Annotated in this window: 47 protein-coding genes, 1 pseudogene and 1 riboswitch (1 of these 49 running past the window's edge); of the genes and pseudogenes, 25 read left to right on the top strand and 23 right to left on the bottom strand. The window is 48.3% G+C overall.

Annotated features, from left to right (window positions below; all coding sequences use genetic code 11):
* The 3 genes from MKA69_RS13470 to MKA69_RS13460 form a co-directional block, all read right to left on the bottom strand.
* A protein-coding gene (locus MKA69_RS13470; RefSeq protein ID WP_001132607.1) for a PAS domain-containing protein crosses the window boundary here: on the bottom strand, positions 1 to 681 show its 5' portion. The gene continues 33 nt to the left of window position 1, outside the view; the window shows 681 of its 714 coding nt (coding positions 1-681); the start codon lies at positions 679 to 681; its stop codon lies beyond the left edge, outside the window.
* 315 nt (positions 682 to 996) lie between these two features.
* Positions 997 to 2,817 carry an SUMF1/EgtB/PvdO family nonheme iron enzyme gene (locus MKA69_RS13465; protein WP_305848276.1) on the bottom strand — a complete coding sequence of 607 codons (1,821 nt, stop codon included), beginning with the start codon at positions 2,815 to 2,817 and terminating at the stop codon, positions 997 to 999.
* 159 nt (positions 2,818 to 2,976) lie between these two features.
* Positions 2,977 to 4,083, bottom strand: a complete 1,107-nt coding sequence (locus MKA69_RS13460) for a PEGA domain-containing protein (RefSeq protein WP_000596054.1) — start codon at positions 4,081 to 4,083, stop codon at positions 2,977 to 2,979.
* 380 nt (positions 4,084 to 4,463) lie between these two features.
* Here MKA69_RS13460 and MKA69_RS13455 point away from each other — a divergent pair, with 380 nt between their 5' ends.
* The 11 genes from MKA69_RS13455 (at position 4,464) to potE (ending at position 20,306) form a co-directional block, all read left to right on the top strand.
* A complete protein-coding gene (locus MKA69_RS13455) occupies positions 4,464 to 5,327 on the top strand; it encodes an AraC family transcriptional regulator (protein WP_305848275.1) in 864 nt (287 codons plus the stop codon).
* Positions 5,328 to 5,666: 339 nt separating this feature from the next.
* Positions 5,667 to 8,786: a bifunctional proline dehydrogenase/L-glutamate gamma-semialdehyde dehydrogenase PutA gene (putA, locus tag MKA69_RS13450; protein WP_305848274.1), complete on the top strand. Its 3,120-nt coding sequence runs from the start codon at positions 5,667 to 5,669 to the stop codon at positions 8,784 to 8,786.
* Between the two features lie 21 nt (positions 8,787 to 8,807).
* Positions 8,808 to 9,506, top strand: coding sequence for a 1-pyrroline-5-carboxylate dehydrogenase (locus MKA69_RS13445; RefSeq protein WP_305848273.1), 699 nt, complete (start codon positions 8,808 to 8,810; stop codon positions 9,504 to 9,506).
* A gap of 72 nt (positions 9,507 to 9,578) precedes the next feature.
* Positions 9,579 to 11,069: a sodium/proline symporter PutP gene (putP, locus tag MKA69_RS13440; RefSeq protein ID WP_055034773.1), complete on the top strand. Its 1,491-nt coding sequence runs from the start codon at positions 9,579 to 9,581 to the stop codon at positions 11,067 to 11,069.
* A 179-nt stretch (positions 11,070 to 11,248) separates the two neighbouring features.
* Positions 11,249 to 11,479 carry a hypothetical protein gene (locus tag MKA69_RS13435; RefSeq protein WP_305848272.1) on the top strand — a complete coding sequence of 77 codons (231 nt, stop codon included), beginning with the start codon at positions 11,249 to 11,251 and terminating at the stop codon, positions 11,477 to 11,479.
* A 265-nt stretch (positions 11,480 to 11,744) separates the two neighbouring features.
* A complete protein-coding gene (locus MKA69_RS13430; RefSeq protein ID WP_305848271.1) occupies positions 11,745 to 13,634 on the top strand; it encodes a methyl-accepting chemotaxis protein in 1,890 nt (629 codons plus the stop codon).
* A gap of 161 nt (positions 13,635 to 13,795) precedes the next feature.
* Positions 13,796 to 14,278, top strand: coding sequence for an Lrp/AsnC family transcriptional regulator (locus MKA69_RS13425; protein ID WP_055034771.1), 483 nt, complete (start codon positions 13,796 to 13,798; stop codon positions 14,276 to 14,278).
* 50 nt (positions 14,279 to 14,328) lie between these two features.
* A complete protein-coding gene (locus MKA69_RS13420) occupies positions 14,329 to 15,771 on the top strand; it encodes a coniferyl aldehyde dehydrogenase (RefSeq protein WP_305848270.1) in 1,443 nt (480 codons plus the stop codon).
* A 526-nt stretch (positions 15,772 to 16,297) separates the two neighbouring features.
* On the top strand, positions 16,298 to 16,414 hold the full coding sequence (gene speFL, locus MKA69_RS13415; RefSeq protein ID WP_001893294.1) for a leader peptide SpeFL: 117 nt from the start codon (positions 16,298 to 16,300) through the stop codon (positions 16,412 to 16,414).
* A 342-nt stretch (positions 16,415 to 16,756) separates the two neighbouring features.
* The gene (speF, locus tag MKA69_RS13410; RefSeq protein ID WP_305848269.1) at positions 16,757 to 18,919 is read left to right on the top strand and encodes an ornithine decarboxylase SpeF; all 2,163 of its coding nucleotides are present in this window, start codon (positions 16,757 to 16,759) and stop codon (positions 18,917 to 18,919) included.
* A gap of 67 nt (positions 18,920 to 18,986) precedes the next feature.
* On the top strand, positions 18,987 to 20,306 hold the full coding sequence (gene potE / locus MKA69_RS13405) for a putrescine-ornithine antiporter (RefSeq protein WP_000045949.1): 1,320 nt from the start codon (positions 18,987 to 18,989) through the stop codon (positions 20,304 to 20,306).
* Between the two features lie 21 nt (positions 20,307 to 20,327).
* Here potE and MKA69_RS13400 read toward each other — a convergent pair.
* A pseudogene (locus MKA69_RS13400) lies at positions 20,328 to 20,460 on the bottom strand (histidine kinase).
* Positions 20,461 to 20,513: 53 nt separating this feature from the next.
* Positions 20,514 to 20,652: riboswitch (FMN riboswitch) on the top strand.
* Positions 20,653 to 20,766: 114 nt separating this feature from the next.
* On the opposite strand from MKA69_RS13400, the gene ribB reads away from it, so the two are divergent.
* Complete coding sequence (gene ribB, locus MKA69_RS13395) at positions 20,767 to 21,423, top strand: 3,4-dihydroxy-2-butanone-4-phosphate synthase (protein ID WP_044125489.1); 657 nt, start codon at positions 20,767 to 20,769, stop codon at positions 21,421 to 21,423.
* 65 nt (positions 21,424 to 21,488) lie between these two features.
* Here ribB and trmY read toward each other — a convergent pair whose 3' ends face one another.
* Positions 21,489 to 22,094: a tRNA (pseudouridine(54)-N(1))-methyltransferase TrmY gene (trmY, locus tag MKA69_RS13390; RefSeq protein WP_001256106.1), complete on the bottom strand. Its 606-nt coding sequence runs from the start codon at positions 22,092 to 22,094 to the stop codon at positions 21,489 to 21,491.
* Positions 22,095 to 22,199: 105 nt separating this feature from the next.
* A complete protein-coding gene (locus MKA69_RS13385) occupies positions 22,200 to 23,105 on the bottom strand; it encodes a LysR family transcriptional regulator (protein ID WP_305848268.1) in 906 nt (301 codons plus the stop codon).
* A 145-nt stretch (positions 23,106 to 23,250) separates the two neighbouring features.
* Between MKA69_RS13385 and MKA69_RS13380 the strand changes: the two genes are divergently transcribed.
* A complete protein-coding gene (locus MKA69_RS13380) occupies positions 23,251 to 23,970 on the top strand; it encodes an SDR family oxidoreductase (protein ID WP_055031841.1) in 720 nt (239 codons plus the stop codon).
* Positions 23,971 to 24,157: 187 nt separating this feature from the next.
* Positions 24,158 to 26,470, top strand: coding sequence for a methyl-accepting chemotaxis protein (locus tag MKA69_RS13375; RefSeq protein ID WP_095474983.1), 2,313 nt, complete (start codon positions 24,158 to 24,160; stop codon positions 26,468 to 26,470).
* Between the two features lie 47 nt (positions 26,471 to 26,517).
* Here MKA69_RS13375 and MKA69_RS13370 read toward each other — a convergent pair whose 3' ends face one another.
* Positions 26,518 to 27,408, bottom strand: a complete 891-nt coding sequence (locus tag MKA69_RS13370; RefSeq protein ID WP_044125500.1) for a LysR family transcriptional regulator — start codon at positions 27,406 to 27,408, stop codon at positions 26,518 to 26,520.
* A 132-nt stretch (positions 27,409 to 27,540) separates the two neighbouring features.
* Here MKA69_RS13370 and MKA69_RS13365 point away from each other — a divergent pair, with 132 nt between their 5' ends.
* On the top strand, positions 27,541 to 28,179 hold the full coding sequence (locus tag MKA69_RS13365; protein WP_305848267.1) for an NAD(P)-dependent oxidoreductase: 639 nt from the start codon (positions 27,541 to 27,543) through the stop codon (positions 28,177 to 28,179).
* Positions 28,180 to 28,254: 75 nt separating this feature from the next.
* Here the strand turns inward: MKA69_RS13365 and MKA69_RS13360 are convergent, their stop codons facing one another.
* Positions 28,255 to 29,196 (bottom strand): GlxA family transcriptional regulator, encoded by a 942-nt coding sequence (locus tag MKA69_RS13360; protein WP_000200840.1) that lies wholly within the window; start codon positions 29,194 to 29,196, stop codon positions 28,255 to 28,257.
* Positions 29,197 to 29,297: 101 nt separating this feature from the next.
* On the opposite strand from MKA69_RS13360, the gene MKA69_RS13355 reads away from it, so the two are divergent.
* Entirely contained in the window at positions 29,298 to 29,834 is a 537-nt protein-coding gene (locus tag MKA69_RS13355) for a cysteine hydrolase family protein (protein ID WP_055043998.1), read from the top strand.
* A gap of 47 nt (positions 29,835 to 29,881) precedes the next feature.
* Positions 29,882 to 30,277 carry a rhodanese-like domain-containing protein gene (locus tag MKA69_RS13350; protein ID WP_305848266.1) on the top strand — a complete coding sequence of 132 codons (396 nt, stop codon included), beginning with the start codon at positions 29,882 to 29,884 and terminating at the stop codon, positions 30,275 to 30,277.
* Between the two features lie 72 nt (positions 30,278 to 30,349).
* On the opposite strand, the gene MKA69_RS13345 is transcribed toward MKA69_RS13350, so the two are convergent.
* Positions 30,350 to 30,847, bottom strand: coding sequence for a MarR family winged helix-turn-helix transcriptional regulator (locus MKA69_RS13345; RefSeq protein ID WP_305848265.1), 498 nt, complete (start codon positions 30,845 to 30,847; stop codon positions 30,350 to 30,352).
* A gap of 131 nt (positions 30,848 to 30,978) precedes the next feature.
* Between MKA69_RS13345 and MKA69_RS13340 the strand changes: the two genes are divergently transcribed.
* The 4 genes from MKA69_RS13340 (at position 30,979) to MKA69_RS13325 (ending at position 33,807) form a co-directional block, all read left to right on the top strand.
* Positions 30,979 to 31,884 carry an EamA family transporter gene (locus tag MKA69_RS13340; protein ID WP_095474985.1) on the top strand — a complete coding sequence of 302 codons (906 nt, stop codon included), beginning with the start codon at positions 30,979 to 30,981 and terminating at the stop codon, positions 31,882 to 31,884.
* A 1-nt stretch (position 31,885) separates the two neighbouring features.
* Positions 31,886 to 32,479 carry an NADPH-dependent FMN reductase gene (locus tag MKA69_RS13335; protein ID WP_305848264.1) on the top strand — a complete coding sequence of 198 codons (594 nt, stop codon included), beginning with the start codon at positions 31,886 to 31,888 and terminating at the stop codon, positions 32,477 to 32,479.
* A gap of 98 nt (positions 32,480 to 32,577) precedes the next feature.
* The gene (locus MKA69_RS13330; RefSeq protein ID WP_000456112.1) at positions 32,578 to 33,300 is read left to right on the top strand and encodes a sulfite exporter TauE/SafE family protein; all 723 of its coding nucleotides are present in this window, start codon (positions 32,578 to 32,580) and stop codon (positions 33,298 to 33,300) included.
* A gap of 75 nt (positions 33,301 to 33,375) precedes the next feature.
* Positions 33,376 to 33,807 carry a YccF domain-containing protein gene (locus MKA69_RS13325; RefSeq protein WP_305848263.1) on the top strand — a complete coding sequence of 144 codons (432 nt, stop codon included), beginning with the start codon at positions 33,376 to 33,378 and terminating at the stop codon, positions 33,805 to 33,807.
* On the opposite strand, the gene MKA69_RS13320 is transcribed toward MKA69_RS13325, so the two are convergent.
* The 5 genes from MKA69_RS13320 to MKA69_RS13300 all read right to left on the bottom strand — a co-directional run bounded on the left by MKA69_RS13320 (position 33,804) and on the right by MKA69_RS13300 (position 39,596).
* A complete protein-coding gene (locus MKA69_RS13320) occupies positions 33,804 to 34,670 on the bottom strand; it encodes a glycerol kinase (RefSeq protein ID WP_305848262.1) in 867 nt (288 codons plus the stop codon). The genes MKA69_RS13325 and MKA69_RS13320 overlap by 4 nt on opposite strands.
* Before the next feature lie 16 nt (positions 34,671 to 34,686).
* The gene (locus MKA69_RS13315; RefSeq protein WP_305848261.1) at positions 34,687 to 35,607 is read right to left on the bottom strand and encodes a Gfo/Idh/MocA family protein; all 921 of its coding nucleotides are present in this window, start codon (positions 35,605 to 35,607) and stop codon (positions 34,687 to 34,689) included.
* A 115-nt stretch (positions 35,608 to 35,722) separates the two neighbouring features.
* Positions 35,723 to 36,253 (bottom strand): MltR family transcriptional regulator, encoded by a 531-nt coding sequence (locus tag MKA69_RS13310; RefSeq protein ID WP_000818298.1) that lies wholly within the window; start codon positions 36,251 to 36,253, stop codon positions 35,723 to 35,725.
* A gap of 138 nt (positions 36,254 to 36,391) precedes the next feature.
* Entirely contained in the window at positions 36,392 to 37,546 is a 1,155-nt protein-coding gene (locus MKA69_RS13305) for a mannitol-1-phosphate 5-dehydrogenase (protein ID WP_305848260.1), read from the bottom strand.
* A 100-nt stretch (positions 37,547 to 37,646) separates the two neighbouring features.
* Complete coding sequence (locus tag MKA69_RS13300; protein ID WP_305848259.1) at positions 37,647 to 39,596, bottom strand: PTS mannitol transporter subunit IICBA; 1,950 nt, start codon at positions 39,594 to 39,596, stop codon at positions 37,647 to 37,649.
* A 611-nt stretch (positions 39,597 to 40,207) separates the two neighbouring features.
* On the opposite strand from MKA69_RS13300, the gene MKA69_RS13295 reads away from it, so the two are divergent.
* The 3 genes from MKA69_RS13295 (at position 40,208) to MKA69_RS13285 (ending at position 42,919) form a co-directional block, all read left to right on the top strand.
* Positions 40,208 to 41,149 (top strand): M23 family metallopeptidase, encoded by a 942-nt coding sequence (locus MKA69_RS13295; RefSeq protein WP_000664682.1) that lies wholly within the window; start codon positions 40,208 to 40,210, stop codon positions 41,147 to 41,149.
* 2 nt (positions 41,150 to 41,151) lie between these two features.
* A complete protein-coding gene (locus MKA69_RS13290; RefSeq protein WP_305848258.1) occupies positions 41,152 to 41,460 on the top strand; it encodes a polymer-forming cytoskeletal protein in 309 nt (102 codons plus the stop codon).
* A gap of 133 nt (positions 41,461 to 41,593) precedes the next feature.
* Positions 41,594 to 42,919, top strand: coding sequence for an IS4 family transposase (locus tag MKA69_RS13285; RefSeq protein WP_305847582.1), 1,326 nt, complete (start codon positions 41,594 to 41,596; stop codon positions 42,917 to 42,919).
* A 57-nt stretch (positions 42,920 to 42,976) separates the two neighbouring features.
* Here the strand turns inward: MKA69_RS13285 and MKA69_RS13280 are convergent, their stop codons facing one another.
* From MKA69_RS13280 to MKA69_RS13260, 5 genes are all read right to left on the bottom strand, one after another.
* Entirely contained in the window at positions 42,977 to 44,680 is a 1,704-nt protein-coding gene (locus tag MKA69_RS13280) for a phospho-sugar mutase (protein WP_001088324.1), read from the bottom strand.
* A 112-nt stretch (positions 44,681 to 44,792) separates the two neighbouring features.
* Positions 44,793 to 45,689, bottom strand: a complete 897-nt coding sequence (locus MKA69_RS13275; protein WP_001067248.1) for an amino acid ABC transporter permease — start codon at positions 45,687 to 45,689, stop codon at positions 44,793 to 44,795.
* Positions 45,690 to 46,526, bottom strand: coding sequence for a transporter substrate-binding domain-containing protein (locus tag MKA69_RS13270; protein WP_305848257.1), 837 nt, complete (start codon positions 46,524 to 46,526; stop codon positions 45,690 to 45,692).
* Positions 46,527 to 46,550: 24 nt separating this feature from the next.
* Entirely contained in the window at positions 46,551 to 47,348 is a 798-nt protein-coding gene (locus tag MKA69_RS13265) for an amino acid ABC transporter permease (protein WP_305848256.1), read from the bottom strand.
* Complete coding sequence (locus tag MKA69_RS13260; protein ID WP_001886606.1) at positions 47,348 to 48,067, bottom strand: amino acid ABC transporter ATP-binding protein; 720 nt, start codon at positions 48,065 to 48,067, stop codon at positions 47,348 to 47,350. Before MKA69_RS13260 ends, MKA69_RS13265 begins: the two co-directional genes overlap by 1 nt.
* Before the next feature lie 323 nt (positions 48,068 to 48,390).
* On the opposite strand from MKA69_RS13260, the gene aroG reads away from it, so the two are divergent.
* Positions 48,391 to 49,443 carry a 3-deoxy-7-phosphoheptulonate synthase AroG gene (aroG, locus tag MKA69_RS13255; protein ID WP_305848255.1) on the top strand — a complete coding sequence of 351 codons (1,053 nt, stop codon included), beginning with the start codon at positions 48,391 to 48,393 and terminating at the stop codon, positions 49,441 to 49,443.
* 95 nt (positions 49,444 to 49,538) lie between these two features.
* On the opposite strand, the gene MKA69_RS13250 is transcribed toward aroG, so the two are convergent.
* From MKA69_RS13250 to MKA69_RS13235, 4 genes are all read right to left on the bottom strand, one after another.
* On the bottom strand, positions 49,539 to 50,873 hold the full coding sequence (locus tag MKA69_RS13250) for an MATE family efflux transporter (protein ID WP_001195064.1): 1,335 nt from the start codon (positions 50,871 to 50,873) through the stop codon (positions 49,539 to 49,541).
* A gap of 193 nt (positions 50,874 to 51,066) precedes the next feature.
* Positions 51,067 to 52,623, bottom strand: coding sequence for a PAS domain-containing methyl-accepting chemotaxis protein (locus tag MKA69_RS13245; RefSeq protein WP_305848254.1), 1,557 nt, complete (start codon positions 52,621 to 52,623; stop codon positions 51,067 to 51,069).
* A gap of 258 nt (positions 52,624 to 52,881) precedes the next feature.
* Complete coding sequence (locus MKA69_RS13240) at positions 52,882 to 54,438, bottom strand: PAS domain-containing methyl-accepting chemotaxis protein (RefSeq protein ID WP_305848253.1); 1,557 nt, start codon at positions 54,436 to 54,438, stop codon at positions 52,882 to 52,884.
* Between the two features lie 319 nt (positions 54,439 to 54,757).
* Positions 54,758 to 57,604, bottom strand: coding sequence for an FAD-binding and (Fe-S)-binding domain-containing protein (locus MKA69_RS13235; RefSeq protein ID WP_305848252.1), 2,847 nt, complete (start codon positions 57,602 to 57,604; stop codon positions 54,758 to 54,760).
* Between the last annotated feature and the right edge of the window lie 67 nt (positions 57,605 to 57,671).

Raw genomic sequence — 57,671 nt, 5'->3', positions numbered from 1 at the left:
CTGTTTTTTGAGCAATGTTTTGGGGATCACCGAACCAAAACCCCGATCGAGTGCCAAATCAATCAACTGGTCTTTGCTCAACGCTCCAAATTTGTTGCGCAGTTTTGCTTCATACCCTTCTACTGTTTTTATCGAAATTCCCATGACACGCGCGATATGCTGCGGTTTTTTGCCATATAGAAGTAAAAACAATACTTCAGATTCACGAGCGGTAAGTTTCAATGCTGCACGGTCAGCCATTGATTTAAATGTGCTGGAAGTAGAAAGCCCTGTGGCGCGGCATACCCAATGTCCGACTTCGAGGATCGCGGTGTCCGTTAAATCCTGACCGAAGAAAATGGTACCTTGGATGTTGCCATGCTGATCGCGCCAAGGGGTTTTGGTAAAAATGTGCGCATGCCAGTGACCGTCGGGATAGGGGTGGATATCGAGCACCTTCACCGAATGGCCCGTTTCAATCACATAGCGATCTTGTTGCTGAAATTCAGCGGCACAGGCGGTGGTTGGACTTGGCATTTCAAAATCGGTGCGTCCAATACACTCCTCAGCGGTGTTTACTCCAATAAGCTGACCATAAGCTTGATTGGCATAGACGAACACGGAGTTGAGATCTTTGCATCCCCAATATCCTGGCAGTTGTTTAAATAAAGAAATCTGCTCTGATGTCAGATGGTTAGGCACACCATATCCTCCGCTAGAAAAGCGGCGATATGATACCAAGAGCATGCTGGCTTGTAAGCTAATCTTGCTTGATTTACGACTGTTTGGACGAAAAAAAGCCAGCCTGAAGACGGGCTGGCATAAATACAAGAAACATATCTTGTCGACGTGTAGAAGAGGTTCCATGAATTCAGCGAGGGTCTGCCGAAAACACAGAGGTATCGTATTGATACCAGACATCAGTCATGCAACTCATGTCTTAAAACCTACTTTACCGAACAGGATACAAATGAAAAAGGGGGGAAATCCCCCCTTTGTTCATGATTTTATTCAATATCATTTCAGCTCACGTAGCAGGCGGAAGCCGACATAATTTGCCGCAGTGGTTGGACCCACAAACAGTTCACTGTGCGCTTTGGCCATTTCAGGCGAGAAACTCCATGCACCACCTTTCGCTAAGCCACGGGAGTCGCCTGTCCATTCCCATACGTTACCAACCATGTCATAGAAGCCTAGCGAGTTAGGTGCAAATGCTTTCACCGGCGATGTGCTTTTGTTTGACCAAGACGTTCCACCCCAGCCAGTGTTAGCTTTGCCAGCCCCAAATTTATTACCCCACCAATAATCGGTTTTGCTGCCTGCACGCGCGGCAATTTCCCACTCATCTTCCGTGGGTAATCGGTAAGTAAAGCCAGTCTGCTTAGAGAGCCAGCGGGCATAGGCTTTTGCATCGTTTTGGCTGACACAAACAACAGGAGAATCTTTACTCTGTTTAAAGCCAGGGTTACGCCAGTAGCTATCCGATACTGGAGCGACTTCTGATTCATTGACCGTAATGCAGAGCTTTTTCAGCTCAGCATCCGTTTGATAATTGGTATGATTGACGAAGTTTTCAAATTGACTCACGGTCACAGGAGTGGCACTGAGAGCGAAAGCATGATCAAGGTTGTATTGTTTTGATGCGTGTTCGCCTAACAGGTATTGCCCTGGAAGAAGAGTGATGACTTCTGGTGCATTCACTTTGCCTTTCACTGAGTCGGCAAACTTTTGCCCTGCACGTAGAGGATTCGTCTTTTCATGTAAATTGACGCGCAAAGTTTGATCTGAGGTGATATTCACTTCTTGTTCGAAGCTGCGAAAACCCTCTTTTTCAATCTTAATCAGATGCTTACCTACAGGTAGCATTACCTCCACCGGGGTGCTGCCATAGTTTACGCTGTCAACCGTAACATGATCACCATGTTGGTTAGAACGTAATGATAAGTTAATCCATGCCACTTCTTGTTGCTGTTGATCTATTTGGCCTTCACCGGGGGCGAAACAGTATTGAGAGTCAATGTTCAGTAATTTACAAGGTGCATTTTCTGCTGGGCGAGCTTCCAGCTGAGCATTCACAATGCTGCGAAAACGCATGCCGTCATAGAAGCCTGAATCCGCCACTGCGTGCTTGAGTACATGGATGTTCAGCGACACATTGTTCAGTTGAGGCTTGATGGTTTTTGACTCGCTGCTTTCATCGATAAGCCAAAGTTGGAACTGACTGACGGCTTTTTGCAATGCAAGATCGGTGGTTTGTTTGCTGCATTGTGCAAAAGTCATATCTGTATTACACACATTGGTAAAGCTGACTTGCTGTTCTCCAGAGCGTTGCAACTCTTCACGCAGTCTGTCCACCCGTGCGCGCATTTTATCTTGTTGCAGTAAGGCAATGCTCTGTTCAATCGTCTGTTGCTGAACTTGGTATTGTGCCAATACCGTCTGCATTTCTTGCAATTTCTGCTCAGCATCCAAACGCACAACTTGGTTCTGTTTCACTTCGGCCCAAGCGGCTTGATAGGCGTTTTGTGATGGCTGGATATCTAAATCCGGCTCATCAATCATTTTCTGATAGTCGCGCTCAAGGTTGGTTTTGGCGGTTTTGAGGGCGGCATCCAACGCTTTGGCTTGCTGAGTCAAACGATTCAGCTCGGACTGCTGATTATCGACAGCCGCTTTCTGAAGCTTGGTGGCATCCGTGGCATTTTGCAGCTCGGTATGTTTGCCAAACAGCGCATCATCAATGGCAAGAACAGAAGAAGCTACTTCTTCTGCTAGCACTGGTGCTGCCATTAAGCAAGGTGAAAGTGCTAATAATAGAGCGGGAATCCCTTGTCGCATGGTGGTCTACTTCAAGTTAGGAAATTAAGTCTAAGTTATGAGCATTCTAAACGAAAACGCCATTTTGTCAGAAGTCATCTTTCAATAACTTAGTGACAAAATGGCGTTTTATCGACAGGTTTGTGAATTCCGACAAAAAATCGTTGGATTTTTGTGCCGTTAACTGTCCTTATTTGCTCGCAGTTTTACCCATACCGTGTCGTTACCATTCACAGTAATCACACGATTATAGGTTTCATAGCCTTCTTTAGAGACGGTGACTTGATGGCGTCCTGCGGGTAATACTAATTCAACCGGTGTACTACCATAGTTGATACCATTGATGGTCACTGAGTCATTGTATTGATCAGAACGCACTGTCACGTTAGCCCATTGCTTGTCCTGTTTTTTGGGTACAGCTTGTTCTGATTCACCTTTTAAACAGTAGCGGGTTTCTACGTTCAGCAGTTTACACGCTGCGACGGCTTCAGGTTTCGCTTGCAGTTGTGCTTGCATCTGCGTGAAGTATTCATTGTTACCTTCGAAACCAGAACGGATCATCTGACTTTCTTGAACGTGAATGTTAAGTTCAACCCCTTTTAGGTTTTGCTTAGCAATAACCGATTCGGTTAAGTCGTTGATCAACTTCTCACGAAACGTTTTAACGGCTTTTTGTTTAGTGAGATATTGCCCTTGATTGGCACATTCACCTAACGTCATTGTCGTTGAACAGGTCGTTTTGAAGCTGGTTTCCATCACATCACTTTCACGTAGCTCTGCGGCCAAACGTTTCACCCGAGCTTCAATTTTGGCTTCTTCCAAATTGGTCAGCTCAGTGTTTAAGCGGGCTTGTTTCTGTTTGAACTGCGACAAGCGCATTTCAATTTCAGTCACTGCTTGCTCATTTTCAAGCTTTTGTGATTGGTTACCTTTCAGCGCATTCCACGCCTCTTGGTAGCGTTTTTGGAAAGTGACTAGGTCAGTGTCAGGATCTTCAAGAAGACGGGTATACTGTTTGTCCAACTCTGACTTAGCTCGATTACGTTTGGCATCTAACTCATCGCCTTCACGTATTAATCGGCTCTGCTCATTTTTCAGTTGTTGCAGTTTACCGCTCTCCACCTCGTAGTCGGTGAGAATCGCGTTGATTTCGTTCTGTTTGTTACTCAGTTTCTCATCGATAGTCACGACGGGGTCAACTTGAGTGACCTCCTCTGCGAATACCGATGCAGATACCCATAAAGGGGATAGCGCAAGCAATAGCGCTGGGATGCGACGTTTAATCATAGGTCCCTGCAAACATTTTCGTTTAGCCACAAAAAGTGGGAAAGACAAACTTTTGACAGCTTTGTAGATAGCTGAATTATTAATGCAAATTTTATTCCGCTTAGCCAGAAATCATCACAAATCTGTGCACTAGGTGACTGATTTTTTGAACTTTAGATCTAAGCATTTTCATTTTGAGCAGATTCGAGAAATATGCAAGCTGAGTTTTCCGATCTACTTTAACGTTTTTTAAATTGAGTACACATTGACCGTAATTTATGTGCACTTGATCATTGTTCCGAGATGAGAATTTACCCCAATTGCAGCCTTGCTATGTGTGTAATTGGTTATGCTGAGTGGCTAAATGGGAGTGATTTCGTTTTGGACCAATTTGGTATACCATGGCGGCGCAAACACCACCTTGTGAGGTTGAAATGGCTCAGATGCACGTTCCTAATGTAGCCAATCATTCCCAAATAGCCAAAGTTTTGTCGCCTAAGCCGGCAGAGTTGATCACGTTGCCTTCGCACATGGCTTGCCATGATCATAGTTACACGCAAATTGTGATTGGTTTAAGAGGTCAAGCGGAATTTGAAGTGCGTGGCATTGGTAATATCGTTGGCCCGGGGCAGGGGTGTGTAGTGACATCGGGCTCTGATCATGCGTTTGGTGGTGTCGTAGGGCAGTCGGATATTCTGGTGCTCAATATGCCGATTCCGAGTGATGATGATCCGTTATTGCTGCGTAAACTGAATGAACTTGCGGTGGGCGATGTCTATTTTCAACTGGATGGTCAGATCCAACGTTTAATTCAAATGCTGGTGCAGGAGATGCAAGCCAGTCCTGACGACCTTCTGCTTGGTCGAGCTTGTAACGATACGGTCGTTGCGCTTTTGCAGCGCCACATCAGCGCGCTGGCCAGTGTCCATAAAGAGTCTCGCTTTGATATGGAAGTGGTGGATCGCTATATCGAGCAGCACTTAGCGCACCGAATTTCCGTTGCACAGTTAGCAGGAAGTGTGTTCTTAAGTGAAAGCCAATTTCATGTCTTGTTCAAAGAGCAAATGGGGTTGACCCCACATCAATATGTGTTGAACAAACGCGTCGATATGGCGAAGAAGTTGATTGAGCAAGGTCGACTTAATTTGGGTCAGATTGCGGAGCTGACGGGTTTTTCCAATCAAAGTACGTTCACGCATACTTTTTCTCGGTTACATGGTATTTCACCTTCGCAATATAAGCGGCGCTTTTCTTCTTCGATATAATGTTGAGTGATCCTTGAATTCCTCGTTTATTGAGCTCGCGAAGACTCAATCCTCAAGCCTTTTATCTCTTGATGACAAAACCCTAGTGACTACGCATCTGCCTGCTTATTGATGTAGAGTTGCTCACTTTTTGTCGTTGTTGAGTTGCAACAATTGCAAAATAATTGGCGATGAAACTTGCTTGAATTGGTGTGATCTTGTTTTTGTTTTGTTAAAACTCAGAGTTATTGACAAAATACTAGGACTTTTTGACAAGTTTTCTTCTCACGCTCAAAATACACTGCCAGCCATTGCAGGAAACCTGACTCAATCTGTCAGGTATGAGATGAAGGAAACCACATGTTTACAGCAACCGATGTGTTGAACGCAGCGTTTATCGAGCAGCCGCTAGATAAACTATGGTCGCTGATCTCGCCACTGTATATGGTGGACGAATCCCAATGGCTGACCCAATTATTGCCTCTCGCAACGCCAAGCTATGCTGAAAAAGCAGCAATGGCGGAGAAAACCACGCGCTTAATTGAAGCGATCCGCAGCGATAAAAAAGCGGTGCAGATGATTGATGCACTGCTTTTGGAATACAGCTTGGATACCCAAGAAGGTATTTTGCTGATGTGTTTGGCGGAAGCGTTAATGCGTATTCCTGATGCAGAAACGGCTGACGCGTTTATTAAAGACCGCTTGGGTGTTGCGGATTGGCAATCCCACCTGAAAAATTCAGATTCGGTGTTCGTGAATGCTTCAACTTGGGGCTTGATGCTGACAGGTAAAGTGATTGGCCTGGCTGATGGTGATACCGCAAGCCCAGTGCAAGCGGTGAATCGCTTAGTGAATAAGCTGACTGAACCTGTGATCCGCAAAGCCATGCATCAAGCCATGAAGATCATGGGTCATCAATTTGTGCTTGGTCGCACCATTGAAGAAGCGCAGAAAAATGGTCGCCCAATGCGCGACAAAGGTTATACCTATTCGTTTGATATGTTGGGTGAAGCGGCGCTGACTTCTGCCGATGCGCACAAGTATTTCAAAGATTACTTGATGGCGATTGAAGCGGTAGGCCGCGATAAATATGGTCTGGAGACCAGCCCTGCGCCGTCGGTCTCGATCAAACTTTCGGCTTTGCATCCTCGCTACCAAGTGGCGAATGCCGATCGCGTGATGACCGAGCTGTACAGCACACTTATTCAACTGCTTGAGCGTGCGAAAGAGCTGGATGTCGCCATCACGATTGATGCCGAAGAAGCGGATCGTTTAGAGCTGTCACTGCATCTGTTTGAAAAGCTCTATCGCAGCGACACGCTGCGTGGTTGGGGCAAGTTTGGTTTGGTGGTTCAAGCCTACTCGAAACGTGCGTTGCCAGTACTGGTTTGGCTCACGGCACTCGCAAAAGAGCAGGGCGATCTCATTCCTGTGCGTTTAGTCAAAGGTGCGTATTGGGACAGCGAAATCAAGATGTCGCAGCAACGCGGTTTTACTGGCTATCCGGTTTATACGCGCAAAGAAGCGACCGATGTTTCTTATCTGGCATGTGCACGCTTCCTACTGAGTGAATCGGTACGCGGCAATCTGTTCCCGCAATTTGCTAGCCATAACGCGCAAACCGTTACCGCGATTGCGGTGATGGCACAACACAAAGATTTTGAATTCCAGCGCCTGCATGGCATGGGGGATGCGCTTTATCACCATGCTAAAGCCGCTTATCAGCAGTCGGTACGAATTTATGCCCCCGTGGGCAGCCATAAAGATCTGCTGCCCTATCTGGTGCGTCGATTACTAGAGAATGGTGCTAACAGCTCATTTGTCCATCGCTTGGTGGACTCGCGCTGTCCTGTGGGTGCGTTGACTCAGCATCCAGTCGATATGCTGCTTGCGTTTGAAACCTTAAATAACCGTAAGATCCCACTGCCAACGGAGATTTTTGCCGAGCGCAAAAACTCATTGGGGATCAACATTGATATTGAGAGTGAAGCGAAGCCGTTTGAAGCTAAGATCCACGCTTGGTTAGATAAGACGTGGCAAGCGGCACCGATCATTGGCGGGCACTCTTATTACCAAAACATGATCAAGGCGGGTCACAGTGCAGAGCCCGTCACTGCGCCTTACGATCGCCGTATTCAAGTCGGTCAGGTGTTTCACGCTAACCTTGATCATGTTTCCGCTGCGATCGACTCTGCTCAACACGCCTTCCCAACGTGGAATGCGCTCGATGCCAAAGAGCGTGCGAGTAAATTGGATGCGCTGGCGGATCTGCTTGAACTGCATATGCCTGAGTTGGTGGCCTTGTGTCACCAAGAAGCGGGCAAAACCATTCATGACAGCATTGATGAAGTACGTGAAGCGGTCGATTTTTGCCGTTACTACGCCAAACAAGTCGATGTGCTAGGCGAGTTCAGTATCGAAAGCTTTGATGGATCAACACGTCGTGTCAGCCGTCAAGGTCGTGGTGTATTTGTGTGTATTAGCCCGTGGAACTTCCCGCTGGCGATTTTCCTTGGTCAAATCAGTGCTGCCTTAGTGGCCGGAAATACCGTGATTGCCAAACCTGCCGAGCAAACCAGTTTGATCGCGTATCGCGCGGTTGAACTGATGCAAGAAGCGGGTTTCCCTGCTGGAACCATTCAACTTTTGCCGGGACGCGGTGCCGATATCGGCAGCGCACTCACTTCTCATCCGGCCATCGCGGGTGTGGCGTTTACTGGCTCGACCACCACGGCGCAGCGCATTAACCAAATGTTAGCGCAACGTGAAGCCGCTCCGGTACCATTTATTGCAGAAACTGGCGGTCAAAACGCCATGATTGTCGACAGTACCGCGCTGCCAGAGCAAGTGGTGCGTGATGTGCTGCGTTCCGCTTTTGCCTCTGCTGGCCAACGCTGTTCGGCACTGCGTGTGCTGTTTGTACAGCAGGATATTGCCGATCGCGTGATCACTTTGATTCAGGGCGCGATGCAAGAGCTGAAAGTCGGTGTGCCACATCTGCATCAAACCGATGTCGGGCCAGTGATTGATGAGAAAGCCAAACAGAAACTGTTGGCGCACATTGAACACATGAGCCAAACCCAGAAGAAAATCGCTCAGCTTACTTTGAGTGAAGCTTGCCAGCATGGCGACTTTGTTGCGCCAACCGCCTTTGAAATTGATGACATTGCTGCGCTGAGTGAAGAGCAGTTTGGCCCGATCTTGCACATTGTTCGGTTTAAAGCGCGCGAATTGGCGCAGATCGTCGACAAAATCAACCAAACTGGTTTTGGTTTAACCATGGGCATTCATAGCCGTAACGAAACCACGTATCGCTGGATTGAAAAACATGCTCGAGTGGGCAACTGCTACATCAACCGCGATCAAGTCGGGGCTGTGGTGGGGGTACAACCGTTTGGCGGACAAGGCTTGTCTGGTACTGGTCCGAAAGCGGGCGGGCCTCACTATCTTTACCGCTTTACTCAAGTGCAATACCAATAACCCACAGCAAGGAGACGTATCATGGTGCATCAAGTAACCCGTTTTTCAGACGCCTTTTCTGCTTGGGAAAATTGGAATCTGACCGACTTTGACTCGAAATGTGAGTGTTTACTCGCGTTGAAATCTTTATTGGAAAACAGCATGCCCGGTGTGGCAAAAGTGATTTCCTACCACCTTCAACAGGCATCGACTTTGTTGGCGCATACGCACCAACTGATTGGGCCTACCGGAGAAACCAATGAGCTTTATACCGCAGGGCGTGGTGTTGCCCTGATCATCCAAGAGGATAACGGTATTCAAGCCAAACAAGCCGTAGTGGCTCAACTGACTGCTGCACTCGTAGCGGGGAACAGTGTCGTTTTTTGTAGTGACGATAAAGAGTTGAGTTCTGCGTTAGTGGCTGCTTACCAGCAGTCATCCCTTCCGGCAAATTTGTTGCAGTTTGCTTCTTTCGATGCGTATCACCAACTGATCGAATCAGATGTGAGATGCATTGGATATGTCGGAACCCCGTCGGTTGAGGCCACGATCAACCGTCAGCTCGCGAAACGTACAGGCGCGATTGTCAGTCTCGTTTCAGAAACGGATCTGCTTACCTTGCCGGTGGCACATGATCCACATTTATCACTGCGCTTTATTACCGAGCGCACACGCACAATAAATATAACAGCAGTGGGTGGAAACGCGACGCTCTTGGAGCTCGGTGTGGATACTCATTAGTCCTTTCTGCGTTTGCCCCCTTTGGATAAGAGGGGGTATGAAAGGCGATCTTGAAAAAGAGGACAAAACACAATGGAAAATAGCTTCGCTATTACAACCACCTTTATCGTCTACCTCATTTTGATGTTGGCGATTGGGGTTTACGCTTATCAGCGAACGAAAAACTCAGCCGACTACTTTCTGGGTGGCCGTTCATTAGGGCCATGGCCTGCGGCACTTTCCGCTGGCGCATCAGATATGAGTGGCTGGTTGCTACTGGGTCTACCGGGTTATGCGTATGCGGCCGGTATTGAGTCATTCTGGTTGGCTGGCGGCTTGCTCGTTGGTACTTGGGCTAACTGGTTAGTGAACGCTAAGCGTCTGCGTACCTACAGTATCACCACGGATTCTCTGACTTTACCTGAGTTTTTGTCACGCCGTTTTAACGACAACTCAAAACTGATCCAAACCATTTCTGCGTTTTTCATTCTGCTGTTCTTCCTTTTCTATACCAGTTCAGGTTTGGTTGCCGGCGGCAAACTGTTTGAAACTGTATTCGGCTTGGATTACTCCACTGCGGTGATTGTGGGTACGGTTTGTGTGGTGTCGTACACCTTGTTTGGTGGCTTCTTAGCGGTATCTTGGACTGACTTGGTGCAAGGCTTGCTGATGGCAGCGGCGCTGATGATTGTGCCGATTGCTGCGATGGAAGGGGGCTTTACTCAGCTTGATCACGATTTGGCGGCGATTAACCCAGAGTTACTGACTTTGTGGAATGACGCAAAAGGTGAACCTCTGTCCGCGATTGCGATTATCTCGCTAGTGGCTTGGGGTTTGGGCTATTTTGGTCAGCCGCACATTCTGGCGCGTTTCAAAGCCTCACGTTCCAATAAAGATCTGACCACGGCGCGCCGTATTGCCGTGATATGGACTGGCATTTCAATGGCGGGTGCGATTCTGGTGGGGTTAACCGGCCTGATTTTTGTCACGCAATCGGGCACGATTGGTCTGGATGATGGCGAAAAAATCTTCATGCTATTAGTGAACTCGCTGTTCCACCCAGTCATCGCTGGTATTTTGCTGGCCGCAATTTTGGCAGCAATTATGAGTACGGCCGATTCACAGCTGCTGGTGTCTTCATCGGCGCTCGCGGAAGACTTCTACAAGCAAGTGTTCAAAACCGATGCCAGCTCAGAAGAGATTGTGCGCGTTGGCCGTGCCGCAGTTGTGATCATCTCGCTGATTGCACTGTTTTTAGCGATGACCCCAGATAGCTCAGTGCTGGGTTTGGTGTCCTACGCTTGGGCGGGCTTTGGTGCGGCATTTGGTCCTGCGCTGGTATTGAGCCTCTACTGGTCACGCATGAACCGTAACGGTGCCTTAGCGGGTATTATTGTCGGTGGTGTGACCATCGTGGTGTGGAAGCAGCTTTCGGGTGGTTGGTTTGATGTGTATGAAATCGTACCAGGAATTATTCTTTCAACCGTATCGATTGTTGTGATCAGCCTGCTCACTGGTGAGCCAGATGAAAAAGTGAAAGCACAGCATGTTACGTTCAAAAAGCATCTGATCGAGCTTGAATAGCGCGCTCTATAATGGACGAAGCCTCGCATTGCGAGGCTTTCTTTTGGCTTAACGTCTTCCCTATTGAGTAATTCTTTAATACTGGTCACGAAATTTGCACAAGAAATTATGTTTCTAACGTTTATCGCTGCAGAATGCGTCAATTCTCAATAGTGATAAATCGACAGGAGTGCTCCGTGATGCCAAAGGCTTATTGTCGTGGTTGTGGTAAACAAACCGCACACAAAGTAGTGATGAAACGTGTGCAGACACAACCCGAAGGCTGGCAAGGTTTCCAACAATTTCTCACTAGGTTGATGCAAGGACAGCATTATTATCAGATGGAGCAGCACTACTTCTGCCGAGTCTGCAACCAGCAGAATGAGCGTGTAAAACAGCACGATATCTTAGTTGGGGTCAGAGCTTCTTAAGCTCGCAAGAATACCGCCCTGATTAAACTCCACTCTGCACGCTTATTGTGTGTAGTGAGCTGTGCGTTTTCGAACGCTTTTCTGGCTGACTACGATTACTTCACTTCCTTCCATCTTCGGTTGCACCATTTTGGACAGCATCTCACATTTTAATGATCCCTTATCAGTAGACTTGCGATTGTGCGAGCTTTAGCAAGGTAATTACCTGAAATTTCGATACTTTGCTCACATATTAATGCAATTTAATATGTGTGGAGTATTGTTGATGCGATTAAGTCTAAAGAGAAAGATGGTTTTCTCTGTGGTGGTGGCGATTGCGGTAACCGCGGCGGCTTTGGTTATTGCGGGTTATCAGACGTTTAAAAAAGACAGTTGGCGAGCGATTGAAAGTGAAAGTCGCAATACTTTGCAAGCCCATGCAAAAGGGATTGGCGACTGGTTTTCGGGTAAACAATTGGCGCTTAAAGGGTTACGTGAAGAAATTGAACGTAACCCGCAATTAGAATTAGTGCCACATTTAAGACAAACCCTAGAATCAGGCTCATTTGGATTGAGTTACTACGGTAATGAGCAGGGCGAAATGTTCCGTCAAGATCCGTCACTCAATACCGCAGATTATGATCCACGTGTCCGAGGTTGGTACAAAGAAGCAAAAGCGGCGGGTAAACCGATCACGACCGAACCTTACGTGAGTGTCACCATGCAAACTTTAGTGGTGACGTTGGCAGAACCGGTACGTTATCAAGGTCAATTAATGGGTGTCGCTGCGTCTAATCTGGCTTTAGATAAGCTCATCAAAGACGTATTGGCCATTGCGGTACCGGGAGAAGGGTACGCCATATTGGTTAACCAAAAAGGCAAAATTGTTGCTCATCCAACTCAAGATTTGATCCTAAAACCGACGGAAGAGATGTCGGCTCAACTGACTATTTCTAAGCTCAATATCGCGGCTAAAGACCATTCGCTCTTCCAATTGAGCATGGACGGGCGAGATAAGGTCTTGATGGCTGAGGAAGTGGCGAATACCGATTGGTTGCTGGTCATGGTGATGGATAAAGGGGTTCTGGAGCAGCCACTGAATGACATGTTGATGGTGCAGATCGGGATTGGACTGGGTATCTTGCTTGTGATGGCACTGCTTACGTCTTGGTTTGTGGCTCGTCAGCTTAATGAGCTCGGTAATATCGCTAATGCTCTGGCAGATATCGCCGAAGGGGATGGCGATTTGACTCGTCGTTTGGATGTTCGCAGCCAAGATGAAGTGGGTTTGCTGGCCGATAAATTCAATAAATTTGTCGATCGTTTACATCAGATGGTGAAAAACGTACGTGAAGTTTCCGTAGCGCTGACTCAAGGGGCTGACCACGCTGCTGCTTCAGCAACTCAAGCCAGCAAACGGATTCGCACTCAACAAGATGAGATCACCATGGTCGCGACGGCGGTAACCGAAATGGCATCGGCAACGGCAGAAATTGCCGGCAATGCCGAAAATACCGCGAAGAACGCCACTCAATCGGTGCAATTGGGCGAAGATGGCTTTGCGCAAATGCAACAAAGTAAACAGTCGATTGACCAGCTTGCCCAAGAGTTAACTGGTGCGGTGAGTATCATCAGTGAGCTGGAAGTGCATGCCAACGAAATCTCAACGATTTTGTCGACCATCCGTGGCATTGCCGAACAGACCAACTTGCTTGCACTGAATGCGGCGATTGAAGCGGCGCGTGCCGGTGAACAAGGGCGTGGTTTTGCGGTGGTTGCAGATGAAGTTCGTGTGCTGTCGCAGCGCACCCACGCTTCGACGGAGGAGATCCAGACTAAGATTGCTGGCTTGCAGAAAGTCACTAGCACCGCGGTATCGGTAATGACCGAAAGCCATAAGTTGGTGGAAACCAGTGTGGCTGATGTTAACCAAACCGGCGAAAGTTTACAGGCGATCAGTGAAGCGATTCAGCAGATCAGCGATATGGCAACGCAAATTGCTTCGGCGGCGGAAGAACAGTCATTAGTGACAGCCGATATCAATATGAATACTGAATCGGTGCGTGAAGTGAGCGATCAATTAGCGCAAGAAGCTCAGGATTCAGTGCAACAGGCCAAATCACTGCATACGATGGCGCAGGAGCTGAATAAAGAGATTTCACGCTTCAAGCTCTAGCTTTATTTCTTGTTGAGTTTGGTGATCACTCGTGGTTTCTAAAGGGCATCGTAAGATGCCCTTTTTACGTGAGTTAGGTCACGGCTTACGGAATGCCATTTCGGCAGTTTTGTAGTTACCAGTATTGTATTTCAGTCTAAACAGTCAAAGGATATTGCTGTATGAGTCTGGACCGCGTTGACCGCGATATATTGCGGATCTTGCACACCAAAGGACGTTTACCGGTTGTTGAGCTCGCCAAATTGGTGAATCTCACCACATCGCCCTGCTCTGAAAGGGTTAAGCGGTTAGAGAAAGAGGGTTATATTCGTGGTTATCACGCCGATCTCGATCCAGGAAAGTTAGGCTTGGATGTGCAGGTCTTTATCCATATTCGGCTCGATCAAAGCAGCTTCTCGATTTTTGAACGTTTTGCACATGCGGTGGCGGATATCCCAGAAATTGAAGCGTGTTATTCGCTCTCTGGCGATTTCGACACCATGATTAAAGTCCGAGTTAGAGATATGAAAGCGTATCAGGCTTTTATGTCGGGTAAGTTAGGCTCGTTGCCGGGAGTGATCCAAACTCGCAGTGAGTTTGTGATTGAAGAGCACAAAACCAGTTTTGGTATCAACCCTGAGCTGATTTATACCCTCCCTACATGATGTGGTGTGAGCAAAACGCTCCATCACGAGTTTAGTTGCATGGAGTTTTTATGGTTCAACTCTCTGTCGTTTCTCGTGCTGAGTCACTTGACACTTCTCCTGAAATCCAGACTTTGCAGACGCAGTTTGCACGGCTGAAAACCCAGTACGCGAATGCTTCATATCCCAGTTTGACGCATCGTTTGCAGCGATTGACTCAACTCAAACAGGCTTTACTGCATGAAAATGAAGCCCTGATTGCCGCAGTCAATCAAGATTATGGTTTCCGTAGTCGGTTCGATAGCGCCTTATGCGATTTACTGCCAACGCTGAATCATCTCAACTACACGACTAAGCAACTGAAAAAATGGATGAAACCGCAGCGGCGGCATGCAGGATTGATGCTGTGGCCTTCGCGTGTTGAAGTGCAATTTCAGCCCTTGGGTGTTGTGGGGATAATGGTGCCTTGGAATTTTCCTATTTTGCTTAGCCTTGCACCACTGATCACCGCGGTTGCTGCGGGGAATCAGGTGATGGTGAAATTGAGTGAATACACACCTGCCACCAATCAGGTGTTAGCGCGTGTGATTGCCGCGTTGGGCGATATCGCGGTTTGCGTGCAAGGTGACGCGAAGGTTGCCGCGGCTTTTAGTGCCTTGCGATTTGATCATCTGCTGTTTACGGGGTCAACCGCCGTAGGCAAGCTAGTGGCGCAAGCGGCCGCGAAAAATTTAACACCTGTGACGTTAGAGTTGGGGGGCAAATCTCCAGTGATCATCGCTGACGATGCGGATCTCGCGCGCAGCGTGGATAGTATTATGCTTGGCAAAACCACCAATGCCGGGCAGATCTGTGTTGCACCGGATTACGTCATGCTGCCGCAAGCGAAAGTCGCGACCTTCGTTGAGCTTTATTTGCAGCGTTTTGCGCGCCGTTTTATCCGTTATGGTCGTATGGATGTGACACAAATCATTAACCAAGCGCAGTTTGACCGATTACAACACTGTTTGGATGATGCACAGCAAAAAGGCGCCAAACTCAATACTGTGGTGGGCAAAACAGTAGAACTCGAAGCAAGGCAGATGCTGCCGCATCTGTTAACCGAAGTCAGCGATGACATGCTGGTGATGCAACAAGAGATCTTTGGTCCCATTCTGCCGGTGATCGGTTATCGCAATATTGAAGAAGCGATTGAACGAGTCAATCAAGGCCCACGGCCATTGGCGCTGTACGTGATGACCAAAGAGAGCCATCTGGCCAATCATATTTTGCAGCGTACCCACAGTGGTGGTGCGTGTGTGAATGATACCTTGATGCATGTTGCAGCGGATGATGCGCCATTTGGCGGCATTGGTGAATCAGGGCAGGGGCATTACCACGGAATCGAAGGGTTTAAGACCTTCTCGCACAGCAAAACGGTGCTTCATTCAGCCGCTTGGTTGCCACGTAATGGCTGGCTGCTGACTTATCGTCAATCGATGTTACGCGTCCTTACTCGTTTTTTGGGGCGCTAATCTTTCTACTATCGATCACTATATCAAGCCAGACAGCATCTGGCTTGATGCTATCCCATTCCTACTTGAAGCAGCAGCGGTGTTGGTTACGCTCATGGATCCCAATCATAAGTCTGTGTATGTGCATGGGGATGAACTCACTTGCCGCTTACCTGCAACTCCAAGTCGTTTGGGTATAGCAGGATGTCACGTCAAATTGAAAAATAGCAGTGTTATTGAATGTAATTAAATATGTGGCGTTTGTTGCTAAGGTTGCATTTTATCTTGTTGGATTAATCTTGTTTAATAGTGCGTTGTTCTGTTTATTTAATTATTCACTGTATTATTTACTTATAAATTTACTCAAGTCTTAAGATATATATGGCAATACCTATTATTGTTGGTAAATAAATCTAAAATATATATCTATGCTTATTAAGGTGTGATGATGGTCAAATTTTAATTTTTCCTTGGGGTATAGAATGCGCCTGCTTTCTAAGCAAAACGACGTAAACTGGTTTCTTGATTATTTGTAACGGAGTTGTATATGAAAAAGAAATCAAAAATCATGGCACACATTCGTAGGACTCGGCACATCATGATGCCGTCTCACCGTGACTACTTTGACTACTCTTTCTTTACCCAATCGACATCTCATCTGTAACGAGTGCTTTAGGCTGCTTGCCAGCTAAAGATTCGTCCTATACCTGCTTTCCTCATGTTGAGGTATTAAGGCATATTCATTGATTTTTCACGCCCTTTGGCGTGATGTGAGATCATGTTGGTTTTGCCTGCTCTTACCGTAACTGAGCGAATTTTCAGGTATGCCCAAGAAAAAATATCATTATTAAGCAAAAGAATATTCACAGATTCTTAGGCTGAGGCTCTCCATTATTTCTATCTCAGCCTTTGTTACTGCAATATTTATTTTGCTGAGCGATTTCCTGCACGCTAAAAATAATTTGGCTTGGGATTCGTTTATTCAAAAAAATAAGAAAGGCTAAATATGAATTCATTAAAAATTGCTACGAGTTTATCGGTTCGCTCTTGCTTCACGACTCAACGTGAAGTGGTGGATGTACTGAAAACCGACTTCTGTGACATTGGTGCGGCGGTGGTTTCCGTCGAAGACGTACAAAACGGCATCATAGATAAAATGAATGCGACCGGTTTGAAACTGCCGATCTTTGTTGCTGTGTGCTGCGAAGACCAATTTCCAGATGATTTTTGCGCAGACATTACCGGGGTATTTGAGCTGTGTGATGCCAAAGTGGAGTTCTACGGTAAGCAAGTGGAAACTGCCGTGCGTCGTTATCAAGAAAGCCTGTTGCCACCTTTCTTTGGCACATTGAAAAAATACGTGGACATGGGTAACTCGACCTTTGCTTGCCCAGGCCATCAAGGCGGTCAGTTCTTCCGTAAGCACCCGGTTGGTCGCCAGTTCTTTGATTTCTTTGGTGAAACCTTGTTCCGCTCGGATATGTGTAACGCAGACGTGCGTTTGGGCGACTTGCTGATCCATGAAGGCGCCCCGCATGATGCACAGGCTTACGCGGCGAAAGTATACAACGCAGATAAAACCTACTTTGTACTCAACGGCACATCGGCCTCCAACAAAGTGGTGTGTAACGCGCTGCTGACACCGGGAGATCTGGTGCTGTTTGATCGCAACAACCATAAATCCAACCACCATGGTGCGTTAATTCAAGCAGGCGCGACACCGGTTTACTTAGAAACGGCTCGTAACCCATTCGGTTTTATCGGCGGGATTGATGCGCACTGCTTTAACGAATCTTACCTACGTGATGCGGTACGTAATGTGGATCCAAGCCGCGCGGAAGCGAAACGCCCATTCCGTCTTGCCATCATTCAGCTTGGAACTTACGACGGTACGATTTACAACGCGCGTCAGGTGGTGGATCGCATCGGTCATTTGTGTGACTACATCCTGTTTGACTCTGCATGGGTGGGCTATGAACAGTTCATTCCCATGATGAAAGACTGCTCACCACTTCTTCTCGATCTGAAGCCTGAAGATCCGGGCATCATCGTGACTCAGTCCGTGCATAAACAGCAGGCGGGTTTCTCGCAAACTTCGCAAATCCACAAGAAAGATCACCACATCAAAGGTCAAGAGCGTTACTGCAACCATAAACGCTTTAACAACGCCTTTATGCTGCACGCCTCAACCAGCCCATTCTACCCGTTGTTTGCGGCGCTCGATGTGAACGCCAAGATGCACGAAGGGGACAGTGGCCGCTACCTATGGCGCGAAGCGGTGAAAACCGGTATCGAAGCCCGTAAGCTGCTGATGAAAAAATGCAAATACATCAAACCGTTCATCCCTCCAATGATCGAAGGTAAACCTTGGCAATCTCACCCCACCGAGCACATTGCCGATGATTTGCGTTTCTTTGAATTTGAACCGGGGCAGAAATGGCATGCGTTTGAAGGTTACGAACATGGTCAGTATTTCGTTGACCCTTGTAAGTTCCTGCTGACCACACCGGGGATTGACCCAGAAACCGGCGAATACGAGCACTTTGGTATTCCGGCCACCATACTGGCCAACTTCCTGCGTGAGAACAACATCATCCCAGAGAAGTGCGATTTGAACTCGATCCTCTTTTTGCTCACCCCAGCCGAAGATATGGCGAAGATGCAGCATTTAGTGGCACAAATTGCTCGTTTTGAACGCTTGATTGAAGAAGATGCACCACTGAGCGAAGTATTGCCGAACGTGTACCGCGCGAATCGCGAACGCTACAAAGGCTACACCATCCGTCAGTTGTGTCAGGAAATGCACGATCTGTATGTCAGCCATGATGTGAAACAGCTGCAAAAAGAGATGTTCCGCGCGCGTTATTTCCCACGTGCGGTAATGAACCCACAAGAAGCGAACTTGGCCTTTGTACGTGGTCAGGTTGAGCTAGTCCCACTGCGTGAAGTGGAAGGCCATATCGCCGCTGAAGGCGCACTGCCTTACCCTCCAGGTGTGTTGTGTGTGGTTCCGGGAGAAATATGGGGCGGTTCAGTACAGCGTTACTTCCTCGCTCTGGAAGAAGGGATCAACTTGCTGCCGGGTTTTGCGCCTGAATTGCAAGGGGTGTATCTGGAGCCGACAGGCGAGGGACGAGTGCAAGCCATGGGCTATGTACTGAAACGTTAATCGGGGCATCGGGGCAGATGTTTCTGCCCCGATGACAACACGAAAAGACCCATAGAAGGGGAATATCATGAGTAAATCCAATAACAAAATTGGTGTAGTGCAACTCACCATTCTGACTATCGTAAACATGATGGGGTCGGGCATCATTATGCTCCCGACTCAGCTTGCCCAAGTCGGCACCATTTCTATCTTATCTTGGTTAGTCACTGCCGCGGGTTCAACTGCCTTGGCGTTTGCCTTTGCAAAATGCGGTATGTTCAGTAAAAAATCCGGTGGTATGGGTGGTTACGCCGAATACGCGTTTGGCCGCAGTGGCAACTTTATGGCCAACTATACCTATGCGGTTTCCTTGCTGATAGCCAACGTGGCGATTGCCATTTCCGCTGTCGGCTATGCCGATGTGCTGTTTGGTTTTCATCTCACTCCGATTGAAACCTGTATCGCGACGATCTTGGTATTGTGGGTAGCCACTGTAGCTAACTTTGGCGGTGCACGTATTACTGGCCAAGTTTCCAGCGTCACCGTTTGGGGCATCATCATTCCGGTGATTGGGGTATCCATCATCGGCTGGTACTGGTTTGATTTTGACTTGTATCGCTCAGCATGGAACCCACATGGTTTGCCATTCTTCCAAGCACTTGGTGGCTCAATTGCGATGACATTGTGGGCATTCTTAGGTTTGGAATCGGCGTGTGCTAATGCTGATGCGGTAGAAAACCCAGAGAAAAACGTACCCATCGCGGTCATGGGCGGTACCTTAGGGGCTGCGGTGATTTACATCATCTCAACCAACGTGATTGCTGGGATTGTGCCAAACGCGGATCTGGCCAACTCGAACGCACCATTTGGTCTGGCTTTCGCACAGATGTTTAACCCAACCATGGGCGCGATTGTCATGGCGTGTGCGATCGTGTCTTGTACCGGTTCACTGCTTGGCTGGCAATTTACCATTGCGCAAGTGTTTAAAGCCTCGGCCGATGAAGGTTTCTTCCCTAAATTGTTCTCTAAAGTGACCAAAGCCGATGCCCCTGTGCTAGGTATGTTGACCATCGTCTCGATTCAAACGGTGTTGAGTTTGATGACTATCAGCCCATCACTCAATAAGCAGTTTGAGGCGTTAGTGAATTTGGCGGTCGTGACCAATATTATTCCGTACATCCTCTCTATGGCCGCGCTAGGCGTGATGCAAAAGCAGCTCAATGTGCCTGTCAGCCAAGCGAAAGTGGCCAACGTGATGGCCTTTATTGGTGCGATGTACAGCTTCTATGCGTTGTACAGTTCAGGTGAAACTGCGGTCATGCTCGGTTCGATTGCGACCTTCTTCGGTTGGGTGCTGTACGGTGCGATCTCTCGCTCACAGCTCAATACACCCATGAAACACGCCTGATCGGGTTTAAAGCTTAAGCTATCAGGTCAACAGCGCAGCGAGTCTGCGCTGTTTTTCTATCCGCGCGGTTTTCTCTCTGATGCTTCTGTTTCATCGACTTTTCTTGCTCAAAAGCGGTGATATTCAAAACAAGTTTGTCCGTAACGCTTTTCACCGCTCGTTGAACTGACTACACTAGGCGGCGTTTCAGAATCGTCTGAAGCACAACAATATTCTCAGGGCGGGGCGAAATTCCCCACCGGTGGTATGCCGCAAGGCGAGCCCACGAGCGCTCGATTCGTCGAGGTCAGCAGATCTGGTGAGAAGCCAGAGCCGACGGTTACAGTCCGGATGAGAGAGAATGACAAACACACTGAATCTCAAGGTGCGGCGTTGCTACATCTTTCGGTTTTCAGTGCTTTTCGTTTTGGATTTTGATCCCTCATAAGCCCTGATTCTGGTCATTTTTTGGAGTATTACCATGAATCAGTCCTCATTACTTGCCGAATTCGGCGACCCAATGACTCGTGTAGAAAACGCACTGCAAGCCTTACGTGAAGGGCGTGGTGTGCTGCTGCTTGATGATGAAGATCGCGAAAACGAAGGCGATATTATCTACGCAGTAGAATCTCTTACTACAGCGCAAATGGCGCTGATGATCCGTGAATGCAGCGGCATCGTCTGTTTGTGTCTGACTGAAGCGCAAGCCGATCGCTTAGCCCTACCGCCTATGGTGGTGAACAACAATAGTGCGAACCAAACGGCTTTTACGGTATCGATTGAAGCCAAACACGGTGTGACCACGGGGGTTTCGGCGCAAGATCGCGTCACCACCATCAAAACCGCCGCCAACCCACAAGCGAAGCCGGAAGATTTGGCACGCCCCGGCCATGTATTCCCACTGCGTGCTCGTGCGGGCGGGGTATTGGCGCGTCGTGGTCATACTGAAGGTACGGTTGATTTGATGCAGATGGCGGGCTTGCAGCCAGCGGGTGTGTTATGCGAACTGACCAACCCAGATGGCAGCATGGCAAAAACGCCAGAAATCATCGAGTTTGGCAAACTGCACAATATGCCCGTGTTGACCATTGAAGATATGGTGCAATACCGCATTCAGTTTGATCTGAAACTGGCTTAAGCGAAGAAAAAACAGCCCTGACGAACAGATTCATCAGGGCTGTTAATGATTGATGAGGGCAGGAATTACCAACCCGCTTCTTGGTGATCAATCTCGTTATGGATCAGCGTGACACACTGTGAAGCAAACAGCATTTTTGGCCCAAGGCTGATTTTTTCTACCCCGAGACGCTTCATCGAGTTACCGCTCTTTTTCGGCATCGGGATATGGTCGGTCAGAATAAAACACGGGTTCGGGCCAATCTTAATATCACGAATGGAATCGCCTTTTTTATCCATCATGTACAGCGAATGATGCTCTGCCAACTCACCGAGTAGCGCTTCAAAACTGATAGTGCGCACGGTCAATCCCGGCTGAACCACACGGGTTTGTTCTTTGCCCATACCAACAGAGGCATCCAGCGCTTTCACCAATAGGGCAATCAACGCCGCTTCATGGAACCCGCCCACATCACTGATTTCATTGGCTTCGACGGTGATGGTGCGTGAATAATCGCGCGTACTTTCCAATACCAGATGAATCACCACATCTTCACGATGCGACTGCGCGGTAAACAGGCTGTTCATCATGCAGTGTGCCAAAATTTCGGTATGGCATTTGCCACCAATTTCGTCCAGTAGGCGTTGGCTATCGGTCGGTGCAGAGCGAGCTCGAAGGATAAAACTGCGCATGGTATTTCTCATTCGTTGTCATTTAAAGTGCGGTATTGTCGCTAAGCGCGCCGAACTTGACCAGTCTTTTATGCTGCCGTATTGCGAGAGCCGTGACTCGCCGATTTATTCGATGACGCCCTGCTCAAAATAACGCTTACTGAACTCAATAAACCGCTTTAAGCGCACTGGTTGATATTTGTCTTTATGGTAGATAAGGGAAAACTCAACGCTTGGGATATGCCAATCCTGAAACACTTCGACCAATTCACCGCGGGCGATCTCTTGGTGGCAGTAGAAAGTGGGTACGCGAATGATGCCGTTATGCGCCAATGCCGCTCGAACTAACACTCGGCCGTTTTTACACTGTAAATCTCCATCGACAGGCACATCGAGAGTTTGCTTCGTCTCTTTGTGTTGGTAGCTCCAACGTTTTACCGAACCCGTTAAGCAGCGATGATCGGTGAGTTGCTTGGGATGTTGAGGTTGACCACACTGCGTAAAGTACGTGGGGCTTGCGAGCGTGCTCATACGGATTTCGGTGAGTTTACGCGCCACAAAGCTGGCATCTTCTAATTTGCCCATCCGAAATGCTACGTCAAAGCCTTCTTCAATCAAATCAACGCGATGACTACTGAAATCGAGGTGAATACGTACATCGGGGTTTTCCTGCATAAAAGCACTGCAAATGTCGGCAATCAACTCTTCCCCAATATGCCCGCCCACACTGTTGATGCGTAGCTCACCGCGCGCTTCTTGCACATCATCTACAGCGGCTAACACGGCTTGTTCAATACTGCTCAGGGCTTGTTCACATTGACGATAGAAGATCTCTCCTGCATCCGTGAGTGAAAGGCTGCGTGTGGTACGGATGACAAGAGTGACGCCCATGCTGTTCTCTAACTGGTTCAGTTGGCGTGAAACATGTGAGCGAGAAACCTCCAGCTCTTCCGCGGCTTTAGTGAAATTGCCGAGTTTGGCAATCAGTACAAAGGCGCGAATGTCGGCCAGATTGAGTTGGCTAAGTTGCATTGAGAGTCCTTTTATTTGTCATCATATGGCAACAGTTTGTGAACCTGTCGACTATATATCAACAATCTGCTTTCGCCTAGACTGCACGCATGGCAACGAACTCCTGTGTTCAGGAGACTTTTCTCAGAATCAATGAGGTAATCCTATGAAATCATTAGTCGTTATTACAGGTGCAAGTTCTGGTATTGGTGAAGCTATCGCACGCCGTTTCAGTGAAGCGGGTCATCCACTGCTGTTGGTGGCACGCCGTGTGGAGCGTTTAGAAGCGCTGAACCTGCCCAACACACTGTGTGAAAAAGTGGATGTGACAGAGGCCGCGACCTTAGTGGCTGCGATTGCGAAAGCCGAAGCGCTGTATGGCCCTGCGGATCTACTGGTGAACAATGCCGGTGTCATGCTGCTTGGGCAGATTGATACTCAAGAAGCGAATGAATGGAAGCGCATGTTTGATGTGAATGTGCTAGGCCTGCTCAATGGTATGCACGCTGTGTTGGCCGATATGAAAAATCGCAACCACGGTACGATCGTGAACATCAGTTCTATTGCGGGTAAGAAAACATTCCCGAATCATGCTGCTTACTGTGGAACTAAGTTTGCGGTACATGCGATTTCTGAAAACGTGCGTGAGGAAGTGGCCGCCAGCAATGTGCGCGTGACCACAATTGCTCCAGGAGCGGTAGAAACAGAGCTGCTTTCACACACCACATCAAGCGAAATTAAAGACGGCTATGACGCTTGGAAAGTGGATATGGGCGGCGTGTTGGCAGCGGATGATGTGGCGCGAGCGGTACTGTTTGCTTATCAGCAGCCACAAAGCGTGTGCATTCGTGAGATTGCGTTGGCACCGACCAAACAACAACCTTAAGTTCAATCAAAGGTTTAGAAAATAGTTATGGCGATGCGTTATCCGCATCGCTTTTTTTATGGTCGGATCCTTTGCGCAACAGCGATCTGCCCTCTACACTGATTGGTGTAGTTTCATATCAAAATAACAATGATCGGTTGGCATTTATTACGTCGTTTAAAGAGGCAGAAAGCCTCAGGGACCATTTATGAAAATTGCTAACCGAATTGTGTTATCTATGACTCTTATTGCCACCGTCGCCGTGATCGTTGCGGGAGAATGGATTGGCTGGAGTGCATCGAACCTTGCTGAAAAAGCCCTATATAATCGGGCTACTGAGCAGTTGGTCTCTGTTCGACAAACGAAAAAAAGTGAAATTGAACGCTATCTGCAACAAATCGCCGGCCAACTGATGACCTTAGCTCATATGGTGTCAACGGTTGATGCCATGAACGGGTTGAGTGAAGCGTATCAACAGTATCCCGTTGAGCAAGTACCAAGCCAATCTTTGGACAAGCTGCAAAGCTACTATGCAACGCAGTTCGGCCAAAAATACCAAAAGCTGAATGATGGACGCGATGCCGCATTTGATCGCCGTTTGCAACTGTTATCACCGATCAGTAAAGCGCTACAGTCACGCTATATTGCGGAAAATCCTAATCCACTTGGAGAGAAAGATGCTTGGCTGAGTGATGCCTTAGGAACTCGTTATGACGGTTTACATGGCAAATATCACCCAAGTTTCAAAAAATACCTTGAGCAATTCGGCTTGTATGATGTTTTCTTGATCGATAACGCTGGTAACGTTGTGTATAGCGTGTTCAAGGAACTTGATTATGCAACCAATTTAAAAACTGGCCCCTACAGAGATTCTGGGTTAGCGCGTGCCTATGTTAAAGCGGAAACCCTCGCTGACAACCAATATTATCTAGACGACTTCGCACCTTATTACCCTTCTTATGAAGCGGCGGCTTCTTTTATCGCAACCCCGATTTTCGATAATGGCCAACGGATTGGTGTGCTGGTTTTTCAAATGCCAGTTGATGAAATTAACCACATCATGACCTTTAATAATCAATGGGTTGAAAACGGATTAGGTCGAACTGGTGAAAGTTATTTAGTCGGTAGTGATGGTTTGATCCGTAGCCAACCCCGTCAATTATTGGAAGATGCTTCAGCGTTTATGAATACTCTGAACGCGATGAAGCTCAATAAAGATGCCATTAGCCAAATTCGTAACAAAGGGTTAGCCATTGGTGTCATGCCGATCCGCAGTGAAGGTGTGGATAAAGGGCTTCGGGGTGAAAGTGGTGTGGTGCACCATACAAACTCGGTGGGCATCGATATGCTAACTGCATTCAGCCCGATTCATGCGCTGGGTCAATCTTGGATATTGATTACAGAAATGCAGGCTCAAGAGGCGCTGGTTGACATTGTCGCGCTGAACCATGATGTGACAATTAAAGCCGCTCTAGCCATTGTTGTGTCTGCACTAGTGGCGGCGATCGCGGCTCTAGTTTTAGGGAAAAACATCTCTCGTCCAATTTTACGTTCAATCCGTGATGTGCAAAATATCAGCCAAAATAATGATTTAACTGGAAGGTTAGAAGAGCAAGGCAGCGATGAAATTAGGCAACTTGCGCAAGCGTTCAATCGACTTTTTGAACAGTTGCAAGAGACGATCAGCCAATTTGCTCAGGCGACGGAAAAGCTCAATTCGAACACGCAAGTTATTTCAGACAACATGACGCATGCCCGAAGTGCTGTGGCTGATCAGCATGAGCGCACGGAATCGGTAGTGACGGCAGTGAATGAAATGAGTGCATCAATTGCTGAAGTTTCGCAGTTTGCTCTGCGTGCCGCAGAATTTGTGCAAGAAGCGAACGACAAAGGCCAAACAGGTGTGGCGGTGGGGGATGAGTTGTCACGCGATATGAGTTCGATCAACCAGCAAATGGCCTCTGCGGTTGAAGCCATTGGTCGTTTGAACCATGAGAGCCAATCGATCGCATCGGTATTGGATGTGATTCAAGCGATAGCAGAACAAACCAACCTATTGGCGTTAAACGCGGCAATTGAAGCTGCGCGAGCCGGTGAACAAGGCCGTGGTTTTGCGGTGGTGGCGGATGAAGTGCGTAATCTTGCCTCCAAAACGCATACCTCTACGGAAGAGATTCGTCAAAAAATAGAACGCTTACAGCGTGAAACACAGGCTGTGGTGAGCTCGATTCAAAGTGCGAACCAGAATGTTTCTCGCGGCGTGTCATCGTGTAACAGCAACACGGATATGCTCAAACAGATCGTGGGGATGATCAATGAGCTCAATGATATGAACATCCAAATTGCAACCGCGACCGACGAACAGCGAGAAGTGACTGAAGAGATCAATACCAACATCACATCGATTTCCGATGTGTCATCGAGCGTCTCTCAACAAGTGGGACATGTGGATGAAATTGTTGGTGAGCTTGCACAGGAAGCGCAAAGCCTCAGAAAACGGGTTGGGCAGTTCCGCTATTAGTTAGTCTTTAGAAAAGCATCCCCGATTGTAAAATCGGGGATTGGCTTTTATGGCCACAGCAAATCTTCCTGCCAACGCTCGGCGAGAAAATCAATAAACTGTCTGACTAGAGGTGTTTGGTAACTGCGTGACAGATACACCGCCCAGATTGAACTGCTCGGCAGATAATAGTCCGGCAGCAACGCTTGCAGTTGTCCAGCTTGCAACAGCGGATTGGCTAAATCACAGGGTAGACGAATGATCCCCTTATGATTTAAGGCGGCGCGGCACAAGGTGCCCATATCATTGGCGCGAATATTGCCATTGACCAAAACGCTAAACTGCTCGTTATTTTTGACAAAATCCCATTTATTGCCACTGATATGCACTAAGCAGTTATGGTGTGTCAGATCTTGTGGCAGTTCGATAGGCGCATGTTGTGCCAGATATTCCTGAGTGGCACACACCACCATTCCGACTTCAAGCAAGCGGCGCGCAATCAAATTTTCATCGGGCTGCTGCGTAAAGCGCAGCGCGATATCGACGCGTTCATCGACCAATTGTGAAAAACGGTCGGAAGCTAATACATCAAAATGAACTTGTGGATGCAGGTCGGTAAAGGCGATCACCGCATCCAGCAGCATGTTTTGCGTGAGACCTATTGGTGCCGAAATACGAATGCTGCCGCGTAATGCTCCTGATTGCTCCAGTGCGCGCATTTCCAGCTCCATGGTCTGATGGAGAATTTGCTCACAGCGTTGTAGCGCCTCTTCACCGGCTGCAGTCAGGCTGACTCGGCGTGTCGTGCGATGCAACAAGCGTTGCTTAAGCCAATCCTCAATCTCTTGAACATGGCGCGATACCTGTAAGCGGCTGAGGTTTAGGTTATCCGCCGCTTGGGTAAAACTGGCGGTATTCGCGACTTCGATAAAGCTGCGCATGGCTGTTAGGCGATCCATAAGTGCTCTCATTTGCAAACTAACTAGATACAATGTACATCATTTTTGCGCATTTATCGCTCGTGATGCGACAAACTATACTTATCCTCGTTGAACACACTCATCTAAATAGATTCAAGAGGAAGGTAAAAAATGAAAGTCGCAATTCTAGGTGCATCTGGTTGGATTGGTAGTCATTTAGCTGCTGAAGCGAAAATGCGCGGACATGAAGTGGTTGCGATCGTTCGTGACCCTGCCAAAGTCACCCTCAAAGGCGTAGCGGTACAGCAACTGGACATCCTAAATCCAGAGAGCTCACTCAAATCTGTGCTCGAAGGTGTGGATGCCGTGATTGCCTCTATCGGTGGCCGTGCTGCAGGCAACCATGAAATGGTTGCGAAAACTGTGCAGCGTCTGCTCAATGAGCTGCCACAAGCTGACGTTGCTCGTTTGTTGTGGGTTGGCGGTGCCGGTTCTTTGGAAGTGGCGCCGGGCGTGAAATTAGTCACCGTTCCGGGTTTCCCAGAAGAGTACAAAGGTGAAGCTCTAGCACAAGGCGAAGCGTTGGAAGTTTTCCGCGCAAGCAACAGCGATGTGAACTGGACTTTCGTAAGCCCAGCGGCCGAAATTTTCCCTGGCGACAAACAAGGCCAATACCGTGTGGGTGGCGATCAACTGCTGACCGATAGCGAAGGCAACAGCCGTATTTCGGTGGCAGATTATGCGGTCGCGCTGATTGATGAGCTGGAATACGCAGAGCATCCTCGCCAACGCATTGGTGTAGCGTACTAATCCACATAGCTAGATTAATCATATGTTGACTCAGAAAGGTGCGTGGCATCTTTCTGAGTTTAGCTATTTCGGCGTTTACATCTGAGAGGGTGAAGTAAAGCGCCGGCGAAATTCGCTTGGGGCTAACCCCATAATTTTAGAAAACGTTTTTCGGCATGCGCCCGCATCGTCATAGCCCACTTGGTGGGCAATCCATTCAAAAGAGTGGGTGGAGGATTCCAACCAATCGCACGCTTTTTGAATACGTAAACGTTGCAAATACTGGATCGGATTGTAGCCTACGGCTTTTATAAACCGCCGTTGTAAGGTACGAGGTGTGACGTGAGCTTGTGCAGCTAACTCACTGATGCTGTGTGATTGGTGATAGTGATCATGCAACCAATGCTGAAGTTGGAGAACGATATCGTCACCGTGCAGCATACTCGGTGAAAATTGCTGGTAATAACGCTGTTCACGAGCTCCGGTATCAATCACCAACAGCTTACCCACCTGACGCATGATGGCTGGAGAGGTAAATTGTGCGACTAACTCCAACCCTAAATCTACCCAAGACATCATGCCACCGGCAGTAATAATATCGCCTTGGTTAATCAGAATTTCATCACTCTTTAACGTTATGTCTGGGAAGCGTTGTGAAAAAATTTGTGCCAATCCCCAATGCGTGGTCACACTTTTGTGGCGCAGTAATCCTGTGTCTGCCAGTAGAAAAACCCCCGCACAGGCCGCGCTAAGCAGGGCTCCTTTTTGATGCTGCTCAATCAGCCAGTCTAGTAAATTTTCCGAGAATATCGTGTTGCCAACTTGCTCACGACTTGGCGGTAAAACGATAGCGGCGTAAGACTGCTCCAGCAATGCGGAGTGAACATTTGGCCACTCCACAATCTGGCTTTCAAACTTAAATGTTTGATTAAGCTCTTGGCTGGCTCTGTTCGCCATCCAGAACATTTCATCCAAGCCATGAACAGCGGACAGTAAACAACCAGGATAAGCCACAATAGCGATTGATATAGAAGTCATCGATGATCTGTCGTTTTCGAACCGTAAAGTGTCATTTTAGACTCTGCAGCGTAAGAAGAAAAACCGAGAAAATACGCCATAGATTCACTAAGGAGAACGCTATGAACTCATCTGCACTGATTATCATCGATATTCAAAATGACTATTTCCCCAACGGCTTGTACCCACAATGGCAAGCGGAACAGGTGCTCGCGAACACTTTGCAAGCGGTCGACATCGCGCAACGTCATCAAATGCCGATCATTCTTGTGCAGCATATTGCTGACCCAAAGTTAGGCAGCGCGCCATTTTTTAATGCCAATACCGAGGGGGCAGAGTTGCATCCTAAATTAGTTGCAGCCGCTCCAGAAGGGATTGTGGTGGTCAAGGCACACGCTGATAGCTTTCTGAATACCGATTTAACTGAGTATTTGCAGCGCTTTGGTGTCAGCCAACTCTATTTATGTGGAATGATGACCCAGAACTGTATCACCCACACGGCTCTCTCCCCTCAAGCCGCGCCATATCAAGTTCGTGTACTCCCGCAAGCCTGCAGCTCAGTGGATGCGATGGTGCATGGTATTGCTTTACGCGCCTTGTCCGACCGCATCGCCATGCGAAGCTTGGATGATTTTGCAACGGAAGTGGCGGCACGTTAACCGCTGTGGCACACTGCATGCTCATTTAACCGACAAGGAGAAGTCGAATGTCTAGTGCCGTATCTCGCGTGCCTGCGGCGTCCAGTGCCGATGCTCTGGCGCATTTTGAAGCGTTGTTGCAGTTTGAAACCGATTGCTGGGATGTTCACCACGCGATCACCAATGAAAGACAAGATTTTGTGTTACTCGATGTGCGTGGTGAAGCCCTGTATGCCGAAGGACATGTGCCATTCGCCATCAGCTTGCCGCACTCACGCCTGAACGAAAAAACCTTAGCCGATTACCCGATGGATACATTGTTTGTGGTGTATTGTGCGGGGCCTCATTGCAATGGCACTGAAAAAGCGGCGATTCGCTTAGCCAAATTAGGTCGCCCAGTGAAGAAAATGATCGGCGGTGTGACCGGTTGGTTGGACGAAGGTTTTACGCTGGTCACAGAGTAGCTTGTTTCGACACTCCACCATTTGGATGCCATGTAAGATAAGCGGTCGCCTTTGTAAGCGGCCGCTTGTATTTTATTCTGCTAGCAGAATTTTTTTCAAAAGCTGTTCTAGCTGTCTTTGTTCTTGTTCTGTAAGCACTGCCAACATGCGATTCATATTGTCGACATGAGCATTTAATGCCTGGTCGATCAAGGTTTGCCCTTGCTCGGTTAAGGTTACCTTACAGCTGCGTCTGTCTTGATCGCTCGCGATACGCTGTACAAAGCCGCGTTGCACCAGCTGCTCAATGCGCGTGCTGATCGCACCGGAAGAGAGCATCAACGTTTGGTACAACTCTGTAGGTGTGATTTCGGTATTGTTACGACGGATTGTCGCCAGAATATCAAACTCTACTGGACTTAAATCAAAGAGTTGAAAGACTTGATCTAATTGAGGCTTCCAAAGTCCATGGGCGCGGCCTAACCGCCCAACGATGCCCATCGCAGAGCAATCCAGATCCGGCCTGACACTGCGCCATTGTTCAAGAATGGCATCCACTTTGTCATTTGGCACCGCGTTTTCTGATGACATGCTGTCGCTCCCCTGAAAATATCTTTTCAAAAAGATACTTGATCAAAAATCATTCTTCTATTATTTTCTAAAAAGTATCTTTTATAAAAGATACTTTCGCGTAAGTAAAGCTCTGCTAAATAGGGTAAATAATGAATACAACGTCAGGAATCAAAACGATACTACTTACTGCCATCGCCCCTATCGTATGGGGCAGTACTTATATCGTAACCACCGAAGTTCTACCTCCACACTCACCACTGATGGCTTCTTTAGTTCGAGCTTTACCCGCAGGGATATTGTTAGTGTTGTTTGCTCGATCCTTACCAACCGGAAATTGGTGGTGGCGTTTGCCAGTATTGGGTTTTTTTAATATTGGCTTCTTCTTTTACTGCTTATTTTTTGCGGCCACTGAATTACCGGGAGGAATGGCAGCATTGGTGATGTCATTCCAACCTATGTTGGTGATGACAATGAGCTGGGTTTTACTGAGCACTCGTATCACGCCTGTACAGTGGATCGCAGGGGGCATCGGAGTCATTGGGATCGGGTTATTAGTGCTTAACCAAACCGCAGCCTTGAGCATACAAGGTTTATTAGTCGCCTGTTTAGGAACACTCAGCATGGCCTCTGGCGTGGTTCTGACTAAAAAATGGGGTCGCCCCCAAGGCATGTCTACACTCGGCTTTACGGGCTGGCAATTATTGTTTGGTGGGATGTTTTTGCTGCCTACCACGCTGTGGATTGAAGGTATTCCCGAGCAAATTACCCCACTTAACTACCTTGGTTACGGATATCTGAGTGTAGTGGGCGCTATGTTGGCTTACTTTCTGTGGTTTCGTGGGATTGAGCAATTGCCCACGGTCACGGTGTCCTTTCTTGGTTTTTTAAGCAGTGTCTCGGCTTGCTTATTAGGTTATGTGATTCTCGATCAAGCGCTAACTTGGGGACAGCTTTTAGGTGCGAGCGCGATTTTTCTCTCGATCGTGCTGGCTATCCCTCGTTCCACCTCAACCACTTATTCAACAACAGCCTCTTTCAGTTTAAAAAGGAATTGATATGAAACTTACTCTCGTCTCTGGCAGCCAAAGAGCACAGTCACAAAGTTTGAATGTGGCGAACTACTTAAAAAGTCTCGCGGAACCACATTTTGATCAGATCGATATATTGGATTTACACGCATTGGATTTACCGTTTTGGAATGAAGGCGTCTGGCAGAACAGTGAGCAATGGCAGCCTTGGCGTAATGTTGCGCAGGGGCTGAAACAATCGGATGCATTTGTTTTCATCACTCCTGAATGGCACGGAATGGCAACTCCGGCATTGAAGAACTTTTTACTGCTGACGACGGATGACGAACTGGCACACAAACCCGCGTTGCTGGTAAGTGTGTCGGCCAGTATCAATGGCGTGTATCCCATCAGTGAGCTGCGTATGACGGGCAACAAGAATAATCACGTCTGTTTTTTACCGGATCATCTGATTTTTCGCGATTGTGAACCGCTCATCACCGCTGATCATCAGCTCACGGATCCCCAGATGCAGGCGCGCAGTGAATACACCATGACGTTACTGAGTGCCTACGCGACAGCACTTGCGCCAGTGCACCGTAACATGGTCAATTTGGGCAAAACGTTCCGTTACGGAATGTAAGCCGTTGATCTGAGTTTGGGCGAAACGTTTCTATTGCGAAATATTGCTGAACTGATACCGTCTGTGTCATTCAAAATATCGCAGTACAAGGGAGCGAAATGGAATATTTAGGCGCGAGTGCGTGGATTGCCATGCTATTGGTTTTCATGGGTTCCTTTGTGCAGACCGCGATCGGCTTTGGACTCGCGGTCGTTGCATCGCCGCTGCTGTTTCTTATTTCGCCGGACTATGTGCCATCACCGATCTGCTTAGTCGCGCTGTTTATTTCGGTGCTCAATGCGATGAAACATCGCGAGAGTATTTCGATTGGCGGCTTAAAAATGGCCTTAATTGGGCGCATTCCGGGATCGATTGTGGGTGGTTTGCTACTGATGTGGATTTCCACGCAGGCGTTGGCGCTGTGGCTTGGCTTGTTGGTGCTGTTTGCGGTAGCGGTAAGTTTGCTGCCGCTGCGTATTGAGCCGAACCCAACTCGAATGGGGATTGCGGGCTTTTTCTCCGGCGTATTTGGTACCAGCAGTGGCATCGGTGGTCCTCCAATGGCGCTCCTGCTGCAGCATCAAGAAGCCAATCAACTGCGCGGTAATTTGTCTGCCTTCTTTGTGTTTAGCTCGATCATCTCTTTGATGGTGCAATGGCCGACGGGCTTTTTAACCTGGCACCATGTGCTACTGACGGTGCCGCTGATCCCCGCCGCATGGCTGGGCTATGTGTTAGCTCGTAAAACCACTCACTCATTGCCAAAAGAAAAAATTCGCTTTGCGGCGTTGGCGCTCTGTTTGGTGAGTGGTGCGACTGCGGTGTGGCATGGATTTTTCTGATCATTCATTTTCTGTTCATGGTCGCCGAATTAGCGTTAGGCGCATGAAACACCTTCAACAACGTGAGGTAACGTAATGTTAAGAACACTAGGCAACATTATTTGGTTTTTATGCGGCGGTATAGTGATGGGATTGGCTTGGTGGCTAGTGGGAGTATTGGCGTTTATTAGCGTCATTGGCATTCCGTGGGGACGCGCTTGTTTTGTGATCGGTAATTTCTCATTCTGGCCGTTTGGTTATGAAGCCATTTCCCGGGATGAATTAACGGATCAAACCGACATTGGTACCAGCGGTTTTGGCGTTTTGGGCAATATTATTTGGTTTATTTTGGCCGGTTTTTGGCTAGCGGTGGGGCATATTTTGTCTGCGGTGGCCTGTTTTATCACCATCATCGGCATTCCGTTTGCGTTGCAGCATTTAAAACTGGCGGTGATTTCATTGGCACCGATTGGTAAAACCGTGGTGCCGATTGAAGAAGCCGCGCGTGCGCGTTATCGCGCTCGTTAATAGGCTTTAATGCCGAACTCACGCAATTTCGCGGGCAAAATGTCATCCAGTTGCGTGATCTCATAAGGCTGAATCTCAATTAACCCTAACCCGTGTGCTTGATAGAGTGCGCGGGTTTTTTGTTGCTCACTCGGAGCAATGTCACCTTCATCTGTTCCCCAAAATTGCAAATAGACCTTGCCGCTTGGTAGATAAAAATCACTGGTCACTTCTTCTTCAATCGGCAGTGGGCGCTGGTAAGCGTGTACCACGCCAGCCAGATACAGCCAGTTATCAATCAGCAGTTCACCCGTGGAACGCACATAGTGCCCATCCAAAGTGCGGTGTTTGGCAGCAAACTTCTGGCGAAAGCTGGAATATGATTTATCGGTCGCGTGAGCTTGTGCTTCTTGGCCGAGAAATTCCACCACGGATTGGCGTAAGTGGCGGTTACGCAGGATGGCTTCATGCCAAACCACAAACCCATTGCCTGAGCTTTTCTCTTCACGCTGCTGCGCTCCGGCACGTAGGCCGCTCTCGGTGGCGTGCCACCCAGCTTCGCTGCGCGCTATCCAGCCTAATTCACTGAATAACTGATTCATTTTCTTCGGGTTCAATTTGAAGTATTCCCCGACTTGCGTGGCGGTGAGTGTTTGGCCGGAGGTGGCGTGTAAGTCGATCAGCAAGTTTTCCGGCCAGACAATAAAACGCCCAAACTTAGGGTGTTGGGCATATTCTCCGCCAAATTTGGTGCCGAGATCGGTCAATATCCACTGCTCATCATGACGATGGATGTAACCCGCGGTTTTCAAATCCTGAAACAGCTGTTTGGCATCTTGCTGGCGCTTTTTTGCCAAGGCGGAGGTGGAAAGTTTGTCGGCCATGCGAACTTCCTTTGTGTTACTGACTCAAGTGCTGACAAATGGCTTCAGCCAGTTGGTGGCTAGCTAAGTTACGTTCAATACTATGAGTGGGTAGTTTGCCTGCCGCTGCAACCTGTAACCAATCTTGCACCATAGCTTCAAAGCCTTTACTGGCGAGCATTGGTGTCCAATCTTTCAATGCCACTCGACTTTCTTGGTTATCTCGCCACATTTTGCCTTGAGTAAAGGAATCAAACTGATAAGCCACATTGTCATAGCTCGCGGTCACCTGTTCGGTAGTGATACCAAACTGACGATTCATCGAAGCGTGCAGTAAGGTATCGCCCGCTTGCCATTGAATATCAAGGCGTGCAAGTTGCCCGCTGCTGATGTGATGGGTCAAATGAATATCGTCTAAGTTGCGTTGACGCGAAAGGTTGACGCTATCTAGAGGATGAATGAAATCATCAAACACAAACGTGCGAATATCGCCGGGCAGGGCATGGCGATGTTTTTCCCAACGTAGTGAACGCAGTGCACCGCATTCCTGTTGGTGCAGTTCGGGCAGATGTTGGTTATAAAGCGGGATATGGCGGCGGTTAAATCCGACATAAAGTGGCTGGCGATGCTTTTCGGCAAGCTCATACAAGGTTTCACATTCTTGCGCGCTCGCCGCGAGCGGTTTATCGACAAAGGTTGGAATGCCTTGAGCGAGGAAAAAGGCCGCCAAGGTACTGTGTACCTCTGTTGCGGCGTGGGTCATCACCGCCTCGACACCATGCTGCAACACATCACGATAGTCAGTGCATGCGGCACTGACTCGATAGCGTGCAGCCAATGCTTGCAGAGTGTGCGGGTTGCGAGTACATAAAATCAGTTCAACATCGGGTAGTTGGGCTAATACGGGCAGGTAGGCTTTTTGGGCGATATCCCCTAGACCAATCATAGCGACTTTCATGCTTCACTCATCTGTCATCCGAAATAGGTCTCAGGCTAACACGATACGTAGACAAGATGAAAAATGGATGTGAGAGTTGAGTGGGGATCACACTAAATTTGTGTGCACCTAAACGTTAAAATGGGCTGTCTTTGTTGAGTGCATTACAAATTTGAATGATCGCCAGAGAGAGCCCAGATTTGATCACTTGTTGTTGGCGCTGCAACTGCAGGTGGTAAAAGCTGAGGTCAATATCGTCATCGGGCTCCACCACGTTTAAGTGCAACATGCCCATTTTTTTGACCAGATTGAGTGCCTTGATGGGCGCAAGAATTTGCGGGTCAGTGAATTGGTACTCGGTGGCATCATGGTTGAGCTGATTGCGCAGTTTGATCAGGTGTTCAATATCGTGAAATACCTCATCTGGGATCACGCCTAAACCAAATAAAAGTTTCAGGCGAACGGTAAGATCACCCAGCGGCCCTGTATCGTGCAAGAGTGGTTCGACTACGGATTTCACCGCGAAATTGTCTTTACGGAAAATACGTTGCATCAGTGCATCAATGGCTTCGGTTAGCACATCAACCGTTGTAATGAAGAATCCTCGTACCGTGTGGGTCTGATTCAAGCGCTCCAGAATGTCGGATTCGTTAATTTTTTCTGCCATAAACTGATCTGTTGTTGAGTTAAGTCGAGAGCGAGTTTCTGCTCTCGACATAGTAAGCATTGAGAAAGACTTATTGTGCAAGCTAAGCTGCCAAATGGATGCTTAGACGAGCGGTTGGTCTTTCATCATGCTGAATGTTCAATCCATTTGTTGATAGAGAGCTTCAATTTGTTGCGCTTCAATACTGTCTGCTGCCAACCCTGTGTAGCGGGCAAGTGTAGAGCGAACGCCTTCTTTTTCAATACTTTGTTGTAATTCGACGGCTTGGGGATCACTGCTATTGCGATATTTCAGCGCTGCGGCAATCCCTTTCAATAACATGCTGTTTGGTAAGCCGTACTCAATTGTACCGAGTAACGGTTTGATTAATCTATCATTTGTGCCAAGTTTTCTCAGCGGTTGGCGCCCAACGCGATCCACTTCATCCACCAGATAAGGATTGGCAAAGCGGCTTAGGATTTTCTCGATGTAGGCGCTGTGCAGCGCGCGATCAAAACCATAGCGGCGGATCAGCACTTCGCCGCTCTCCTGCATTGCTTGTTTCACCTGTGCATGAATGCTCGGATCTTCAATCGCTTCACGGATGGTGCGGTGACCTTTCAAACAACCCAGATAAGCCGTCACACAGTGACCCGTGTTCAGAGTAAACAGTTTGCGTTCGACAAACGCCATCAGATTGTTCGTTTTTTCCATCCCCTCAATCTGCGGGATCTCGCCTTTAAACTGCTGCTCATCAACAATCCATTCGCTAAAGCTTTCTACGGTCACTTCCAGCGGGTCATCGTTGGCCGCTTGCAGCGGCGGCACAATGCGATCGACCGCGGAATCCACAAAGCCCACTAAAGCATCGGCTTGTTGCTGCTCTTCGGTAGTCAGGAATTGATACACCTGCTGCTTAAGGTGAGTGGTACCGCGCACCATATTCTCACAGGCGATGATGTTGAGTGGTTGAGCATTGCCTGCGGCAAAGCGAGCGCTCAAACCCTTGGCGATGGTTTTGGCAATAATATCGAGTACCGTTGGCCCCACTGCTGTGGTGACTAAATCGGTTTTGATAATCCGCTCGATCAAGGCTTCACTGGCACTGTTGACGGCGGTGACGTGGCTAACGGTTTCCATTTTGCATTCGCTACCGACCACTTTGACTTTGTATGCTTGTTGATGACTCAGTTGATCCACAAGGGGTTCGTTGACATCGGCGAAGGTGACGGCAATGTCCGCATCCGCCAGAAGTTTGCCAATAAAACCGCGGCCAATGTTGCCTGCACCAAAATGAACTGCATTCTTTTTCATCTTTACCTACCTCAATGTTGAATGTTTCTCTCACTGCCTGAGGTGAGGTCAGCCACATAGGGGGCGTCGCTGACCTCGTTTTGCCTCAGGAGCAAAAACGTTATGCCGCTTGGCTGGTCGCCAAAATGCTCAGTACATCACTCACATCAAGGGTTGAGGTGAGCTTGTCGATCGCACTAGGGTCATCGAGGGCATTGGTAATGGTGGTAATGACTTGAATATGCTCATCATTTTTAGCCGCGATACCAATCACGAGTTTGGCAACATCGCTACTGTCATCGCTAAAGGCCACGCCTTGTGGGTATTGGCAAATCACGATACCGGTTTTGATCACGCGATCTTTGGCATCCACGGTACCGTGAGGTACGGCGATAGATTCACCAAGGTAGGTCGAAACCAGCTTTTCACGCTCGAACATGGCATCGACGTACTCTGGGTGGACGTAACCCAGTTCAACTAATTTGTTACCCGCGAAGCGAATGGCCTCTTCTTTATTTTGGGCGTTTAGGCCAAGGTGAATGTTCTCTTTTTGCAGTTGAAAAACACTCGGCGGCTGCACTTCAAAACTGTCATCGTTGGCGGCCAAGATCGAAGGCTTGATCAACTGGCTATCATTGGCCGCCTGACGCTTTGCGGCGATAAGCTGAGTCACGAGCTGGCTGTATAGCGCACTGTCTAGGAAGTTATTGAGTGAAATATGCTCGGCATTTGGCGCATGTTTGCGTGCACGGTCTGTCAAATCTTGATGGGTAATCACGATATCCACATCCACGGGCAGTGAGTTAATCGCCATATTGGTCACTTTGACAGGCAAGCCGACTTCCTGCACTTTTTTGCGCAACATGCTCGCACCCATAGCACTGGAACCCATACCCGCATCACAAGCAACGATGATGCTTTGTACATTCGCCATGTCGATTTTTTTGCTTTGAGTAGCAGCTGGTGTCGCTTGACCTTTTGAACCCGCTTTCATCTCTTGCATTTTCGAGGTGGCTTTTACCAACGCGTCTTTATCGCCATCTTGCTCTGTCGAGGTTTGTGCTTTCATCAGTAGCGCTGCGACGGCGAAAGAAACCGCTGCTGCTGCAAAGATAGAGCACAGCACGCCTAAGATTGAGCCTTTGTTAGTCATCAGCAGAACCGCGAAAATCGAGCCGGGAGAGGCTGGAGATACCAGACCTGCATTAAATACGGTGAGCGTAAACACACCTGTCATACCGCCCGCAATCGCTGCCAAAATCAGGCGTGGATTCATCAGAATGTAAGGGAAATAGATTTCGTGAATACCACCGAAGAAATGGATGATGGTTGCACCGCCCGCGGTTTGACGAGCCGTTCCTTTACCAAACACCATGTACGCCAGCAAAATACCAAGGCCTGGACCCGGGTTGGCTTCAATCAAGAAGAAAATAGATTGGCCTGTTTCATTGGCTTGTTGGATCCCCAGTGGTGAGAAAATACCGTGGTTGATCGCGTTGTTGAGGAACAGGATTTTGGCTGGTTCAACAAAGATGGACGTCAGAGGGAGCAGGTGAGCGGTTACGAGGAAGTTAACCCCAGCCGCTAATGCGCCTGACAACACTTTCACAAATGGGCCGATCAGGAAGAAGGCGATGATGGCACATAGCATCCCGATGATGCCGGCTGAGAAGTTGTTCACCAACATTTCAAAGCCACTACGTACTTTGCCATCCACTTTGTTATCGAAAGTTTTGATCGCCCAACCGCCCATAGGGCCGACGATCATCGCGCCCATGAACATGGGAATATCAGTACCGACAATCACGCCCATTGTGGTGATGGCGCCCACCACCGCACCGCGTTCACCACCGACCAGTTTACCGCCGGTATAACCGATCAAAAGCGGCAGTAAATACGTAATCATAGGGCCAACCAAAGAGGCTAATGTCTCATTGGGTACCCAACCTGTTGGAATGAAAAGCGCAGTAATAAAACCCCACGCAATAAAAGCGCCGATATTCGGCATGACCATGTTTGATAAGAAACGGCCAAAATTTTGTATCTTGACCTTGGCGTCTGATGATATCATCGCGTCCCCCGTTGGATGTTCCGTTTGAATTTAATCGTAGTAACGGTTTGGCAAAAAACCGTTGATTGCTTAGTACACAATCACTCTACCACACAAATTTCGAATGGAATCACCAACGGGTTTTTTGTGATCTTTGTAGCGAATATGTTGAGTAAATGCCGATTTTTTAGTGATCGCTTTCAACTTTTCGTCATGTAAATTTAATACAAATTTAACTAAATTCATTTGTCAATGGATTTCAAATGATCAGTGTCTCTAATTTGATTTTTTGTTATCACAATAAATGTTGATGTAGTTCACAATTATTAATTCCATTTAAACGAAAAATAAGTGTCAAGGTGATTTTTGTCACATTTTGTTCGGTTTTGATGCTTCCTTTCCTATATCTCTTTTCAATTATTGTTCAATTTGTAATTTAGCTACGAAATCTATCCCCGTTTTTTGTGCCTAACGGCATCTAGCGAGTCTGAAAAATGGCTTGGCTTAATTCACAAAATACACACTAAGGTTGTGAGTTGGCTTCAATCACCCTGCGCAAAAGGTTTAGGCAAGGAGGATTCCTTGTTATCATCCGCCCCACTTTACGATCCAGATGAAGAACAAAGATCAATATGAAAGAGAGAGTGATTGTCTCGGTTTCCTCGATTCACGGAACCCAGCATTTTCATTTGGATAGAGTTTTTCGCCTCGTTCTCAAAACGCTCGGTTATACCACTTTAATTGGTATCGTAGCCGTTGGGGGCGTGATTTATTATCTGAAGAACCAAGTCGATTTTGCCAAGCTCAAGCAGCAAGAGTTGGAAAACCAATCCATGTCGCTTTTAGAAGAAGTGACGTCGCTGCGTGAGCTCAAAGAGACTCTGGAAAATGATTTGACGGTACGTGAAGAGAAAATTCAGATCGTTTCCGATCGCTTAGGCGATTTAGAAAAAGTGCTCGGTGTTGATGAAAGTGGTGCGGAGTTAGAATCTCGCTTGGATGCTGCGGCGATCACATCGTCAGTTCGTACGTTGATGCTAGCGCAAATTCCTAGTGGCTCACCGGTGCCGGGGGCGCGAATTTCCTCTGGCTACGGTAAGCGTGTACACCCAGTGACCAAGCAAGCCAAATTACATCGTGGGCAGGATTTTGCGGTCAATATCGGAACCCCAATTTATGCCCCTGCAGATGGTGTGGTCGAAGTGACTCGTGCCAGCAAAGTCGGCTCTGGGAATTTTATCCGCTTGTTGCATGCGTATGGCTTCAGCAGTTCGTATTCACATATGCAGAAGTTTGCCGTGAAAAGTGGCGAATTTGTGCAAAAAGGCGATTTATTGGGCTACTCCGGCAACACGGGGTTGTCGTCAGGGCCACATCTGCATTACGAGATTCGTTTTATTGGTCGATCACTCGACCCACGACCTTTTGTCGATTGGGGCGTCAATGATTTTGAAACCATATTCACTAAAGTAAGAGGTATACGATGGGAATCTTTAGTAAACAAAGTCGAGCAAAGAGTCAGCTCTCAGCTACAACTCTCATCGCAAAAGGTAGCCACATCGCCGGAGAGCTAAAAGTGGAAAGCAGCATTCAGGTTGATGGTCTCGTCGATGGCGAACTGCATGTGGATAAAACACTGGTGATCAGTGAAAGCGGTGTGGTTCGTGGCGACATTTTTGCTGACCATTTGATTATTAATGGCCAATTTGAAGGTACGGCACACGCCGGAAAAATTGAGATCCTTAACAAGGGTCGTGTCAATGGCACGCTGTTCAGCGATGATCTCAGTATTGAACAAGGCGGCCGTTTTACGGGCAACACCCACCCTTCACCAGAGCATCAAGTGGTTGATTTTAAAGATGCCAAAGCGACAGCTGAAGGTTAACTTAACGCTAAGTCGCAACAAAAGAGAGGCAGTCGCCTCTAATGCCGATCAGTTAAGACTTTAATCGGCAGATCAGTTGAACGATCCTGCCTGTATGTAAAAATCCGGTAGACCCTGTTTATCGGATTTTTTTATGCACGTTTCTCAAGCCCTCGACATCATCAACAGTTATAAACCCAATCACGTTGAAACACTCGCAGACCTCCTGCCCATTGAACTCATCAATAGTGCTTATCAGCTTACGGATACCGTGACTCTAAGAAAACGAAAGCTCACTTTAGAGTCGATGGCATGGTTACTGGTTGGCATGGCTATCTATAACGATAAATCCATGGCTGACATTGTAAATATGCTCGATATTGTTGACCGCACAGGCAAGCCATTCGTTGCTCCAAGTGCATTAACACAGCGAAGAAAAAACCTTGGTGAGTCAGCGGCTAAAGCGCTCTTTGAGTGTACGCAACGTCATTGGTTCAAACAGGCTAACTTACCAAACTGGAACGGACTTACGTTACTGGGTGTTGATGGGGTTTTATGGCGAACAGAAGACTCAAAAGATAACGCTGAAGCGTTTGCTAAGCCCACTAATCGGGATGGTAAAGAAACACAGTACCCACAGGTACGTATGGTCTGTCAGATGGAGCTGAGCAGTCACTTAATCACAGGCAGCGCTTTTGGCTGTTATACCGTTAATGAAATGAAGCTGGCAGAGCAGCTTATCGACACAACCCCCGATAACAGCTTAACGCTCTTCGACAAAGGCTTTTACTCCCTAGGTTTACTTCAAGCATGGTGTTCGCAAGGCATCAATCGACATTGGCTTATCCCCATGAAAAAAGGGCTGATTTATGAAGTTGTTCAGTCTTTTGGCCGACAAGATAAACTGATAAAACTGAAGAGTAACCCGCAAGCGCGTAAGAAATGGCCAGAGCTAGAAGAAGAGGTAGTGGTACGTTTAATCACGAGAGCTAAAGAGGGGAAACAATACGATGTTCTCACCTCAATGGTTGACCCGATGCGTTATCCGAAATCAGATATAGTCGGTTTATATGAATACCGTTGGGAAATTGAACAGGGGTACCGAGAGCAAAAGCAATACATGCTTGGTAACCGTCTTACACTGCGAAGCCGACTCCCAGAGCTGGTGAGACAAGAGCTCTGGGGAATACTCCTGACATACAACTTAGTCAGATATCAAATGGTGCAGATGTGTAATACGTTGAATGGAGACTACTTGCCATACCAACTGAGCTTCAATGGAGCCTTAGCCCACATCATGCGCCTAATAGTGGGACTTCCCTACTCGTCACCAGGAGCAATACCAAGGCAACTGCAAAACTTCTACGCAATGAGTGGAAGCTTAATACTTGAGCCAAGGCGAGAAAGAGCCTTCCCTAGAGTCGTGAAGAAGAAGCCAAGCCGATACCCTAGAAAATACAATGCCGCTCACCTTAAGTGAACGGCATTAGGCAGTCGCCTCTCTTTGTTTTTGTACAACGGATGGGTGCAAAGCGCGTTATAAACTCGTTTGATGCTCCGCAATCAGCAGTGACATCTGCTCATCGGCACGTTCTTGTGCGCTTGCAAAATCTTCGCCAGCCGTAAACGGTGTCACCACCTCGTAGTAACACTTGAGCTTAGGTTCAGTTCCCGATGGGCGCACAATCACGCGAGCGCCACCATCCAGATGGTAGATCAGCACATCACTGGCAGGTAGGGTAATCGCTTCGGTTTTGCCATCGGCAAAGGTGCGGCGAGCCAGTTTAAAATCTTCCACGATGAGCACTTTGCGCCCTGCAATATCCGCTGGTGGCGTGGCACGCAATTTATCGCCCACCGGAGGCGAATTGGGTGCCAGCGCAATGCTGCGCTGCGCATTCACGTGCAGACCATGCTGGCGATACAGGGCTTCAAGCTGATCCCATACCGTTTTGCCTTGTGCATTAAGCTCTGCCGCCAGTTGAGCAAACGCGACTAGAGCAGAAAGGCCATCCTTATCCCACACTGTGCTGCCAATGGTGTATCCCAAGGCTTCTTCATAAGCGAACAGGAATTGGTGCTGCTCGGTTTGCTCTTGCATCGCCACGTTGGTCAACCATTTAAAACCCGTGAGGGTTTGGTAATAACGCGCGCCATGAGCCGCGGCAATTTTGCTGAGCAAGCTGGAAGAGACGATGGTGTTGCCGACCAGTTGACGATGAGCATCGGTTTGCGAGAGCAGATAGTGACCAAACAGAGAGCCGACTTGATCGCCGGTCAGCATTTGATACTCACCATCGGCTTTACGCGCGGCAACCGCGAAGCGATCCGCATCAGGGTCATTAGCACAGGCAAGGTGAGCGCCGACTTTTTTGGCCAGTGCCATCACCATATCCATCGCGCCCGCTTCTTCAGGGTTCGGGAAGTTGACGGTTGGGAATGTGCCATCCGGCTCGCGCTGTTCCTTCACGCTGCTAACGTGAGTAAAACCAGCATCGGCGAGTAAGGTTTCTGCCATATTGGCACCCACACCATGCATCGCAGTGTAAGCCAAGCTCAGTGCTTGCGGCTTAGTGTGATGCTGCAACAGTGGGCTTGCACCAATGGTTTTACGGTAAGTTTGGTAATACTCATCACGCAGCCAATGCAGCAAGCCTTGTTGCTCAGCCTGTTCAAGGGCGAGATAAGGAATCGCTTGCTGCGCCGCTTGGTCGATACAAGCCGCAATACCTGCATCATGCGGCGGAATAATTTGCGCGCCGTTTTCCCAATACACTTTAAACCCGTTGTATTCCGGCGGATTGTGGCTTGCGGTCACTACCACCGCGGCGGCCGCATTGAAGTGGCGCACGCCGAAAGCCACGATCGGGGTCGCGGCCACTTGGTAGGTCAAATACGTTTTGATGCCGAGTGAAGTCAGCACGCTGGCAGTATCGTGAGCGAACTGCTTTGAATCTGGGCGGCCATCGTAACCAATCACTACGCCGCGGTTTTTAGCATCGGGTAATTGAGCAATCAGGTAATGCCCCAAACCCGCCGCCGTTTCTTGGATCACTAAACGATTCATTCGGTTAGGGCCACAGCCGACTTTGCCACGTAAACCCGCAGTACCAAATTCAAGGCGTGATTGAAAGCGCTCGGCAATCTGCGCGTCTTGCTGAGTATCGATCAACTGTTGCAATTCTTGACGAGTTTTAGGGTCCGGATCTCTGGCCAACCAGTGTGTGACTTGTGAATTCATGGGGTCACCTTTGTCTATTGAGGTTTTGAAGTTTCAGTCTAATTGATATTTATTCTCAAAAATATCGAAGCAATCGCTAAACTGGCGTTGCTTCGATACCGTCTTTCATCATTCAACGGCTTAAATGGCGTAAGCTGCGTTTCTCTACTTGTTTAAACAGCATAGACAGGGATAAGCAAAGCACCAGATAGGCGGCGCCGACAATCAGCCAAATCTCAAAAATTAGCCCAGATGAGTTGGCGATTTCGCTGCCGACAAAGGTCAGTTCTTGAATCGAAATCAGTGAGATGATCGACGTGTCTTTGATGAGGGATATCGTCTGCCCCGCCAGCGCTGGGGTAATGGCGGTCAGCACCTGTGGGGCAATCACATAACGGTATTTGACCCAAGTTGGTAAGCCAAGCGAATCTGCGGCTTCCCACTGTCCCTGGGGGATGTTGGCGAGTCCCGCCCGCACGATTTCTGCAATGTAAGCGGAAGAGAGCAGCCCGATACACAACACGCCGGATAACAAATTCTCCCATAAGCGAGCAGGGCCAAACAGCCCAGTCACCAATGGATGAACTTCCTCAATATGGTTGCGCAGTAGTTCATCCAAACCCAGTAGCGGGATGAGTTGATTGGAGATGAAAAAATAGAAAATGAACACAAACACCAGTGGTGGAATATTGCGTACCAGTTGCACAAATGCGTTAGCGGGCAAACGCACAAACCAAGCCTTTCGGCTGCGCGCGATGCCGATCAGAGACCCTAACACTAAAGCCAGTACCATGCCCCACAAGCTTAAACGCAAGGTCGCACCTAAGCCTTGTAAGAAGTAAGGTAAACTGCCATCCGCACGCGGCGTGAAAATCAAACTCCATGCTTCATGCCAGTGCCAGTGGTAGTGAATACCCACCTCGGATCGATAATAAAGCCAGCCGATGAGGCTGGCGATTGCGAGCAGTAATCCACCATCGAACAAAGTAAAGCGGTTGCCCGATGAGGTTTTGGCGCCATAGTTATTCATTTACTGACCTGAGGCGATCTGATCCTGCCAATCTAAAGTGGCGAACCAGTATTCGTAACGTGCTTGTAACCAACCATCGGCCGTGCGGTCTGTAATCCATTGATCAAAATAGGCTTTCTTGTCTTCTTCCCCTAAACGCACTGCAAACGCTTCATTGCCTTTACTTAAACGTTCACTGAAAGGAAGGAACAGCGAATCACTGTGCTTGATGCTTTCATGCTCGGGTTTTGGGCTTGAAGCAATCACCGCATGCGCGTTGCCGTTGATCACTTCTTGGAAAGCTTGGGCATCGTCATCAAATTGCAGCACGCTGGCTTTCGGGAAGGTTTCACGCGCCACTTGCACGGTGAAAGCGCCACGGCGAGCCGCGATTTTTACGTTGCGCTTGTTAAAGTCTTCGAGCTTAGCGAAGCCTTCAGCGAGCTTTTTGCTAGCGGCCAGTTGCACACCAGAGTGCGAATAGGGCGCCGTAAACAGCACACTTTTGGAACGCTCAGGCGTGACCGACATTCCGCCGATGATCACATCAAATTTTTTGGCCAGTAGCGCCGGAATAATGCCATCCCATGCGGTCGGCACAAATTCCACTTGCCAACCTGAATCGGCGGCTAAGCGTTTAGCGACATCAATCTCAAAGCCAATCAGCTCACCCTGCTTATCGCGCATTGCCCAAGGCACAAAGGTCGACATACCAACGCGCAGTGTGCCGCGCTCTTTAATTGCATCAAGATTGGGGGTGTCGTTCGCCACTGCTGGCAAAGTGAAAGCCAGTCCCAACAAGCCAGTAAGTAAAGTTTTAACGCTGAATCGACCTAAGCGTTGTCTGAATGATTGCATAGGAGTTCCTTCTTTATTTCATCGTTACTGTGAGCGCCACTGCGCGCCCAATTTATGTTCTAGCCAAGCTGATAATGCTGACAGAGTCAGGGTTAACAACAGATAGATCGCCGCGACGCTGAACCAAATCTCAAACGGCATCGCGGTTTCCGAGACGATATTGCGCCCCTGAGTGGTGAGATCAAAAATCGCCATCACACTGACAATAGACGAGTTTTTAATCAGCGACACCATTTCATTGGTCAACGGAGGTAATGTACGTTGTAGAAGTTGCGGCAGGATCACATCGTAAAAGGTAAAAAAACGCGATAAGCCGAGTGAGTGTGCCGCTTCATATTGGCCTTGCGGAATGCTGTTTAACCCGCCGCGAAACACCTCTGCGGTATAGGCCCCTTGAAACAGAGCAAGGGCAAGCACTGCGGTCGCAAATCGGTCGAGCCCTATCACTGGGCCAAACACAAAGTAGAGGAGGTATATTTGTACCAAAAGCGGCGTGTTACGCACCACCGCGATGTATCCGGTGCCTAAAGCTCGCCCGACCAATGAATGTGATTGACGCAGTAAGGCGGTGGTTAAACCCAGTGCTAAGGTGAAAATCAAACTGATCCCTGTCAACTGCAAGGTGACCAACAGGCCGTGCAATAAATCACCAGTCCACCACTGCCCATCTTCAAAAATCAGCACATACTCAGGCACTCGGTGCCACTGCCATGTATAGCCCATGGCTTGTGCGCCAGAATCAAGCAGCCAGACCAATCCTGCAAAGACCAAGATCATTTGCAGGGTGGCGAACAGCAGTGGGCGAAGAAAGCGTTTTATCATCAATGGCTCAAGATCTGATTGAGAAATTGTTGGGTACGCGGATGCGTTGGGTTTTGGAACAACTGTTCAGGTGAGCCAACTTCGAGAATTTCCCCTTCATCCATAAATATTACGCGGTGCGCAACTTTGCGTGCAAAACCCATTTCATGGGTTACGCACATCATAGTAATGCCGTCTTGCGCGAGGTCGACCATCACTTCGAGCACCTCGTTAATGGTTTCAGGATCGAGGGCTGACGTGGGTTCATCAAACAACAAAATCTCTGGCTGCATGCAGAGAGAGCGAGCAATCGCGACTCGTTGCTGCTGGCCGCCAGAGAGTTGAATCGGGTATTTGTGTGCCTGATCGGTGATTTTTACGCGCTGTAGAAAATGATAAGCGCGCGCTTTGGCTTCTTGCGCCGAGAGCTTGAGAGTGCGAATGGGGGCGAGAGTGAGGTTCTCCAATACCGTTAAGTGTGGAAACAGGTTGAAATGCTGAAACACCATACCGATCTTGCCACTGCGTCGGGTTCGCTCATCGAGATCGGGCAACACTTGAATTTCCCCATCATCGATATTTTCTAAGCCATTCACTGTGCGGATCAGGGTTGATTTACCGGAACCTGAAGGCCCGCAAATCACCACAATTTCCCCTTTATTCACGGTCAGAGAAATGGATTTGAGTGCTTGAAATTGACCGTACCATTTGCTGACTTGGTGAAATTCTATCACTTTCATCTTGTTATCTTTGTTGTTCTTCTTGGCATACCTTAGCAACATAAAACTCACATTGCATTAATTGATTCATCCTCATCGGCAGCATTTGTTGTTTGTATCAATACAGATAGGGTTTGCGATCTTGAGAGCGAATGGTGTAATTAATTTTTTACGGATTGTTTTGTCTGTAAAGAAAAGTGGAATCTTGCCTTTATTTAAAAATAGTGCTTGCGATATTTTGCGAGTGCCGATAAGTTACCCGAAGAAACGACAGGTGCAGTGATTACCAAGGCTAGAGCCGTTGACTTGGCTAGGTAAACTAAAAAGTAAAGGAAGAAGTAAAGATGTTGCAAACCGATGATGTAAAAATTAAGAAGATCAAAGAACTACTGCCACCGGTCGCAGTGTTAGAAAAATTTCCAGCGACAGAAACCTCGGCATCGACCACGTTTCAAGCGCGTGAAGCGATTCATAATATGCTGCAAGATAAAGATGATCGCCTGTTGGTGGTGATTGGTCCTTGTTCTATTCATGATCCGAAAGCGGCCATCGAATATGGTCAACGTTTAAAAGTGTTGCGTGATGAGCTCAGTGATCAGCTAGAAATCGTGATGCGTGTGTACTTTGAAAAACCACGTACCACAGTGGGTTGGAAAGGGCTAATCAATGATCCGTACCTCAATGACACCTATGAAATTAACGATGGTCTGCGTATGGGGCGCAAACTGCTGCTTGATTTGACCGATATCGGCATGCCGACCGCCAGCGAGTTTCTCGATATGATCACGCCGCAATATGTGGCAGATTTGATCAGTTGGGGCGCGATCGGAGCACGCACCACGGAATCACAAGTGCATCGAGAATTGGCTTCGGGGTTGTCTTGCCCTGTAGGTTTCAAAAACGGTACCGATGGCAACATTAAAATCGCCTCTGATGCGATTCGCTCTGCAGGCGCTTCGCACCACTTCTTATCGGTCACCAAGTTTGGTCATTCGGCGATTGTCGAAACGGCGGGTAACCCAGATTGCCACATTATTTTGCGTGGCGGCAAAGAGCCAAACTACAGTGCGGCGCACGTGAGCAATATCAAACAAGAGCTGGAAGTGGCTGGCTTACCACAAAAAGTGATGATCGATTTCAGCCATGCTAACAGCTCTAAGCAGTTCAAACGCCAAATGGTGGTTGCGGAAGATGTTGCGGCGCAGATTGCGCAAGGTGAACATGCAATCTTCGGAGTAATGATTGAATCACACCTTGTTGAAGGACGTCAGGACCTGACCCCAGGTTGTAACTTGACTTACGGTCAGTCAATCACGGATGCCTGTATCGGTTGGGAAGATACGGAAACCGTATTGCGCCAGCTGGCCGCCGCGATTGAAACGCGTCGCCAAGCTTAATTTGAGCAATAAGAGTGAACAGGGCTTCCAATGGAAGCCCTTATTGTTTATGGCAAACCGAAAATAACGGCTTTGCCCATGATAAAAATGCAGCGTTAAACCTTAGCCGAGGTTGGCTGGTTTTTTTCTAATTGGCGCAGTGCTTTTTGATAAGTTAACCAAGCCGCCCATCCCGCAATAATGTTACCTACTAAAGATCCTAAGAATAAACCTTTGAGGTCATAAAGCTGGGCTCCAACCCATAAGCAAGGTAGATAAAATGCAAACAGTCGAAGCGCTGAAATGGTTAGCGCGACATAGGCTTTGCCAAGCGCATTGGCGACCGACACCATCAACATACAGATGCCGAGAGCGCCCAAACTGATTGGGACGATGGTCAAATGTTGGAGCAAAATGGCGGCGACCTCGCTCTCACTGGTCATTAATGAAGATAAGTGGTTAGCGAGCAAGTAAGTGACGAGCGCAATCAATAATTGGAATCCCAACACAAACTGGCACGCGATACGTACTAATTGTCGAATATCGGAGATATTTTTCGCGCCGAGCATGCGTCCAATCATGGGTGGGATCGACATGGTCAGCGCTAACACCGCGACCAGTGCAAAAAATTCAAAACGTGAGCCTAATGCCCAAGCTGCAACGGCTGCGGTACCGAAACCTGCCAATAACTTAGTGGCAAACATCGAAGAAACGGGGGGCAGTAGTTGGCTGAGCATGGCGGGCCCCATAATGTGGCCGAGTGAAGCTAAACTTTTGCTCATATCCAAATCATGCCAGTCAAAGCTCATCCATTGGCGTTGAGCCACTTTGGGGGCGACGATCGCGATGCCTGTACCAAACGCTAAGATGGTTGCGATTGCAGCACCATTGATACCTAGGTCGAGCGTAAAAATGAACAATGGGTCGAGAATCAAGTTCAGCACACTGGTCACCATCATCATGGTTCCTGGCAGCAGTGTGTTGCCGTTGGCACGACATAAGCTGTAAAAGAAGTAGAGCATCGCGCCTGTCCAAGCGCTCGCCAACCACCAAATCCAGTAATGATCAATGATTTGCAGAACATCATCGGAGGCTCCGAGTAAGGAGAGTAAAGGGTGGCGCAATACATACAACAGGACAGCAATCGCGGCTACCCCAACACCACCGACCGCGACGACTAAACCGCCTAGCTGTTTGGCATAGTGCTCTTGGCCTGCGCCCAAGGTGCGTGATATTACGGCAGTAGTGGCAATTCCCAACCCGACTTGCACGCCAATGATCACCATTTGAATGGGCATGGTAAAGCCTTGCGCCGCAAGGGGAAGAATACCGAGCTGACCGATAAAAGCACTATCAACCAATTGAAAACTCATTAATGACAGTACGCCAAATAACATTGGCCAAGTCATTTGAAAAAGAGACTTAGCTAAAGAAGCTGTGGAAGTTTGCATAGAATCTCACGCTTGTTGAAGCAATAAAGCCTATGTTGGGATGAAAAAATATTTCACAAGGTGATGCGATAAATTGTCACAAAAATGTTACTAGTTATTCGGTTTGCCGCTAAATAAAAAACCTCATCCCAACGATAATTGGGATGAGGTAGGAGGCAAATCATTGATAGATGAGAGTCACATCCAGACTCGGTCAGACCCGACGGAACTGAGCGACAAGGCTAGTTTGCGCCGCCAGATTTTTTACCAGTTGTTGGCACTCTGTTTGAGTGTTTTCTGCCAACGAAAGTGTTGAGGTAGAGACATCACTGATCGATTGTACGCTGCGATTCATATCCTCAGTCACTTTCGCCATCTCTTCAACCGCAGTAGCGATTTGTTCATTACGCATAGCAATATCTGAAACTTGTGAGAGCAAGGTGGTCAACTTCTCTCCTGAAACATGTGCACTATCCACGCAAGAAAGGGAGAGTCGATTACCTTGTTCAATCGCGTTCACGGCATTTTGAGTGCTATTTTGTACCGAACTAATGATGTTTTTAATTTCTTTGGTGGATTCCGCACTGCGCTGTGCCAATTGACGCACTTCATCGGCAACAACCGCAAATCCTCGCCCTTGGTCACCCGCTCTAGCGGCTTCTATAGCGGCATTTAACGCCAATAGGTTCGTTTGTTCAGCAATGCTCTGAATAACTTCCATCACCTGACTTATGGTGGCACTTTGTGCTGAGAGTTGCTCAATCACTTGGGTCGCGGCTTTGAGTTGCGTGGCCATGGTGCCCATCGCTTCTACCGTCTGCTCGACAGCTTGCATTCCTTCGCGCGCGGCCTCTTGGGCATAACCCGTCGCATCGGACGCCGCTTGAGCATTACGTGCAATTTCATTCGCTGTCAGGTTCATTTCTGTAATCGCAGTGGCAACTTGCTCCGTTTCGCGAGTTTGAGCATCTAAGTTTTCCGCAGTTTGTTCACTGTTTTGGGAAGACAACTTCGCGGCTTCACCAATTTGACTACTGGAGTCTTGAATGCGCCCAACGACCGCATTTATCTCTGATTGGCGCATTTTGAGTGCTAGCTGAATTTCGGAAATATCATCGACACGGCTGTTATAAACCAGTTCCATCAATGGGTTATCAAAGACTTTACGAGCTTGTTGTGCCAGTGCTTCAAGGCGGCGGGTGAACAGATAAGCGATCGCAATCGTTAACAGAAGCATCAATGGCAGTCCGGAACCGGCTAAAAAGAAGTCAGCCGCTAAACTGACCCCTGTCGCAACGATAAACCCTAAACCCAAACGCTGCCATAATCGAGTGCGGGGCATTTTTAACCGCCAATCAGTTTTGCCTGCCCGGATTTGTTGGTAGAGCCTTTCCGCATTGTCGACATGTTCCCGGCTTGGGCACAAACGTACCGATTGATACTCAACCACTTGGCCATTTTCCTTGATTGGTGAGGCAAAGGCATCAACCCAGTAATGATCCCCATTTTTACAGCGGTTTTTGACCATGCCCATCCATGATTTGCCTGCTTTGAGATAGTTCCACATATCCTTAAACGCTTCAGGCGGCATATCAGGGTGACGAACCATATTATGTGGCTGACCGATAAGCTCTTCCGATCGGTAACCCGCAACATCACAAAACTCTTTACTGGCGTACTTGATATGGCTATTGAGCGTAGTGGTGGAAAGCAAATTGTAGTGCGGTGGATAAGTCACTTCTTTTTGCGTTACCGGTTGGTTGTTGCGCATAAATAGGTCTCCCAAACATAAATTCTATTGCGCCAAGTAACGTACGTCATAAAGGTTTTTTGGTTGTCACTAATATATAGGTAGAGTTTGACGACTAAGCAAAATGGAGCCAGAAAATAGTGCCAAAACGTTAAAGTCAACAATAGAAATACAGGTGATCCGTCATGATGCATGATGGCCAACATATGGGCGTTGAATGGTAGTGAGATACTTTGCCTCACAAAGAATGAGGCAAAGTATGAGATGTCCATCGGGGGACTATAGACGACGGAACTGGGCCACTAGGCGGGTTTGTGACGCTAAATTATTCACTAAAGTGTGGCACTCGGTTTGGGTATGTTCAGCGAGCTCTAGCGTTGAAACAGAAACATCACTGATTGATTGTAAGCTACGGTTCATCTCTTCAGTCACGCTTGCCATCTGTTCTACCGCTGTTGCAATTTGTTCATTGCGTCCTGCAATATCAGATACCTGTTGGATCAACGCTGTTAATTTTTCGCCAGATAGGCGTGCACTTTCTACGCAGTGTTCCGTTCGTTGATTTCCTTGTTCTATGGTTTGTACGGCATTATGAATGCTGGTTTGAATTGTGCTGATCATCTGCTGAATTTCATCGGTGGACTGTGTACTGCGTTGCGCGAGTTTTCGTACCTCTTCTGCTACGACAGCAAAACCACGCCCTTGTTCTCCAGCGCGAGCCGCCTCAATCGCCGCGTTTAAGGCGAGTAAGTTGGTTTGTTCTGCGATATTTTGAATGACCGATAAAACTTGGCCTATCGTAGCGCTTTGTGAGGATAATTTTTCGATCACCTGTGATGCTTGCGTTAACTCAGTGGCCATCTCCGATATCGCGGTGACCGTTTGGTTTACCGCGTTCATTCCTTGCTGTGCAGCATTGTGAGCCAACTGAGTGAGTCCAAAAGCATTCTGAGCATTCTGGGCGATGTCTGTCGCACTGAGGCTCATCTCGTGAATGGCGGCGGCCACTTGTTCGGTTTCTCGTGTTTGAACATCAAGATTTCGTACCGTGTTTTGGCAGTTTTGGGATGACGTTTGAGCACCAGTTCCGATCTGCAGACTGGAATCTTGAATGCGACCAACCACCGCATTCAGTTCAGATTGACGCATTTTCATGGCCAGTTTTATCTCTGAGAGATCATCGATTTTTTGGTTATAAACCAGCTCCATCAATGGATTATCAAAAATCTTACGAGCTTCTTGTGTCATGGCTTCTAAGCGACGAGTTAAGCCATATCCGCTGACTATGCCTAAAAGTAGAAATACCGGTATCCCTGAGATGTGCAATCCCCACTCCAATAATCCACTGACACCTGCTGCGAGCAGCAAAGCCAGCGCCATTCTTTGCCATAAGCGTGTGCGTGGCACGCGGAGCTGCCATGGTGTTTTACCTTGTTGGATCTGGTGATAAAGACTCTCTGCATTTGCGACATGTTGACGGCTAGGGCATAGCCGAACAGATTGATATTCGACTACTTTGCCGTTTTGGTGGATGGGTGAGACAAAAGCATCCACCCAATAGTAGTCGCCGTTTTTACAGCGATTTTTGACGATGCCCATCCAAGATTGCCCAGCTCTTAGGTGGTCCCACATATTTTTAAAAGCCGCTTTGGGCATGTCTGGATGTCGAACCACGTTGTGTGGCTTATCCATCAGCTCTTGTAAGGAATAGCCTGCAACATCCTGAAAATCCTTACTGGCGTAAGTAATGTGGCTGTCTAAGGTTGTGGTTGAGAGAAGATTGAAATGGGAAGGATAAGTGACTTCTTTTGGTGTCACGGATTGACTGCTCTTCATTGGTACGTCCTGATACAAACTATCGCTGGCCAAATTACGATCGCTATATTGCATTCTCATGTTACGGCTAAGAAGCAAGCGTATTAGATATATACAGGCTTAAATGGGTTCGCAATGGAGAAATTGACCCGATGGATGCTTTATTGTCAATTCAGTGATTAAGATTAAGAAATCTATTAATTAATAGAAAAAAATAAGAGGGATGAGGACGAGGGTAGAGTGAGTTATCCGTTGGTAGAGAGAGGGTGATGCGTATTTCTAACAGGGTATAAGACGCCATATTACAGCGTCTTACACCAAGCCTGTGTAATGAAATTTGTCACCTGTCAAGATTTGGTCTGGCGACTTCATCCACCAGATACAAGATGGATTGATAAGGAATGCCGCTGTGGTGTGATAAACCGATTTCACACGTGCGGCTGTTACTAAACCCACGGCTGCAGTGCGCCGGCACTTGCTCTTTGAGCGAATGGACGGCAGCGGCATTGAGCTCAGGCGTAGTAAAACCTTTGTCTCCCGCCCAACCACAGCACTGAATGTGCTCAGGCACAATCACCTCACTGGCGCAGGCTTTGGCCAGTTTCAGCATATCGCCTTCTAAGCCAAGGCGGCGCGAGCTACAAGTGATATGCAGCATGATGGTTTCTTGCTTCGGCGCGAGTGTGAGGTGATCCAGTAAGTAACGACTTACCAACCCCGTTGGCTCCAGAATTTCCATCGGTTTGGTGAACTGCTCAATGCTGCGTTTGGCGCATGGGCTAGTGTCCATCAAGATCGGATAACGCCCTTCTTGGCTAGCTTGCCATAAAGCGTGTTCGAGCTGCTGGGCTTTGCTCTGCGCAATCTCAGTCATCCCTTTGCTGTCATAAGGCATACCGCAGCACTGGCTGCTGAGCTCTGCAGGCAAAATAACCTCAAAACCAGCTTTATTGAGCAGGGAGAGGGTGACTTCCGTCAGTGGGCGTTGATCGGTCGCGCTTGCTTGTTGTCCCATATTGCGGCTGGCACAGGAGGGCAGGTAAACCACTTTTTTGTCACTGCGCGGCAGATTTTCGACAGCGAGTTCCAGCGAGTGAGTGTTTGCTTGAGGCATTTCCGGTATCCACAAAGGGGTTTTGCCTTTGCTGATCCGGCGCAGCCCATTAACCATGGAATCCACCGATTTTTCTCCAAGCACTTTGGTCGCCAGTTGGTTAGCTTTTAATCCTGTGCGAGCGAGTGTGGTGGTCGCGCTAAAGTGCTCTGCTGTCCAACGCGCAATCGGGGTGAATTTTTGGTATTTGGCGGTGCGCAGTTTTTTGACCAGATCGCCGGTATTGATGCCGACGGGACAACGCTCGGCGCACAATCCAGTTGCGGCGCAGGTGTCTAACCCTTGGTATTCAAACACTTGCTCTAGCTCGCTAGAAGCCACGTTTTCACCCGCTGCGCGGCGGCGTTGCAATTCGCGATACAACACAATGCGTTGGCGTGGTGATAACGTGAGGGTGCGTGATGGGCAGACCGGCTCACAGAAACCACATTCGATACAGCGATCCACCAAGTTATCGGCCGCAGGCATGGGTTTAAGGTTGCTGATGTGCGAATGCTTATCTTCGTTGATGATGACGCCGGGGTTGAGTAAGCGTTTGGGGTCAAAGAGTGCTTTGATTTTCTGCATCAAGGCGTAGCCTTCTTTACCCCATTCCAGCTCAACGTAAGGGGCCATGTTGCGCCCTGTGCCGTGTTCCGCTTTCAGTGAGCCTTGGTATTTCACGGCGACCAGTTCGGCCACATCGTCCATAAACGCGCCGTAACGTTCGATTTCACTTTGCTTATCAAAGCCTTGAGTGAACACAAAGTGCAGGTTGCCTTCAAGGGCGTGACCAAAGATGATCGCTTCGCTGTAGTGGTATTTGTCAAACAGAGCTTGCAGATCGCGCACGCCCGCTGCGAGGTTTTCTACCGGAAAGGCCACATCTTCAATGATGACCGTTGTGCCCACTTCGCGTACAGCCCCCACCGCAGGGAACATGCCTTTACGAATACCCCATAAGGTCGCCACGGTTTTGCTCTCGGAAGTAAACGGAACCGATTCAATAATGTGGTAGCGTTGCAGCGCGCTCATCACTTGCTCACACTGATCGCGTAAGGTTTGCGCATCACTGGCGTGGGATTCAACCAGCAGCGCCGCAGCTTCTAAATCGAGCTTGGCGATAAATTCGGGCATGCCTTTTTTGTCGGCCACCGAGCGTAGCGCGCGTCCATCCATCATTTCTACCGCTGCCACTGGCGTTTTGGAAAGCGTGGTCACGGCTTGGCTGGCTTGTTCAATATCGGCAAACACCAGTAGCGCAGAGGCTTTGTGTGCGTGTTCAATCACGGTGTGATAGGTGATGTCGGCGATAAAGCCGAGTGTGCCTTCTGAGCCAATCATCAAATGGGTCAGCACTTCGATTGGGTCAGAGAAATCAACCAAGGCGTTCAGCGCATAACCTGTGGTGTTTTTTAGGCGGTATTTGTGGCGGATGCGTTCGGTGAGCTCAGAATTGGCCAGAGTCTCTTGGCACAGCGCGTGAATGCCTTCCACCAAGTCGGCTCGCTCTTGTTTAAAACGAGCCACGCTCTCTGGATCGCGCGTATCGAGCACATAACCATCGGCAAACACAATTTGCATGCCATCAACGGTGCGATACGAGTTTTGCGCCGTACCGCAGCACATGCCGCTGGCGTTATTGGCGGCAATGCCACCGATTTTACAGGTGTTGATGGAGGCGGGATCGGGGCCGATTTTGCGCTGAAACGGGGCAAGGTACTTGTTGGCATCGGCGCCAATCACCCCCGGTTGCAGGCGAATTTTCAAGCCTTGGTTTTGCACTTCATGTCCGCGCCAATCGTCGGTTAAGGTGATGAGTACCGAGTCGGAAACGGCTTGACCCGATAAACTAGTGCCTGCCGCGCGAAAGGTAAAATGGATACCCAGTTGGCCACAGCTCTGAATAGCAAAAATCACTTCATCGAGTGATTTGAGGCGCAACACGATTTTGGGGAGCAACCGATAAAAGCTGGCATCGGTACCGTAGGCGAGCCGTTTCGCTTCTTGAGTAATGATGCGCTGCGGATCAATTCGGCTCGCTAAAATCTGTTCGAGCTGCTGATAGAGACGATCGGCGATCGGTGGGGTCATATTGTGCTTCCTCGTGTGTTCCCTCAATTCACTTTTTACCTGAAGTTGCAGGGGTGGGCTGCAACTT

This window comes from Vibrio sp. AH4 (assembly GCF_030710545.1).
GTDB classification, from domain to species: domain Bacteria; phylum Pseudomonadota; class Gammaproteobacteria; order Enterobacterales; family Vibrionaceae; genus Vibrio; species Vibrio metoecus.
The sequence above is the reverse complement of the archived record's forward strand: the minus strand, read 5'-3'. Positions and strand labels throughout refer to the sequence as shown.

Excerpts from the sequence above, each read along its gene's own strand:
- MKA69_RS13465 (WP_305848276.1), bottom strand. The coding sequence starts at position 2,817 with ATGCGACAAGGGATTCCCGCTCTATTATTAGCACTTTCACCTTGCTTA.
- MKA69_RS13460 (WP_000596054.1), bottom strand. The coding sequence starts at position 4,083 with ATGATTAAACGTCGCATCCCAGCGCTATTGCTTGCGCTATCCCCTTTA.
- MKA69_RS13455 (WP_305848275.1), top strand. The coding sequence starts at position 4,464 with ATGGCGGCGCAAACACCACCTTGTGAGGTTGAAATGGCTCAGATGCAC.
- putA (WP_305848274.1), top strand. The coding sequence starts at position 5,667 with ATGTTTACAGCAACCGATGTGTTGAACGCAGCGTTTATCGAGCAGCCG.
- MKA69_RS13445 (WP_305848273.1), top strand. The coding sequence starts at position 8,808 with ATGGTGCATCAAGTAACCCGTTTTTCAGACGCCTTTTCTGCTTGGGAA.
- putP (WP_055034773.1), top strand. The coding sequence starts at position 9,579 with ATGGAAAATAGCTTCGCTATTACAACCACCTTTATCGTCTACCTCATT.
- MKA69_RS13435 (WP_305848272.1), top strand. The coding sequence starts at position 11,249 with ATGCCAAAGGCTTATTGTCGTGGTTGTGGTAAACAAACCGCACACAAA.
- MKA69_RS13430 (WP_305848271.1), top strand. The coding sequence starts at position 11,745 with ATGCGATTAAGTCTAAAGAGAAAGATGGTTTTCTCTGTGGTGGTGGCG.
- MKA69_RS13425 (WP_055034771.1), top strand. The coding sequence starts at position 13,796 with ATGAGTCTGGACCGCGTTGACCGCGATATATTGCGGATCTTGCACACC.
- MKA69_RS13420 (WP_305848270.1), top strand. The coding sequence starts at position 14,329 with ATGGTTCAACTCTCTGTCGTTTCTCGTGCTGAGTCACTTGACACTTCT.
- speFL (WP_001893294.1), top strand. The coding sequence starts at position 16,298 with ATGAAAAAGAAATCAAAAATCATGGCACACATTCGTAGGACTCGGCAC.
- speF (WP_305848269.1), top strand. The coding sequence starts at position 16,757 with ATGAATTCATTAAAAATTGCTACGAGTTTATCGGTTCGCTCTTGCTTC.
- potE (WP_000045949.1), top strand. The coding sequence starts at position 18,987 with ATGAGTAAATCCAATAACAAAATTGGTGTAGTGCAACTCACCATTCTG.
- ribB (WP_044125489.1), top strand. The coding sequence starts at position 20,767 with ATGAATCAGTCCTCATTACTTGCCGAATTCGGCGACCCAATGACTCGT.
- trmY (WP_001256106.1), bottom strand. The coding sequence starts at position 22,094 with ATGCGCAGTTTTATCCTTCGAGCTCGCTCTGCACCGACCGATAGCCAA.
- MKA69_RS13385 (WP_305848268.1), bottom strand. The coding sequence starts at position 23,105 with ATGCAACTTAGCCAACTCAATCTGGCCGACATTCGCGCCTTTGTACTG.
- MKA69_RS13380 (WP_055031841.1), top strand. The coding sequence starts at position 23,251 with ATGAAATCATTAGTCGTTATTACAGGTGCAAGTTCTGGTATTGGTGAA.
- MKA69_RS13375 (WP_095474983.1), top strand. The coding sequence starts at position 24,158 with ATGAAAATTGCTAACCGAATTGTGTTATCTATGACTCTTATTGCCACC.
- MKA69_RS13370 (WP_044125500.1), bottom strand. The coding sequence starts at position 27,408 with ATGGATCGCCTAACAGCCATGCGCAGCTTTATCGAAGTCGCGAATACC.
- MKA69_RS13365 (WP_305848267.1), top strand. The coding sequence starts at position 27,541 with ATGAAAGTCGCAATTCTAGGTGCATCTGGTTGGATTGGTAGTCATTTA.
- MKA69_RS13360 (WP_000200840.1), bottom strand. The coding sequence starts at position 29,196 with ATGACTTCTATATCAATCGCTATTGTGGCTTATCCTGGTTGTTTACTG.
- MKA69_RS13355 (WP_055043998.1), top strand. The coding sequence starts at position 29,298 with ATGAACTCATCTGCACTGATTATCATCGATATTCAAAATGACTATTTC.
- MKA69_RS13350 (WP_305848266.1), top strand. The coding sequence starts at position 29,882 with ATGTCTAGTGCCGTATCTCGCGTGCCTGCGGCGTCCAGTGCCGATGCT.
- MKA69_RS13345 (WP_305848265.1), bottom strand. The coding sequence starts at position 30,847 with ATGTCATCAGAAAACGCGGTGCCAAATGACAAAGTGGATGCCATTCTT.
- MKA69_RS13340 (WP_095474985.1), top strand. The coding sequence starts at position 30,979 with ATGAATACAACGTCAGGAATCAAAACGATACTACTTACTGCCATCGCC.
- MKA69_RS13335 (WP_305848264.1), top strand. The coding sequence starts at position 31,886 with ATGAAACTTACTCTCGTCTCTGGCAGCCAAAGAGCACAGTCACAAAGT.
- MKA69_RS13330 (WP_000456112.1), top strand. The coding sequence starts at position 32,578 with ATGGAATATTTAGGCGCGAGTGCGTGGATTGCCATGCTATTGGTTTTC.
- MKA69_RS13325 (WP_305848263.1), top strand. The coding sequence starts at position 33,376 with ATGTTAAGAACACTAGGCAACATTATTTGGTTTTTATGCGGCGGTATA.
- MKA69_RS13320 (WP_305848262.1), bottom strand. The coding sequence starts at position 34,670 with ATGGCCGACAAACTTTCCACCTCCGCCTTGGCAAAAAAGCGCCAGCAA.
- MKA69_RS13315 (WP_305848261.1), bottom strand. The coding sequence starts at position 35,607 with ATGAAAGTCGCTATGATTGGTCTAGGGGATATCGCCCAAAAAGCCTAC.
- MKA69_RS13310 (WP_000818298.1), bottom strand. The coding sequence starts at position 36,253 with ATGGCAGAAAAAATTAACGAATCCGACATTCTGGAGCGCTTGAATCAG.
- MKA69_RS13305 (WP_305848260.1), bottom strand. The coding sequence starts at position 37,546 with ATGAAAAAGAATGCAGTTCATTTTGGTGCAGGCAACATTGGCCGCGGT.
- MKA69_RS13300 (WP_305848259.1), bottom strand. The coding sequence starts at position 39,596 with ATGATATCATCAGACGCCAAGGTCAAGATACAAAATTTTGGCCGTTTC.
- MKA69_RS13295 (WP_000664682.1), top strand. The coding sequence starts at position 40,208 with ATGAAAGAGAGAGTGATTGTCTCGGTTTCCTCGATTCACGGAACCCAG.
- MKA69_RS13285 (WP_305847582.1), top strand. The coding sequence starts at position 41,594 with ATGCACGTTTCTCAAGCCCTCGACATCATCAACAGTTATAAACCCAAT.
- MKA69_RS13280 (WP_001088324.1), bottom strand. The coding sequence starts at position 44,680 with ATGAATTCACAAGTCACACACTGGTTGGCCAGAGATCCGGACCCTAAA.
- MKA69_RS13275 (WP_001067248.1), bottom strand. The coding sequence starts at position 45,689 with ATGAATAACTATGGCGCCAAAACCTCATCGGGCAACCGCTTTACTTTG.
- MKA69_RS13270 (WP_305848257.1), bottom strand. The coding sequence starts at position 46,526 with ATGCAATCATTCAGACAACGCTTAGGTCGATTCAGCGTTAAAACTTTA.
- MKA69_RS13265 (WP_305848256.1), bottom strand. The coding sequence starts at position 47,348 with ATGATAAAACGCTTTCTTCGCCCACTGCTGTTCGCCACCCTGCAAATG.
- MKA69_RS13260 (WP_001886606.1), bottom strand. The coding sequence starts at position 48,067 with ATGAAAGTGATAGAATTTCACCAAGTCAGCAAATGGTACGGTCAATTT.
- aroG (WP_305848255.1), top strand. The coding sequence starts at position 48,391 with ATGTTGCAAACCGATGATGTAAAAATTAAGAAGATCAAAGAACTACTG.
- MKA69_RS13250 (WP_001195064.1), bottom strand. The coding sequence starts at position 50,873 with ATGCAAACTTCCACAGCTTCTTTAGCTAAGTCTCTTTTTCAAATGACT.
- MKA69_RS13245 (WP_305848254.1), bottom strand. The coding sequence starts at position 52,623 with ATGCGCAACAACCAACCGGTAACGCAAAAAGAAGTGACTTATCCACCG.
- MKA69_RS13240 (WP_305848253.1), bottom strand. The coding sequence starts at position 54,438 with ATGAAGAGCAGTCAATCCGTGACACCAAAAGAAGTCACTTATCCTTCC.
- MKA69_RS13235 (WP_305848252.1), bottom strand. The coding sequence starts at position 57,604 with ATGACCCCACCGATCGCCGATCGTCTCTATCAGCAGCTCGAACAGATT.